Annotated in this window: 49 protein-coding genes, 1 tRNA gene and 3 pseudogenes (2 of these 53 running past the window's edge); 25 read left to right on the top strand and 28 right to left on the bottom strand. The window is 74.9% G+C overall.

The genetic code is table 11. The annotated features are described in order from the left end of the window. Positions 1 to 260, bottom strand: the beginning of a protein-coding gene (locus ACIPXC_RS21220; protein WP_401620358.1) for a SpoIIE family protein phosphatase. It extends 1,879 nt beyond the left edge of the window; only the first 260 of its 2,139 coding nucleotides appear in the window; it begins with the start codon at positions 258 to 260; its stop codon lies beyond the left edge, outside the window. A 262-nt stretch (positions 261 to 522) separates the two neighbouring features. Here ACIPXC_RS21220 and ACIPXC_RS21215 point away from each other — a divergent pair, with 262 nt between their 5' ends. After that, the gene (locus ACIPXC_RS21215) at positions 523 to 1,143 is read left to right on the top strand and encodes an L-threonylcarbamoyladenylate synthase (protein WP_401620355.1); all 621 of its coding nucleotides are present in this window, start codon (positions 523 to 525) and stop codon (positions 1,141 to 1,143) included. Between the two features lie 5 nt (positions 1,144 to 1,148). Here the strand turns inward: ACIPXC_RS21215 and ACIPXC_RS21210 are convergent, their stop codons facing one another. From ACIPXC_RS21210 to ACIPXC_RS21200, 3 genes are read right to left on the bottom strand one after another with little or no spacing between them, the layout of a single operon-like run. Then, on the bottom strand, positions 1,149 to 3,323 hold the full coding sequence (locus ACIPXC_RS21210) for a bifunctional serine/threonine-protein kinase/ABC transporter substrate-binding protein (RefSeq protein WP_401620352.1): 2,175 nt from the start codon (positions 3,321 to 3,323) through the stop codon (positions 1,149 to 1,151). Between the two features lie 6 nt (positions 3,324 to 3,329). Continuing rightward, complete coding sequence (locus ACIPXC_RS21205) at positions 3,330 to 5,489, bottom strand: ABC transporter substrate-binding protein (RefSeq protein ID WP_401620349.1); 2,160 nt, start codon at positions 5,487 to 5,489, stop codon at positions 3,330 to 3,332. Continuing rightward, on the bottom strand, positions 5,489 to 6,349 hold the full coding sequence (locus tag ACIPXC_RS21200; protein ID WP_401620346.1) for a hypothetical protein: 861 nt from the start codon (positions 6,347 to 6,349) through the stop codon (positions 5,489 to 5,491). Before ACIPXC_RS21200 ends, ACIPXC_RS21205 begins: the two co-directional genes overlap by 1 nt. A gap of 208 nt (positions 6,350 to 6,557) precedes the next feature. Between ACIPXC_RS21200 and ACIPXC_RS21195 the strand changes: the two genes are divergently transcribed. Further along, positions 6,558 to 7,313: a beta-glucanase gene (locus ACIPXC_RS21195; RefSeq protein ID WP_401620343.1), complete on the top strand. Its 756-nt coding sequence runs from the start codon at positions 6,558 to 6,560 to the stop codon at positions 7,311 to 7,313. Between the two features lie 11 nt (positions 7,314 to 7,324). On the opposite strand, the gene ACIPXC_RS21190 is transcribed toward ACIPXC_RS21195, so the two are convergent. Next, entirely contained in the window at positions 7,325 to 8,026 is a 702-nt protein-coding gene (locus ACIPXC_RS21190) for a ribonuclease H (RefSeq protein ID WP_401620340.1), read from the bottom strand. A 214-nt stretch (positions 8,027 to 8,240) separates the two neighbouring features. Between ACIPXC_RS21190 and ACIPXC_RS21185 the strand changes: the two genes are divergently transcribed. Further along, entirely contained in the window at positions 8,241 to 8,504 is a 264-nt protein-coding gene (locus ACIPXC_RS21185; protein ID WP_401620337.1) for a hypothetical protein, read from the top strand. A 76-nt stretch (positions 8,505 to 8,580) separates the two neighbouring features. Here the strand turns inward: ACIPXC_RS21185 and ACIPXC_RS21180 are convergent, their stop codons facing one another. Beyond that, positions 8,581 to 8,784 (bottom strand): cold-shock protein, encoded by a 204-nt coding sequence (locus ACIPXC_RS21180; protein ID WP_030036890.1) that lies wholly within the window; start codon positions 8,782 to 8,784, stop codon positions 8,581 to 8,583. A gap of 288 nt (positions 8,785 to 9,072) precedes the next feature. Between ACIPXC_RS21180 and ACIPXC_RS21175 the strand changes: the two genes are divergently transcribed. From ACIPXC_RS21175 to ACIPXC_RS21150, 6 genes are all read left to right on the top strand, one after another. Continuing rightward, positions 9,073 to 9,146 (top strand) — tRNA-Met (locus tag ACIPXC_RS21175). Positions 9,147 to 9,468: 322 nt separating this feature from the next. Continuing rightward, positions 9,469 to 9,966, top strand: coding sequence for a SigE family RNA polymerase sigma factor (locus tag ACIPXC_RS21170; RefSeq protein ID WP_401620333.1), 498 nt, complete (start codon positions 9,469 to 9,471; stop codon positions 9,964 to 9,966). Next, complete coding sequence (locus ACIPXC_RS21165) at positions 9,959 to 10,426, top strand: hypothetical protein (protein ID WP_401620331.1); 468 nt, start codon at positions 9,959 to 9,961, stop codon at positions 10,424 to 10,426. The genes ACIPXC_RS21170 and ACIPXC_RS21165 overlap by 8 nt, the downstream gene beginning before the upstream one ends. A gap of 177 nt (positions 10,427 to 10,603) precedes the next feature. Further along, a complete protein-coding gene (locus ACIPXC_RS21160) occupies positions 10,604 to 11,836 on the top strand; it encodes a mannosyltransferase family protein (RefSeq protein ID WP_401620328.1) in 1,233 nt (410 codons plus the stop codon). 71 nt (positions 11,837 to 11,907) lie between these two features. Further along, positions 11,908 to 12,132: an antitoxin MazE7 gene (locus ACIPXC_RS21155; RefSeq protein ID WP_392579186.1), complete on the top strand. Its 225-nt coding sequence runs from the start codon at positions 11,908 to 11,910 to the stop codon at positions 12,130 to 12,132. Positions 12,133 to 12,244: 112 nt separating this feature from the next. Next, positions 12,245 to 13,075, top strand: a complete 831-nt coding sequence (locus ACIPXC_RS21150; RefSeq protein ID WP_401620325.1) for a class I SAM-dependent methyltransferase — start codon at positions 12,245 to 12,247, stop codon at positions 13,073 to 13,075. A gap of 286 nt (positions 13,076 to 13,361) precedes the next feature. Here the strand turns inward: ACIPXC_RS21150 and ACIPXC_RS21145 are convergent, their stop codons facing one another. Together ACIPXC_RS21145 and ACIPXC_RS21140 are read right to left on the bottom strand one after the other, a co-directional pair. Further along, positions 13,362 to 13,649: a hypothetical protein gene (locus tag ACIPXC_RS21145; protein ID WP_401620322.1), complete on the bottom strand. Its 288-nt coding sequence runs from the start codon at positions 13,647 to 13,649 to the stop codon at positions 13,362 to 13,364. Positions 13,650 to 13,722: 73 nt separating this feature from the next. After that, positions 13,723 to 13,914: pseudogene (locus ACIPXC_RS21140) on the bottom strand (transcriptional regulator CynR); the annotation flags it as partial. Here ACIPXC_RS21140 and cynS point away from each other — a divergent pair. After that, positions 13,912 to 14,200, top strand: a pseudogene (cynS, locus tag ACIPXC_RS21135) (cyanase); the annotation flags it as partial. The pseudogenes ACIPXC_RS21140 and cynS sit on opposite strands and share 3 nt — an antisense overlap. Positions 14,201 to 14,402: 202 nt before the next feature. Here cynS and ACIPXC_RS21130 read toward each other — a convergent pair. Both ACIPXC_RS21130 and ACIPXC_RS21125 read right to left on the bottom strand, forming a co-directional pair. Further along, entirely contained in the window at positions 14,403 to 14,816 is a 414-nt protein-coding gene (locus tag ACIPXC_RS21130) for a rodlin (protein WP_401620319.1), read from the bottom strand. Between the two features lie 129 nt (positions 14,817 to 14,945). Beyond that, positions 14,946 to 15,683: a class I SAM-dependent methyltransferase gene (locus tag ACIPXC_RS21125; RefSeq protein WP_401620317.1), complete on the bottom strand. Its 738-nt coding sequence runs from the start codon at positions 15,681 to 15,683 to the stop codon at positions 14,946 to 14,948. 120 nt (positions 15,684 to 15,803) lie between these two features. Here ACIPXC_RS21125 and ACIPXC_RS21120 point away from each other — a divergent pair, with 120 nt between their 5' ends. Together ACIPXC_RS21120 and ACIPXC_RS21115 are read left to right on the top strand one after the other, a co-directional pair. Continuing rightward, entirely contained in the window at positions 15,804 to 17,312 is a 1,509-nt protein-coding gene (locus ACIPXC_RS21120; RefSeq protein WP_401620314.1) for an AMP-binding protein, read from the top strand. 17 nt (positions 17,313 to 17,329) lie between these two features. Continuing rightward, positions 17,330 to 18,370 (top strand): alpha/beta hydrolase, encoded by a 1,041-nt coding sequence (locus ACIPXC_RS21115; protein ID WP_401620396.1) that lies wholly within the window; start codon positions 17,330 to 17,332, stop codon positions 18,368 to 18,370. A gap of 388 nt (positions 18,371 to 18,758) precedes the next feature. Here ACIPXC_RS21115 and ACIPXC_RS21110 read toward each other — a convergent pair whose 3' ends face one another. Beyond that, on the bottom strand, positions 18,759 to 18,938 hold the full coding sequence (locus ACIPXC_RS21110; RefSeq protein WP_401620311.1) for a hypothetical protein: 180 nt from the start codon (positions 18,936 to 18,938) through the stop codon (positions 18,759 to 18,761). Positions 18,939 to 19,032: 94 nt separating this feature from the next. Between ACIPXC_RS21110 and ACIPXC_RS21105 the strand changes: the two genes are divergently transcribed. Then, positions 19,033 to 19,464: a GNAT family N-acetyltransferase gene (locus tag ACIPXC_RS21105; protein WP_401620308.1), complete on the top strand. Its 432-nt coding sequence runs from the start codon at positions 19,033 to 19,035 to the stop codon at positions 19,462 to 19,464. A 27-nt stretch (positions 19,465 to 19,491) separates the two neighbouring features. Here the strand turns inward: ACIPXC_RS21105 and ACIPXC_RS21100 are convergent, their stop codons facing one another. After that, entirely contained in the window at positions 19,492 to 20,157 is a 666-nt protein-coding gene (locus tag ACIPXC_RS21100) for a lysophospholipid acyltransferase family protein (protein WP_401620305.1), read from the bottom strand. 223 nt (positions 20,158 to 20,380) lie between these two features. Between ACIPXC_RS21100 and ACIPXC_RS21095 the strand changes: the two genes are divergently transcribed. Continuing rightward, positions 20,381 to 22,957: a serine hydrolase gene (locus ACIPXC_RS21095; protein ID WP_401620303.1), complete on the top strand. Its 2,577-nt coding sequence runs from the start codon at positions 20,381 to 20,383 to the stop codon at positions 22,955 to 22,957. Positions 22,958 to 23,255: 298 nt separating this feature from the next. Here the strand turns inward: ACIPXC_RS21095 and ACIPXC_RS21090 are convergent, their stop codons facing one another. Both ACIPXC_RS21090 and ACIPXC_RS21085 read right to left on the bottom strand, forming a co-directional pair. After that, positions 23,256 to 24,062 (bottom strand): hypothetical protein, encoded by an 807-nt coding sequence (locus ACIPXC_RS21090; protein ID WP_401620301.1) that lies wholly within the window; start codon positions 24,060 to 24,062, stop codon positions 23,256 to 23,258. Next, on the bottom strand, positions 24,062 to 25,345 hold the full coding sequence (locus ACIPXC_RS21085; RefSeq protein ID WP_401620298.1) for a VWA domain-containing protein: 1,284 nt from the start codon (positions 25,343 to 25,345) through the stop codon (positions 24,062 to 24,064). Before ACIPXC_RS21085 ends, ACIPXC_RS21090 begins: the two co-directional genes overlap by 1 nt. 102 nt (positions 25,346 to 25,447) lie before the next feature. Here ACIPXC_RS21085 and ACIPXC_RS21080 point away from each other — a divergent pair, with 102 nt between their 5' ends. Beyond that, positions 25,448 to 25,813, top strand: a complete 366-nt coding sequence (locus ACIPXC_RS21080; protein WP_401620296.1) for a DUF6204 family protein — start codon at positions 25,448 to 25,450, stop codon at positions 25,811 to 25,813. Between the two features lie 63 nt (positions 25,814 to 25,876). On the opposite strand, the gene ACIPXC_RS21075 is transcribed toward ACIPXC_RS21080, so the two are convergent. After that, positions 25,877 to 27,517 (bottom strand): FAD-dependent monooxygenase, encoded by a 1,641-nt coding sequence (locus tag ACIPXC_RS21075; protein ID WP_401620293.1) that lies wholly within the window; start codon positions 27,515 to 27,517, stop codon positions 25,877 to 25,879. Positions 27,518 to 27,613: 96 nt separating this feature from the next. After that, complete coding sequence (locus ACIPXC_RS21070) at positions 27,614 to 28,024, bottom strand: organic hydroperoxide resistance protein (protein ID WP_386528733.1); 411 nt, start codon at positions 28,022 to 28,024, stop codon at positions 27,614 to 27,616. A gap of 127 nt (positions 28,025 to 28,151) precedes the next feature. Here ACIPXC_RS21070 and ACIPXC_RS21065 point away from each other — a divergent pair, with 127 nt between their 5' ends. After that, positions 28,152 to 28,685 (top strand): MarR family winged helix-turn-helix transcriptional regulator, encoded by a 534-nt coding sequence (locus ACIPXC_RS21065; protein WP_401620289.1) that lies wholly within the window; start codon positions 28,152 to 28,154, stop codon positions 28,683 to 28,685. A gap of 16 nt (positions 28,686 to 28,701) precedes the next feature. Then, positions 28,702 to 29,736 (top strand): PHP domain-containing protein, encoded by a 1,035-nt coding sequence (locus ACIPXC_RS21060; protein ID WP_401620287.1) that lies wholly within the window; start codon positions 28,702 to 28,704, stop codon positions 29,734 to 29,736. 327 nt (positions 29,737 to 30,063) lie between these two features. Here ACIPXC_RS21060 and ACIPXC_RS21055 read toward each other — a convergent pair whose 3' ends face one another. After that, entirely contained in the window at positions 30,064 to 30,825 is a 762-nt protein-coding gene (locus ACIPXC_RS21055; RefSeq protein WP_401620284.1) for a UbiA family prenyltransferase, read from the bottom strand. A gap of 220 nt (positions 30,826 to 31,045) precedes the next feature. Here ACIPXC_RS21055 and ACIPXC_RS21050 point away from each other — a divergent pair, with 220 nt between their 5' ends. Genes ACIPXC_RS21050 through ACIPXC_RS21040 form a run of 3 tightly spaced genes read left to right on the top strand, consistent with a single transcriptional unit; the run spans position 31,046 to position 33,736 of the window. After that, positions 31,046 to 32,104, top strand: a complete 1,059-nt coding sequence (locus tag ACIPXC_RS21050; protein WP_401620281.1) for a type III polyketide synthase — start codon at positions 31,046 to 31,048, stop codon at positions 32,102 to 32,104. A gap of 46 nt (positions 32,105 to 32,150) precedes the next feature. Further along, positions 32,151 to 32,714, top strand: a complete 564-nt coding sequence (locus tag ACIPXC_RS21045; RefSeq protein WP_401620393.1) for an isoprenylcysteine carboxyl methyltransferase family protein — start codon at positions 32,151 to 32,153, stop codon at positions 32,712 to 32,714. Further along, on the top strand, positions 32,711 to 33,736 hold the full coding sequence (locus ACIPXC_RS21040) for an NAD(P)/FAD-dependent oxidoreductase (protein WP_401620278.1): 1,026 nt from the start codon (positions 32,711 to 32,713) through the stop codon (positions 33,734 to 33,736). The genes ACIPXC_RS21045 and ACIPXC_RS21040 overlap by 4 nt, the downstream gene beginning before the upstream one ends. Positions 33,737 to 33,820: 84 nt before the next feature. On the opposite strand, the gene ACIPXC_RS21035 is transcribed toward ACIPXC_RS21040, so the two are convergent. Then, on the bottom strand, positions 33,821 to 34,834 hold the full coding sequence (locus tag ACIPXC_RS21035; RefSeq protein ID WP_401620275.1) for a hypothetical protein: 1,014 nt from the start codon (positions 34,832 to 34,834) through the stop codon (positions 33,821 to 33,823). Positions 34,835 to 34,893: 59 nt separating this feature from the next. Here ACIPXC_RS21035 and ACIPXC_RS21030 point away from each other — a divergent pair, with 59 nt between their 5' ends. Next, complete coding sequence (locus ACIPXC_RS21030; RefSeq protein WP_401620272.1) at positions 34,894 to 35,424, top strand: carboxylesterase family protein; 531 nt, start codon at positions 34,894 to 34,896, stop codon at positions 35,422 to 35,424. 118 nt (positions 35,425 to 35,542) lie between these two features. Here the strand turns inward: ACIPXC_RS21030 and ACIPXC_RS21025 are convergent, their stop codons facing one another. The 5 genes from ACIPXC_RS21025 to ACIPXC_RS21005 all read right to left on the bottom strand — a co-directional run bounded on the left by ACIPXC_RS21025 (position 35,543) and on the right by ACIPXC_RS21005 (position 48,486). Beyond that, positions 35,543 to 37,468, bottom strand: coding sequence for a hypothetical protein (locus ACIPXC_RS21025; RefSeq protein ID WP_401620269.1), 1,926 nt, complete (start codon positions 37,466 to 37,468; stop codon positions 35,543 to 35,545). Further along, positions 37,465 to 41,439, bottom strand: coding sequence for a DUF5682 family protein (locus ACIPXC_RS21020; protein WP_401620266.1), 3,975 nt, complete (start codon positions 41,437 to 41,439; stop codon positions 37,465 to 37,467). The genes ACIPXC_RS21025 and ACIPXC_RS21020 overlap by 4 nt, the downstream gene beginning before the upstream one ends. Next, a complete protein-coding gene (locus tag ACIPXC_RS21015; protein ID WP_401620263.1) occupies positions 41,436 to 42,596 on the bottom strand; it encodes an AAA family ATPase in 1,161 nt (386 codons plus the stop codon). Before ACIPXC_RS21015 ends, ACIPXC_RS21020 begins: the two co-directional genes overlap by 4 nt. Before the next feature lie 104 nt (positions 42,597 to 42,700). Next, entirely contained in the window at positions 42,701 to 47,617 is a 4,917-nt protein-coding gene (locus ACIPXC_RS21010; RefSeq protein ID WP_401620260.1) for a DNA-binding protein, read from the bottom strand. Next, a complete protein-coding gene (locus tag ACIPXC_RS21005) occupies positions 47,614 to 48,486 on the bottom strand; it encodes a DUF4132 domain-containing protein (RefSeq protein WP_401620257.1) in 873 nt (290 codons plus the stop codon). Before ACIPXC_RS21005 ends, ACIPXC_RS21010 begins: the two co-directional genes overlap by 4 nt. Before the next feature lie 201 nt (positions 48,487 to 48,687). Here ACIPXC_RS21005 and ACIPXC_RS21000 point away from each other — a divergent pair, with 201 nt between their 5' ends. Further along, positions 48,688 to 49,422: a DUF1524 domain-containing protein gene (locus ACIPXC_RS21000; RefSeq protein ID WP_401620254.1), complete on the top strand. Its 735-nt coding sequence runs from the start codon at positions 48,688 to 48,690 to the stop codon at positions 49,420 to 49,422. After that, the gene (locus ACIPXC_RS20995; RefSeq protein ID WP_401620251.1) at positions 49,419 to 49,730 is read left to right on the top strand and encodes a hypothetical protein; all 312 of its coding nucleotides are present in this window, start codon (positions 49,419 to 49,421) and stop codon (positions 49,728 to 49,730) included. The genes ACIPXC_RS21000 and ACIPXC_RS20995 overlap by 4 nt, the downstream gene beginning before the upstream one ends. Before the next feature lie 199 nt (positions 49,731 to 49,929). Here the strand turns inward: ACIPXC_RS20995 and ACIPXC_RS20990 are convergent, their stop codons facing one another. The 3 genes and pseudogenes from ACIPXC_RS20990 to ACIPXC_RS20980 all read right to left on the bottom strand — a co-directional run bounded on the left by ACIPXC_RS20990 (position 49,930) and on the right by ACIPXC_RS20980 (position 51,784). Beyond that, positions 49,930 to 50,463 (bottom strand): GNAT family N-acetyltransferase, encoded by a 534-nt coding sequence (locus ACIPXC_RS20990; protein WP_401620248.1) that lies wholly within the window; start codon positions 50,461 to 50,463, stop codon positions 49,930 to 49,932. A gap of 70 nt (positions 50,464 to 50,533) precedes the next feature. Continuing rightward, positions 50,534 to 50,695 (bottom strand): annotated as a pseudogene (locus tag ACIPXC_RS20985) (alpha/beta hydrolase); the annotation flags it as partial. A gap of 102 nt (positions 50,696 to 50,797) precedes the next feature. Continuing rightward, entirely contained in the window at positions 50,798 to 51,784 is a 987-nt protein-coding gene (locus ACIPXC_RS20980) for an isopenicillin N synthase family dioxygenase (RefSeq protein ID WP_401620245.1), read from the bottom strand. A gap of 240 nt (positions 51,785 to 52,024) precedes the next feature. Between ACIPXC_RS20980 and ACIPXC_RS20975 the strand changes: the two genes are divergently transcribed. Both ACIPXC_RS20975 and ACIPXC_RS20970 read left to right on the top strand, forming a co-directional pair. Further along, complete coding sequence (locus ACIPXC_RS20975; protein ID WP_401620242.1) at positions 52,025 to 52,798, top strand: VOC family protein; 774 nt, start codon at positions 52,025 to 52,027, stop codon at positions 52,796 to 52,798. Between the two features lie 219 nt (positions 52,799 to 53,017). Beyond that, entirely contained in the window at positions 53,018 to 53,206 is a 189-nt protein-coding gene (locus ACIPXC_RS20970) for a DUF6381 family protein (protein ID WP_030657858.1), read from the top strand. Between the two features lie 96 nt (positions 53,207 to 53,302). On the opposite strand, the gene ACIPXC_RS20965 is transcribed toward ACIPXC_RS20970, so the two are convergent. Further along, complete coding sequence (locus tag ACIPXC_RS20965; RefSeq protein ID WP_401620239.1) at positions 53,303 to 53,737, bottom strand: SMI1/KNR4 family protein; 435 nt, start codon at positions 53,735 to 53,737, stop codon at positions 53,303 to 53,305. Positions 53,738 to 54,077: 340 nt separating this feature from the next. Further along, positions 54,078 to 54,829, bottom strand: the 3' portion of a protein-coding gene (locus ACIPXC_RS20960) for a M64 family metallopeptidase (protein ID WP_401620390.1). Its footprint extends 550 nt past the window's final position; only the last 752 of its 1,302 coding nucleotides appear in the window; its start codon lies off the right edge, out of view; it ends in the stop codon at positions 54,078 to 54,080.

Below are 54,829 nucleotides of genomic sequence, written 5' to 3'. Positions count from 1 at the left end.
CCCATGACCCGCGCGAACAGTTCGGACACCAGACCGACGTGCTGCGGTGCGGCGAGCAGCCGGGCGGCGGGCTGGCCCAGGGCCTCGGCGGCCGTCCAGCCGAACAGCTGCTCGGCCTGCGGGCTCCACAGGGCCACCCGGCCGTCGGCGTCGAGGACGACGGCCGCCACGTTCAGGACGTCGAGCAGCCCGCTCGGCGGGGCGAGCCCGGCCGCGGCGGGCGGCCGCCCAGTGGCCCCCGACCCGTCGATCGCACCCATCGGCGATGCTCCCTTCCGGCACCGTCGGCCCGCGGCCACCCTTCCCGGCCCGGCCCGTCCGGCCCCTGGTGCGGCGCGGTCCGGGGAGGTCCGGGGCGTACGGTCACCTCTCATCGTCCCCCCGAAACCGCCGGGAAGCGTCCGGAGCGGCCATGGGGCGGCCATGGGGCGGCCACCGGGCAGCCCCCGGCCGCCCGGTGGTCGGCCGGGGGCTGCCCCGGGAGCTGTCGGCGGCCATCCGCCGACGGCGTAGGCTCGGCGGATGGCGAAATACTTCGACGTGCACCCCGAGAATCCCCAGCGGCGCACCATCGACAACGTGGTGGACATGATCCGCTCGGGCAGGCTCGTCGCTTACCCCACGGACTCCTGCTTCGCGCTGGGATGCCAGCTGGGCAATCGGGAGGGCATCAACCGGATCCGGTCGATCCGCAACCTGGACGACCGTCACCACTTCACCCTGGTGTGCCAGAACTTCGCCCAGCTGGGGCAGTTCGTGCAGATCGACAACAACGTTTTCCGCGCCATCAAGGCGGCCACACCGGGCAGCTACACCTTCATCCTCCCGGCGACCTCGGAGGTGCCGCGCCAGCTGCTGCACCCGAAGAAGAAGACCGTCGGCGTCCGCATCCCCGACCACGTCGTCACCCAGGCCCTGCTCGCCGAGCTCGGCGAGCCGCTACTGTCCAGCACCCTGCTGCTGCCGGACGAGACCGAGCCGATGACGCAGGGCTGGGAGATCAAGGAGCGGCTCGACCACGAGGTGGACGCCGTACTGGATTCGGGTGACTGCGGCACCGAGCCGACCACGGTCATCGACTTCTCCTCCGGTGACGCCGAGATCGTCCGCCGGGGAGCCGGCGACACCTCACGGTTCGAGTAGTCCGCTCACGGGTCGGTGCGTACGTCCGCGTACCGGCCCAGGTAGCGGAACCGGCCCGATTCGGCCCGGTAGAGGTGGGCGAGGTTGTCCCCGGTCAGGGCGCGCGTCCTGGTGTCGAAGGCGACCGCCTTGGCGAGGCCCTGGTGGGTCGTACGGAAGATGCGACGGGACAGCCCGGCCCTGTCGCGGCCCTCGCCCTCCAGCCCGGTCAGGGCGGTGGCCAGCAGGCCCACCGCGTCGTACGCCTCGGTGGCCCAGCGCGCGGGCGGTTCGCCGTAGGCGCTGCGGTGGGCCGCGACGAAATCGGCGGTGCCGGACGCGGCCGACGGGTCGGTGAACAGGGCGCTGAACACCCAGCCCTCGGCGGCCGGGCCGGCCGCGGTGTGGAAGGCCGGTTCCATGGCGTGCTGGAGTCCCACGCGCGGACCCGGGAACCCGGCGTCGGCCAGTTCGCGGGCCAGCTCGCCCGCCCGCTGCGGCGAGGTGCCCGCGTACACGACGCCCTCGGCTCCGGCTTCGGTCAGTGCGCGTACGGTGCCCGCGAAGCCGGAGCCGCCTTCGGGGACGCGGTGGACGCTCACCGTGCCCTGCGCCGGGGGGCTCTGCTGGAGCGCCCGCGTGACCAGCCACGCCGGTGATCCGTTCGCCGCGTCCTCGACGACCGCCGTACGGCGCGAGATCCGCACCCGGGAGAGGTAGTGCAGGACCGGGAGGCCGAGGCCCTCGTCGTTCGGGCGGGTGGCGCAGGCCGTGCGCCACAGCGTCGTGGCGTTGGTCGGGGTGTCCACCGACACCAGGAGCAGGGTGAGGTCCGCGGCGAGGCAGGCGTCGGCCAGCACCGGCACGGCCGCGTCCCAGGTGGGGCCGGTGACCGCGAGCACCGCCGGGTCGGCGATCAGCTCCTTGACGGCCTGCGCGGCGCGCTGCGGGTCCCCGCCGTCGTCGGCGACGCGCAGGGCCAGCCGGAAGGCCGCGTCGGACCGGGCGTTGTGCCGGTCCAGGGCGAGCCGCATGCCGCGTTCGTGGGCCCGGCCGGTCGCCCGGCCGGGCCCGCTGAGGTCGGCCTGCAGGCCGAGGGTCAGGACCGGGAGGTTCCGGTCGGGGCCGGCCGTCCCGCGACCTCCCCCGGGTCCGCGGGTGGTGTACCAGGCGATCGGCGCGGCGGCGGCGACCAGGGCCCCGCCGGCCGCGAGCAGCCGTCGGCGGGTGAACTGCCGGGCGGGCTCGGGTGCGTCGATCCGGGCGGGCTCGGGTGCGTCGATCCGGGTGGGTTCCGGGGCGGGCAGGTCCAGGGCCCGGGTGGAGCGTTCGGCGATGATCCGGGGCAGCGGGGCGGGCAGCCAGTCCCCGGCCGCCGCCGGGTCCGCGCCGCCCGGGTCGGGCCCGAGGAGGGCGGTGAGCTCGGCGAGGGTCGGCCGGTCAGCCGGTTCCTTCCGCAGGCATCCGCCGACCGCTGCGCGCAACTCGGCCGGCAGTGCGCCGAGTTCCGGCTCCTCGTGGACGGTGCGGAAGACCACCGCGGCCGCGTGCCCGCCGCCGAACGGACCGGTCCCGGTCGCCGCGTACGCCAGGACGCAGCCGAGGGAGAACACGTCGGCGGCCGTACCGGCGGAGGGGCCGCCCGCACGGGCCAGCTCCGGTGCGAGGTAGCCGGGGGTGCCGACGACCGCGTCCACGGCCGTGAGCGTGGTCGCCCCGGCCACCCGCGCGATCCCGAAGTCGATCAGCCGGGGCCCGTCCGGGGCCAGCAGGACGTTGCCCGGCTTGACGTCGCGGTGGATCAGCCCGGCCGCGTGCACCTCGGCGAGTGCCTCGGCGAGCCGGACGCCGAGGATCCGTACGGTCCTGGCGGGCAGGGGTCCGTGGCCGCCCACCGCCTCGGCCAGCGAGGGGCCGGGAACGAACGGGGTGGCCAGCCAGGGTGCGCGGGCTTCCGGGTCGGCGGCGACCACCGGGACGATCCAGCGTCCGGTCAGCTGGGCGGCGGCCTGCGCCTCGCGGCGGAACCGGGCCCGGAAGGCGGGGTCCGCGCCGTGGTCGGCGCGGATCACCTTGACCGCGACCAGGACACCCTCGGGGGAACGGCCCAGGTAGACGGTGCCCATGCCGCCCGAACCCAGGCGGCCCAGCAGACGGTTCCCGCCGATCACGGCCGGATCGGCGGGGAGGAGGGGGCGCATCCGCCGCTATCCGGCCGCGGCTTCGGCGACCGGGCCCACGTACCGGATCCGGCCGCCTTCCACCTGGTGGAGGAAGTAGGTGTTGCCCTTCACCGTCCGGTCCTTGCCGAAGGCGTACTCCTTGGTCAGGCCGCGGAAGGAACCTTCCGCGAGGGCGGCGAGCAGTTCGGCGCGGGCCGGGCGGCCCCCGCCGCGGGCCGCCGCGACGAGCCGGTCGATGACCAGGCCCGCCGCGTCGTAGGCCTCCGCGGTCCAGATGCCGGGCGCGGTGCCGAAGGCCGCCTGGTGCGCGCGGGCCAGTTCGGCGGTCTCGGGGGCCTCGGGGCCGGTGTAGGGGGCGACGCACTGCCAGCCCTCCGCGGCAGGGCCCGCGGCGGCGAGGAACTCCGGGCCCATGACGGTGTAGTCGGCTGCCCGGTGGCCCCGGTAGCCGGCCGCGTTCAGCAGGAGGGCGGTCCTGGCCGCCCCCTGGGGGGTGCCGGTGTAGAAGAAGGCGTCGATGCCGTGCGCGAGCATGTCGGTGACGACCGGGGACAGGTCCTGTGTGCCGCGCGGGACGACCCGTGGATGGACGGTGGCTCCCAGGACGTGGACGGCGATGGTGCGGGTCGCGTGCAGGATCGCCTGCCAGCCCTCCACGTCGCCGTCCCGGTCGCACAGGACCCCCAGCCTGCTCACCCCTCGCTGCCGGGCGAGCTGTCGGCCCAGCGCCGAGCCCTGGATGAAGGAGATGGGGCTGACCTGGAAGAAGCTGCGGCGGTCGGCGACGCTGAAGGCGCTCGCCAGGGCCGAGACGGTGAGCAGGGGCAGCGCCGCCTCGCCGTACAGCTCCAGGCACGGGGTGACCGTGGCGTTCCCGGTGGGGCCGATCACGGCGAGTACGTCCGGGTCGGCGATGAGGCGGGTGGCGGCGGCCGCGGAGCGGTCCGCCCCGCCCGCGTCGTCGGCGGTGGCGACGGTGAGCGTGAAGGGCCTGTCCTTGCGGGAGTTGAAGGCGTCGACGGCGAGCCGTACGCCGCGTTCCTGCGCGATGCCGGCGGTCTTCTGCGGGCCGGAGAGGTCGGCCTGTACGCCGATCACCCATGCCCGGGCGGCGGTTGCCGGCGCGCCCTTCGGTTTCTCGTCCTCGCGCAGCGCCAGCCAGCCCGCCGTGCCGCCGCCGATCGCGAGGACGGCCCCGGCGGCGATCGTGAGGAACCGCCTGCGGGACGACACCGGTCCGGTCCCGCCGGGTGCGGGGGCGGCCTCCGGGTCGGCGACGGTCTCCTCGATGCCGGGCAGGGCGAGCAGGGCGGCGGCCCGTTCGGCGATGGTCGCGACGACCGGGTCGGGCAGCCAGTCGGTCCCCTCGTCCGGGGTGTCCTCTACGAGGGCCTCGTCGAGCCCGGCGGCGGTGGGCCGGATGTCGGGGTGTTTGGCGAGACAGGTCCGCAGCAGGGCGGTGAGTTCGGGGTCGGCGAGGAGCTCCGGGCCGAGGTCGGGCTCGTCGTGGACGGTGCGGTAGAGCACGGCCTCCACGGTGCCCGCGCCGAAGGGCAGGCGGCCGGTGGCGGCGTACGCGAGGAGGCAGCCGAGGGAGAAGACGTCGCCGGACGGTTCCGCGGGGCTGCCCTCGGCCTGCTCGGGCGGGAGGAAGCCGGGGGTGCCGAGCACGGCGTCGGCCGAGGTCAGGGCGGTGTGCTCGCCGCCGCGGGCGATGCCGAAGTCGATCAGCCGGGGGCGGTCCATGCCGAGCAGCACGTTGCCGGGTTTGACGTCGCGGTGGACGAGGCCTTGCGCGTGCATCACCTGGAGGGCCTTGGCCAGGGCCTTGCCGAGGATCCGTACGGCGCGCAGCGGGAGCGGGCCGTGGGCGGAGACGGCCTCGGCCAGGGAGGGTCCGGCGACGAAGGAGGTGGCCAGCCATGGCTCCCGGGCGTCGGGGTCGGCGCCGGTGATCCTGACGGCCCATGGGCTCTCGACCTCGGCGGCGATCTCGGCCTCGCGGCGGAACCGGGCCCGGAAGTCGGACTCCTCGGCGTGTTCGGCGCGGATGACCTTGACGGCGGCGAGCGCGCCGTCGTCGGTGCGGCCGAGGTAGACGACACCCATGCCACCGGCGCCGAGCCGGCCGAGGAGGCGGTGGCCGCCGATCCGGGACGGGTCGGCGGGATGCAGCTGCTCCATCAGCCGGCCGCCTTTCCGAGGACCTGCTTGGCCTGCGCGATCATGCGGCTGTTGCCCTGGACGACAAGCTGGCTGAGGGTCTCCTCCTCGAAGCCCTCGGCGCCCTTGCCCGCGATGGCCACCGTGACCGGGCCGAACTGCGCCTGATACCAGAAGTACCGGTGGGGTCCGCCGTCCCGCTCACTGACGTAGGTGCCGATCTCGTTGAAGGCGTCCTCGCTCCAGTTGTTCAGCTGCTCCCCCTGGTACATGGCGTTGCCCAGCAGGCCCCCCAGCTGCTCGCCCTCGCGGAGCTTCTGGTCGGGACAGCGCAGGACCTCCTCCATGGCGCGCGCCGTCTCCCAGCCCGATTCCCGGCGGTCGCGGTGGACGGTCACCGTGGCGTTGAGCCGGACCCGGCCGTGGCCGTCCGCGGCCGGGATCTGGAAGTAGCGGGTGTTCGTGGCGAGTACGTCCGGCGGCAGGTCGGCGGTCTGCCACACGCACGCCTCGTCGAGCACGGGCCAGCGGCCGGAACTGCTCTCGAACGGTGTGCTGCGCACGACGCCCGGGCCGAAGGCGTCCTCGGTGATGAGGATCCGGGCGAGGAGTTCCCGGGCCTCGGCCGCAGTCCTCGGCTGCCTGGACTCGTCCAGCTCCGGCACGAGGGAGACGGCCGAGGGCGCGGTGGCGGACGTCGACGGCGCGGGGGACGCCGTCGGGGCGCGGCTCGTCGCCCCGCTCCCGGCCGTCCCCTCGGCCGTGCACCCGGTCAACGCGGCCACTGCGGTCATCGCGGCTGTCGCTGCCATCGCGGCCACGAAGAACACACCTGCCGGCGCGCCGTCGTAGGCGCGCAGCGCGAGATGGCGTCGTGTCACAGTCCCCCCAACGGCACGGATGCTACCCCGCAGCGGGGGCACTCAACTGTCGCATGCACAAGCGGTGTTGGGGGCCGGATCCCGTCCGGGCGGGGCGGTCCGCCGTCCGGGCGGGGGCATGGCGGGTGAAATGCAAACCGGTTGACCGGTATGCATTCCCTCGGGGATGGGCATGCTGCAAGGGCTCGCGTTCTCGGGAAGGAGCGATGTGCTCACTCAGATTCTCGACCGCCTCCGACGGCTCCTCGGACGCTCCACTTCCGCCGACTCCGCCTCCTCCGCACCCGGACGTGACGACGAAAGCGCGGCGGTCGCCCGGGCCCCGGTCTTCACGGCGGACTTCACCTCGACCCGCCAGTGGGTCGCCGGACGCTCCTGGGCCTATCCGAACGGCGGCCCCACCAACCCGGGCGACAACAAGCTCGACCACCTCGTACCGGACCCCTCCTTCAGCCGGACCGGCACCTTCCGGGCCGCCCGCCGCCCGGACGGCAACTGGAACGCGGGCCTGCTGACCACCGAGGGCAGCGAGGAGGGGTTCATGGTGCGGACCGGCGACGTACTGGAGTCCCGCGTACGGCTGCCCGTCGAGCTCGGGGCCTGGCCGGCGATCTGGACCTGGCTGGACGGCGACAACGAGATCGACGTCTTCGAGTACCACCCGGACAACCCCGACCTGCTCGAGCTGTCCAACCACGTGAGGGGCGGCTCCCGCTACCACCGGGACCCGGCGATCCGCCCGGGCGGCTGGGTGGACCTCAAGGTCGAGTTCGGGTCCCGCTCCGTCGTGTGGTGGGTCAACGGCAAGCAGGTCTTCGCCGACCGCCGCGGGGTGGGCCGCCGCTGGCGCGCCTACCTGATCGTCAACCTCTCGGTCTGCGCGGGCCGCTACCACCCGAAGCCCGAGCCGGGCGTGTCCTCGATGTCGTACGAGGTGGCCTACCTCCGGGTGATCCGCCGCTGACCCACCGCCCCCTACGCGCTGTCGGCGGCCGCGGTCGCGCAGGTCTCATGACCCCAGCGGCTGCCGTTCTTGGCGATCATGTCGCCGACGGCGTACGGCTTCCCGCAGGGGCAGCTGCCGGGGAACTTCGCCTTGATGGCCCGGCTCCCCCGGCCCGTAGCGGAACCGGCGGACGACCGCTTCTTCGCCGTACCGGACTTCTGGCGCGCGGGCGCGGCGGGAGCCGGTACCGGCATGTCCGCGTTCCCCAGGGCCGTGCCCGCGGCCTCCTGCCTGAGCGCGGCGTCGCTGGCGGCCTGGTCGGCGATCGCGTTCAGGTGGTCGCCGTCCTCGCGGTGCGCCGGGACGTAGCGGAACGTCACATCGCGCTCGGCCAGCAGCCGGTCGATCTCCTCGACGAGTTCACGGTTCGCGACGGGCCCGCCGGAGGCGGTCTTCCAGCCGTTGCGCTTCCAGCCGGGCAGCCACTGCGTGACGGCCTTCATCGCGTACTGCGAGTCCATCCGCACCTCGACGGACGTCCCCGGCGTCAGCGCCTCCAGCAGCCGCTGGAGCGCGGTGAGCTCCCCGACGTTGTTGGTGGCCCGCCCCAGCGGACCGGCCTCCCAGCGCTCGGGGCGCCCCTCGGCGTCGGCGATGACCCATCCCCAGCCGGCAGGCCCGGGGTTACCCTTCGCCGCTCCGTCACAGGCGGCAATGATGCGATCAGACATCCCCCGATCATGCCTCATCCCCGGGGGCGGTACGGCCCGCGGCCGGTCAGGAGCCCGGTCCGCCCTCGGCGAGCAGCCCGCACTTGTCGAAGTTCATGCATCCGCAGGCGAGGCAGTCGGCGACGGCGTCGCGCAGCATCTGCGTCTGCCGGATGAAGCGGTCCAGCTCGGGGAGCTTGCTCTCGGCCAGGGCGCGCCACTGCCGGGTGGCACCGTGGTCCGCGCCGGTGTCCAGCAGGGCGCGGCCCGCAGCGCGGCCCTGCTGACCGCCGGGCCGGTGGGTACGGCGCTCGGCGGGCCCCTGATCGCGCTGATGGGGCCCCGCGGGGTGCTGGCGGCATCGGGGGTGGCAACGATGGCACTCGCCGTCGTCGGGGCGGCGGCGCGGATCCGGAGCACCCGGCGGACGGCCGGGCGGAGGGACCCGCTCCGGGCCGCGGACGGATCAGGGCCGTGCGGCGGCGCCGCACGGCCCTGATCATGCGCTCTCCCGGCCCAACCGGGGGAGGAAACGGTTCTCCGGAGCCCTGGCGGCAGCCCGGGCCGACCGGGGATCAGGCGGGGGTGATGTTCTCCGCCTGCGGGCCCTTCTGGCCCTGCGTGATGTCGAAGGTCACGGCCTGACCCTCCTGGAGCTCACGGTAGCCCGTGGCGTTGATCGCCGAGTAGTGGGCGAAGACGTCCGGGCCGCCGCCGTCCTGGGCGATGAAGCCGAAGCCCTTTTCCGAGTTGAACCACTTCACGGTTCCCGTAGCCATGTCCATGCCTTCCCGTTGACGTACGTCCTCCACACCGCGTGGAGAACGGAGGTGATCGCCCTGGTCCTACGGCACAACACAGCAAAACTGCCCACACCGGAAGGCGCGGGCAAGGCACTTGGAACCACGACAGCTACCGGAGAAGGTACACGCACGCACGCACTGTCACCAGGGGGAATGATCACGCCTGCGCGGCGGGATTTCGCCCTTGTACGGACTTGCCGGGCAGGACGGCCCGAAAATGCATCGAGGACCGTCCCCCGGATGCCGTAGGGTGAGGTCCACCGACGCGGGGTGGAGCAGCTCGGTAGCTCGCTGGGCTCATAACCCAGAGGTCGCAGGTTCGAATCCTGTCCCCGCTACTGCCCGGAAGGGCCCGGATCCTTGTGTGGATCCGGGCCCTTCCGCCGTTCCGGGCGCCGCCCGCGCCCCGGCGGATGCCTGCCGGGCCCTCCCCCGCCCCCGCGCCGCCTCACCCACCGGGCCCCCGCCTGGCCCTGCCGGGCTCGTGGCGCCGCCGTCCCCGGCGCGGCCCGGCGCGGCCCGGCGCGGCTCGGCGCGACGATGAGCGGGCCGCCCGCCATGTGACCGCAGTCACAGAAGTTCCTGTCGTTCGATGTCGACCGGATGCGGTGCGCCGGGCGTATGCCCGGTGAGAGGGATACATGGATTCGGGAGCGATTTTTGACCGTCGAGGAGTTCGAAGCGTTCTACGCACAAGCGGCGGGAAGGCTCACTGGACAGCTGTACGTGATGCTCGGTGATCACCACGAGGCGCAGGACGTGGTGCAGGAGGCCTTCGTCCGGGGATGGGGGCGCCGGAGCCAGCTGGACCGGGACGGCCGGCCGGAGGCGTGGATCCGCACCGTCGCGTGGCGGCTCGCGGTCAGCCGCTGGCGCGTGCGCCGGAGGTCCGCCGACGCCTGGCGGCGCAGTGCTCCCGCACCGCACGTCGAGGGTCCCGAACCCGAGGCGGTAGCCCTCGTCGAAGCGCTGCGGCAGCTTCCGCTGAAGCAGCGCCGCACGATGGCGCTGCACTACCTGTGCGACCTGACGGTCGAACAGATCGCCACCGAGACCTCACTGTCCGCCAGCACGGTCAAGACACACCTCTCCCGCGGCCGGGCCGCCCTCTCACATCATCTGCAGGAACCGCGCACCGAGGAGACTCCCGATGCCTGAGTCCCCCGACCCGCTGCGGTCGGCCTTCCGCGCCGCGGCTTCCGCCGGGCAGTCCGCGGCCACGCTCCCGCCCGTCTCCGTCATCGAGCACCACGGCGAACGGGTCCGGCGGCGCCGGATCGCTGGCATCGCCGCCGCCTGCTGTCTGCTGCTCGGCGGATCCGGCGCGGCGCTGGCCGCGTTCCTGCCGCAGGACACCGGCCGGCCGACGCTCCCGGCCACCACGCCCTCTCCCGTACCGCCCTCCGATCTGCCGACCTCCCTGCCGACCTCCCTGCCGACCACCGTGGCGACGTCTGCGCTCCCCTCCGCGCCGACCACCAGGACCTCCCCGTCCCCGCCCAGCGCAACCGCGGGCACCGGCGAGGCCACCGCGACGACGAGCGCCACCCCGCCCCGGAGTTCGGCGTACCCCGGCTCGCCGCCCCCCTCCAGCACCAGCACGCAACCGCCGCGGTAGCAACCGCCGGTCCGGTCGGGCCGAGACCCACCGCACCCGCCGCGCATCCGTACCCACCCCGCCCCCGTCCCGCTCTCACCACACTCCCGTCACCGCCCCCGTCACCGCCCGCGGACACCGGCCCGGAAACCCCGGCCGGCGGTTCCGCACACCCTCAGCCGGCCTGGAGATCCCCTCATGTCCGTTTCAGCCTCGCACCGACCGGCCGAGGCCCCCCGCTCGCGGCCCGCCCCCACGGGCCCTGCACCGGCCCCCCGCCGCCGCCCGCTCCCGGTCCTGCGCCGACTCGGGCCGGCCGACCGCGAGGTGCTGTGGCTCTACCTGCTGACCCGCGTCGGCATCTGGGCCACCGCGGGCGCCGTCGGCCGGCTGTTCCCCGCCGACGGCGACAGCCACCGGCCCGCGTCGCTGCTCACGCCCTGGCAGCGCTGGGACTGGGTGTTCTACTTCCGCATAGCCGAGGAGGGCTACTTCCCCAACGCCACCGGCCCCTGGACGGTCGGCTGGGACAACCGGGAGGCCTTCCTGCCGGGCTTCCCGCTGGTCCTGCGCGCCGCGCACACGGTCGTCCCCTCCTGGGCCGCCTCCGGAGCACTGATCTCCTTCGTCGCGGGAGGCGTCGCCGTCCTGGCCCTCGCCCGCATCGCCCGCGACCGGCTGGGCGACCCCGAAGGCGGCCCCCGCGCCGTGACCTTCCTGCTGGTCTCGCCCTGCGCGGTGTTCCTCGCCGCCGGCTACACCGAGTCCCTCTTCCTTGCGCTCGCCCTGCCCGCCTGGCTGGCTGCGCAGCGCCACAGCTGGGCCACCGCTTCCGTCCTGACCTGCCTGGCCTGCTCGGTACGAGTCACCGGACTCTTCCTCGCGGCCGCGCTCGCCCTCCACTTCCTGCTGGCCGCCCGGACCCGCGCTGCCTGGCTCAGGGCCCCCTGGCTGTTCCTGCCGGCCCTCCCCCCACTGCTCCACAGCTGGTACCTGCATACGTGGACCGGGGACTGGATGGCCTGGAAGCACTCCCAGGAGCGCGGCTGGTACCGGGAGTTCCACCTGCCGTGGGAGGCCTGGTCCCACACCTGGACGGCCGCCTTCGGACACACCCAGCCCACGGGCTACGCCCTGATGTGGCAGGCGGAACTCCTGGCGATGGTGACCGGCGTGGTCCTCCTGGCCGTACTGGTACGGGGCCGGCACTGGCCCGAGGCGCTCTACATCGCGCTCACCCTGTGGGCGCTGGGTACCTCCTACTGGTACACCTCCGTACCCCGTTCCACCCTGCTGTGGTGGCCGCTGTGGATCGCCCTCGCCGGCTGGAGCCTGCGCCGCCCCCGGGTGCGAAGCGCCTACCTGTACGTCGCCGGGCCGCTGTGCACCACGGTGGCCATCACCTTCCTGACCGGACGCTGGGCCGGATAGCCCGCCGGGCGGCGGGGTACCGGCCGGGCGAACGGGCCCCCGGCCGGGCCCCGGACGCGCATACTCGGAGGATGGCCGACACCACCACCGTCGAGGTCGACACCGATGTGCGCGACCGGCTCGCCGTACTCGCCGCCGACCGCGGACTGAGCCTGCGCGCGTACCTCGCCGAACTCACCGCCGCCCAGGAGAACGCGACCGCGCTCGCCCGCGCGGCACGGGCCTTCGAGGCCGCGCTGGAACGGCCCGGCTTCCGTGAGGGCTTCGCGCGCGACTTCGGCGGGCTCAGGCCGTGACCGACCCGGCCGGCGGGGCGCCGGTACCCGGGTGGCCCCGTCGGCGGGCCGGTCCGGCGCATTGTCCCTAGTCTCGGGGAAGGACCGCTTCGAGCGCTGGAGGACGGCTGTCATGACCGATGCGAACGAGGCGCAGCAGGCCGACCACAGGCTGAAGGCCAAGCACCGTGCGATGTGGGCCATGGGCGACTACCCGTCCGTGGCCTCCCACGTCGTGGCCCCGCTGGGGCCGCTGCTGGTGAAGGAGTGCGGGATCCAGATCGGTGACCGGGTTCTCGACATCGCGGCGGGCTCCGGCAACGCCGCCATCCCGGCCGCTCTGGCCGGGGCCGACGTCGTGGCGTCCGACCTGACCCCTGAACTGCTGGAGGTCGGGCGGCACCTGGCCGCCGTGCAGGGCGCGCAGCTTCAGTGGCGGGAGGCGGACGCCGAGGCGCTGCCCTTCGCGGACGGCGAGTTCGACGTCGTCATGTCCTGCCTCGGCATCATGTTCGCCCCGCACCACCGCACCGCAGCCGACGAGATGCTGCGCGTGTGCCGGGCCGGCGGCACGGTCGGGCTGATCAACTGGACCCCCGAGGGCTTCGTCGGACGGCTGTTCGCGACGATGAAGCCGTACGCCCCACCGCCCCCACCCGGTGTGCAGCCGCCGCCGCTCTGGGGGAACGAGGAGTACGTCCACGAGCTGCTCGGCGACGCGGTCACCGATGTCGTCGCCCACCGCCGGACGGTCACCGTGACCCTCTTCAAGAACCCGCCGGACTTCAGGGAGTTCTTCAAGGCCTGCTACGGGCCGACCATGGCCGTGTACCGCGCGGTGGGCGACGATCCGGAGAAGGTCGCCGCCCTGGACGCGGCGCTCGACGCCCTCGCCGCCGAACACACCGCGGATGGCGTCATGGAGTGGGAGTACCTGCTCCTGACCGCCCACCGGCGGGGCTGACGCCACAGCACCCGCCGCCGCCAGCCCCGGTGCACCACTCACGGTGCACACGGTTGTTGTCGACGTTGGCCAGGTGGGCCCGGGCCCCGCCACCCGGTAGAGCTGCTGCGCCTGGCCTGCCGAGAGCGCCGAGCCCTTCCGGCCGAGGCGGATGCGTCACCGCCCGCACCGCACGGATGCGTCACCGCCCGCACCGCACGGGTCCGGCCCGGCCCCCGCACGGGTCCGGCCGGACCCTGCCGTCCGGGCGGTGACTCCACGCCCGGGTCCACCCCGAGGTGGCCCCCTACGTACGGCGGGCGTCCCGGCCCCGGTCCTCGGGGGCGATCATGGCGATCAGCCCGTAGTCCAGCTCCGCGCCGTCGATGAGCAGGGCCTCGATGGTGCGCGTGGCGGGGTCGATGTCGGCCTCGACGCCCTGCCCCCGGTAGCGGGGATATCCGGAGGACCCCTGCTCGCCGGTCGCCTCGACCACGGCCGACCTCAGTGCGCGGTCCGCCGGGGAGGCCCCACGGAGGTTCTCGATGTGCTCGGGCACCACCAGGATCTCGAAGCTCTGCGGCTCAGTGGTCATGGAACCGAAGCTACCGGATGGGACCCCCCGCGGCCGGTTCACACGTCGCGGCGCCGCAGCACGATCACCGCGGTCACTCCGCGGCGGGATGACCGCGGGTGCGGACCCGGTGGGTGGTCAGCACGGTGACGGTGCGGGAGGGCAGCGCCGGGCCGAGGGCGACCGGGCGGAGGTGCGGATGGTCGTGGGCGACGGCGTCGGGCAGGACGGTGGCCAGTGAGGTGCGTCGGACGATTTCGGTGAGGGACTGGACGGAGTTCGCCTCGCCCGGCTGCTGGACCTGGACGAGGACGTGGTACGCCTGCTGCGGACCGTCCCGACCCGCGGGTCGGTCCCGGGCGGCGTCCCGACGGATCCGACGATCCACCGCTTCCACGAGATGCTCCGGGTCTACGGCACGACCCTGAAGGCCCTGGTCCACGCACAGTTCGGGGACGGCATCATCAGCGCGATCGGCTTCGGCTCTACGGTGGAAGGCCGCCGATCCCGAGGGCGGTGGGCGCTCCGTCATCACGCCGGCCGGGAAGTACCTGCCGGCCAGGCCCTTCTGACGGCTGCGGCGGCGGATCGCGACAGAGCCTCCGGCCCGGTCGGGCGGAGGCTCTGTGGTGTGGAGATCGGTGCCCACGTCGGCGGCCGTGCGGCCGCCGCGCGCCGTTCGAAGGCCGGATCGGCGGATCCGGGTGGAACAAGCCGGGGCCCCGTGGGCACTCGCGCAGGCGTCGGAGGCCCCGGCTCGTACGAGGGAACTCGTCAGCTGCCGGACGAGACGTTGCCCGACAGGACCGGGATGTTGTCCAGGATGTGCGAGAGCGGCTCGTCGCCCTTGGCCTGGGTGGAGTTCTCGGTGCACTGCTGGTTCTGCGGGTTGGAGAGGACGTTGATGTCCTGGACGCCGACGTTGGCGATGAGCGCGACCAGGGACTGGGCGTTGACCTTCACCGGCAGACCGATGCAGGGCTTGTTCAGCGTGCCCTGGACCAGGCCGAGCTGCGGGCTCTGGTCGCCGTGGGTCTTCTGGTTGCCGTAGATCTGCTGGGCGCCGTTGCCGTTGACGGTGTTGATCCCGTTGTCGTTGCCGATGGCCAGGGCCGGGGCGGCCACGGCGGCGCCCGCGCCGACGATGGATGCGGTGGCGGCGGCGGTGGCCATAATCTTCTTGAGCATCAAGGGTCCTTGTGTCGCACGAGTGCATGGGGGTGAGCGTCTTGATCAACGGGCGGGGCGACGGCGGGTTCCGGTGCTTCACCCGATCGGCGGCATGCCGCCACGCTCGTCAGCTCGTCACCCTCACCCTCACCCTCCCCTGACCGCCACGTTCAGTTCGACCACGTAGTGCTCCTCCACCCAGCCGTCGGGGAAGTGCCGGATCAGCAGGGTCCGTTCGTCGGCCAGGAAACCGTCCGTCCCGGGCTCGCCGACGAGGAAGAGGGAATGGGTGGACAGTTTGGCCAGGTGCGTGTCGACCGGGACCCTGCGCGACCACGACAGGTGACGGTCGGTGAACCGCAGCCCGGCCTGCGAGCGGGCGCGTTCGTTGATGTACCAGCCGGGCCCGAACCGGGCCTCGATGCGCGCCTGCTGCTCCGCGATCCATCCGACGGTGACGTCGGGGTCGTTGTGCCAGATGGCGAGCGCGCCGCCGGGCCTCAGTACCCGCAGCGCCTCCGGAACGGCGCGGTCCGGATCGGTCCAGTGCCAGGACTGCGCGTACGTCAGCAGGTCCAGGCATCCGGAGGACAGCGGCAGCCTGTTGCCGTCCGCGCGCACCAGCGGGGTACGGGGGTTACGGCGCCGGAACTCGGCGGCCATGCCCTCACCCGGTTCCACCCCGACCACGCGGGCACCGCGCGCCTGAAGCAGGGACGTGGCGATTCCCGTACCCGCGCCCACGTCGGCGACTCGGGCGCCGGCCAGGGGAAAGCCGGCCAGTTCCGCCAGCGTGTCGAAGAGCTCGGGCGGATACGAGGGGCGGCTCGCGGCGTAGCGTGCCGCTGCGGAGCTGAATGAACGAGCACGGGATTCGGTCGTCATGCCGCCCATGATGCCGCTGGGCCGTCCTTCCGTGCAGTGGGCCGCCGGTGTGGTGGGGGGCCGCACGGCAGGGGTGACCGTACGGTCACCCTCGGTACGGGGAGAGGCGGATCGCACGTGGTGGCCGCGCGGTATGTCACGGAGCTGGTCGAGGCGTTCGAGAGGAACTCCGGGCGGCCCGCGCTCGGATCCGGCCCTGTGGTGCTGTCGTTCCGGGACGTGCTCGACGCGGCTCGGCGGCTCGCCGCGGTGCTGGCCGAGTCGGGGATCGGGCGCGGCTCGGGACTGGCCTGTGTGGCGGGCACGAACCGGCCGGAGGTGCTGCTGGTACGGATCGCCGCGCATCTGCTGGGTGCGCGGCTGACGCAGGTCGTCGCCGGACCGGCGCTGTACGGGCTGGACTTCGTCCTGCGGGACTGCCGGCCGGACCTGGTGGTGCACGACGTGCCGGTGCCCGGTACGGGCGCGCTCCGGCTGGACCTGGACGAGGCGCTCCGGCGGGCCGGTCGGCGCGCGGCCGTGCCGGTGCCGGTGGGGGCGCGGGACGACGACGTGGCGCGGGTGACGTACACCGGTGGGACGACTGGACGGCCCAAGGGGGTGGCGTCGACCTTCGGTGCGATGGCCGCGCGGAACTCCGTACGGCCTGCGGGCTGGGCGAGGACCCGCTACCTGTCGGTGACCTCGCTCGCACAGCGGTCCGGCGGCCGCTGCCTGGAGCAGTTCCGGGCCGGCGGCCGGGTGGAGATCCTCGAACCCTTCGGGACTCGGGAGTTCGCGGCGGCCTGCCGGCGGCTGGGGCCGGTGTCCACGTACCTGACGACGTCGATGGTGTACCGGCTGCTGGACGATCCGGTGACCGCCCACGGGGTGCCGGGGCTGGAGGTGGTCTCGTACGGGGACTCCCCGGTCCACCCTGAACGGCTGCGGGAGGCGGTGACGCGCTGGGGCGGCCGGTGGCGGCAGGGGTACGGCACGAACGAGGCGGGGGTGATCTGCCGGCTGACCCCGGCCGACCACGATGCCGCGGTGGGCGGGCGGCCGGAGCTGCTGGGGTCGGTCGGACGGCCCGTGGAGGGGGTGGAGGCCGAGGTCCGCGACGGGCGGGGCGGGGCGGTGCCTGCCGGACGCACTGGCGAGGTGTGGACCCGGTCGGCGGCGATGATGTCCGGCTACTGGGGCCGGCCCGGGACGACGGCCGAGGTGCTGCGGGACGGCTGGCTGCGGACCGGGGACCTCGGGCACTTCGACGCGGACGGCTACCTGTACCTCGACGACCGGGCCGTGGACGTGGTGATGGTCGACGGGGACAACGTGTACTGCGTGCCGGTCGAGGCGGCGCTGGCCCGGCATCCCGCCGTGGCGCAGGCCGCGGTGGTGGGCCGGCACAGCGACACCACCGGCGAGGAGGTGTGCGCCTTCCTGGTCCCGGCGGCGGGCTGCGCACCGGGTCCGGCGGCGGCCGACGAGGCCTGCGACCTGGCGGAACGGTCCCTGGCCCGGGCCCACCGGCCCACGACCGTGTTCTGGGTACGGGAGATCCCGCTCACCGCGCGGGGAAAACCGGACAAACGCCGGCTGCGGGCCCGCGCGGCGGCGGGCGCCCGCAGCCGGGCGAGGGGTGGTTGACTGGGCGGATGGATCTCATGGGAAACCTGCCCGGTTCCGGCTCCCGTTCCGGCTCCGCGGCGCGGTGTGCGCCGCCGTTGATCGATGCCGAACTCGCCGTGGCACTGGCGGCCTTGGGGGGCGGGCCGGTCGCGGAGCCGTTGACTCCGGAGAACCTGGCGGCACTGCAGGAGCGGGACGCCGCCGTACGGCCGCGGCCGACCGTCGGGGAGCTCCGGGACGGCGGCCGGTTCGAGGTCGACGAGTTGTGCGTGCCGGGGCCGCCCGGCGAGCCCGACGTGACCCTGCTGAGCGCGCGCCCCGCCGGGCTGGGCGGGCCGCTGCCCCTGCTGTACTACATGCACGGCGGCGGCATGATCATGGGCAACGCCCCTTCCGTGCTCCCGCGGTTGCTCCGCGAATGGGCCCTCCCGCTGGGGATGGCCGTGATCTCCGTCGAGTACCGGCTGGCACCCCGGGTACGGCATCCCGGGCCGGTGGAGGACTGCTACGCCGGTTTCACCTGGGTGGCCGCGCACGCGGCCGACCTGGGCATCGACCCGGAACGCCTCGTCATCGGCGGGAAGAGCGCCGGTGGCGGCCTCGCCGCCGCGCTCGCCCTGCTCGCCCGCGACCGGGGCGGGCCCGCACCCATCGGGCAACTGCTCCTGTGTCCCATGCTCGACGACCGCGCCGCAACCGTCTCCAGCCGGCAGATGGCCGGTGTGGACGTCTGGGACCGGACCTCCAACGCGACGGCGTGGCGGGCGCTGCTCGGCGACCTGTACGGCACCGCGGACGTGCCGCCGTACGCGGCACCCGCGCGGGCCACGGATCTGTCCGGGCTGCCCCCCGCCTATATCGACGTCGGATCGGCGGAGACGCTCAGGGACGAGGACGTGGCCTACGCCAACGCGATCTGGCAGGCGGGCGGCCGGGCCGAACTGCACGTGTGGCCCGGGGCGTTCCACGGCTTCGACACCTTCGCACCGGAGGCGGCCCTCAGCCGGGACGCCCGCGAGGCCCGCACCCGCTGGCTCCGGCGGCTCCTCACCCGGCCGGCGCGCGGCGCCGTCTGAGCAGCCCGTGCCCGCGCCTCCGACGGACCGTCGGACGGCCCGCCTGTTCCTCGCCCACTCCCTCCGGGCGGGCTCGCCGTCGGGAACGGGGCTGGCGCCCGCGTCGGCGACCAGCCACCCCCGGCCACGCTGCGGTCCCGTGGTCACCAGAAGCCAGAACGACCGGGTGTCCTGTGCGCAGAGCACGATCGACCCGTCGGAGAACACCGCGCCGGGGCGCGCCCAGTGCTGTGAGCGTTCTTAAAGGTGTGCCGGGTCGCGGTGTCCGGTGCGGTGGATCGCACGGCGGAGGGCCGCGGCTTGTACGGGACGTACGCGCGTGGTCCGACGACACGGCGAGGTGCCGTGTCCGGGCGCCGCGACCCCGTGAATCTCTGCGGTCACAGCACTAGGCTGCCGGGACCACCGAGGCCCGCACGGCCGTGGCCCATTCCTGGAGCAGTGCGGCGTGGCGGATGCGCTCGGCGTCGGAGAGGCGGCCTTCGGCGCGCGCGAAGAGACAGCGGATGTCGGCGTTGATCTCGGCGAGGGAGCGTTCGGGGGCGAAGTCGTCTGGGGTCGGGCTCACGTGATCAAGAGTAGGGCCGGGGTCCGACAACCGCGGTCCGCGTCCGCCCTGCCGCCGCGCCGCCCGCCGCGGTGCGTCCGGTTACGCTGCCCGCATGAAGATCATCGACCTGGAGTCCGGCGACGCCCGGCTCACCGCCGACCTGCTTCCCGTGCTGCTCGAACTGCGTCCCCACCTTACCGAGGAGCTCTTCCTCTCGGTCCTCGCGGAGGGGCAGGGCCAGGGGCTGCGCTTCACGGCGGCCTACGACACGGACGGGGTGTGCGTGGGCGCGGCGGGCTGGCGCGTCGTCGCCACCACGTCCATGGTCCGCAAGCTCTACGTCGACGATCTGGTCACCTCGGCCGCGTCCCGTTCCACCGGTGTGGGCCGCGCACTGCTCGCACACCTGGAACAGCACGCCAGGGCCGCCGGGTGCACCGCCCTGACCCTGGACTCCGGCACCCAGCGGACCGACGCGCACCGCTTCTACTTCCGTGAGCGGATGGCCGTGACCGCCTTCAGCTTCGAGAAGCCGCTCCTCTGAGGGCAGTCCACCGTCACCGCCGAGCCGTCATAGGGCCGCCGCGCGGGCGTCCTCCCCGACGGCGGACGCGGCGGTGCGCCAGGCCGCGGTGACGGCCTCACGGGCGCGGTCGGTCGCCTCCGGAACCCGGTCGGGGAGGTGCAGCGGCGAACCGATGTGCACGTGGAGGCAGGGCCGGCGCAGCGGCGCCGTGAAGACCCCGGCGAGTTGCTTGGCGCCACTGCCCGAGCACAGGCGGCGGGAGCCGGCCTGGCCCACCGGGACGACGGGGGCTCCGGTCGCGGCGGCGAGACGGGCCAGACCGCTGCGGAAGGGGCCGGGAGCGGACTCCCCCGCGTCGCGCCGCGCCGGCAGCCTTCCCTCGCCGTACAGCAGCACGCTGCGGCCCGAGGCGAGAGCGACCGCGGCGGCGTCCAGGGAGTCCGCGGCGCGGGCGGTCCCGCGGTGCACGGCGATGTGCCCCTCGCGCCGCAGGGCCGGACCGAGCAGCGGCACGCGCCACAGTCCGGCGGTGGCCAGGATGACCGGCTCGATCCCGTGCCGGCGCAACGCCGCGACCACGACGGCGGGGTCGGCGAGGGAGGTGTGGTTGGCCACGAGGATGGAGCCGGTGGCGGGCCGGGCACCGGGATCGGCGGTGACGGTCAGCCGCCCGAAGGCGGGGACCAGGGCGGTGGCGATTCGGCTGAGCATGGACGGCCCCGTTCGATGGTGCGGGCGGTGGTGTTGCGGTCCATCGTCCGCGGGGCGGACGGCGCGGTCATGAGTAGCCGTACTCACCGAATATGACCGAACGGTCACAAGATCGGTCCGGGGGAACGTGCGGTGCGCGGCCCGCATCTAGCAGTGTGGCGGGGCCCTCTCAGTGCCTCGCCGCACGGTATCTGCACAGTGTGAGCGGCAAGGCGGGGCTTGGATGAAGGCGGTAACGGTGACGGGCGGTTCCTCGGACGACCCGAAGAGCGAGGGAACCACCGTCACGGGGGAGGGCCCCGAGAAGACGGCGTCGCCCGCAGAGCCGGAGTCCGCGGCGGCGGACGCGGGGGCCGGCACGAAGACGGACACGGGCACGGCGACGGAGACGGAGACGGACGACTCGACGCGCTCCTCGGACTCCGCGGGCTCTTCGGAGCCCGGACCGACCGGGGCGCAGGAGCCGCAGGACACGGACGCGCGGCCCGCTGCCGAGGTTGAGGCCGAGGCGGCGCAGGACTCTCCGGCGGCCGGCACCGGGGCGGAGACGGAAAGCCGGCCGGAGGGTGCCGCCGAGGGGGCGGACGCCGGGGAATCACAGCCGCACGACACCAAGCCCGCATCCGAAGCACGGGCAGCGGAGACCCGGGCGCAGGCTCCCGCCGCACCCGCACCCGCCGCCGACGAACCGGACAGCGAGGCCGAGACCGAGGACGAGACCGACGCGGAGGAGCCGCGCAACCGGGTCCTGCGCGTACCGGACACCGCAGCACCCGACCCCAGGGCGCCCGAGACCAAGGCGTCCGCCGAGGCGGAGCCCGAGGGCGAGAACTCGCGGACCCGGGCCCCGCGCGTGCCCGGTACCGCAACGCCCGACTCCAGGAAGGCCGCCAAGCCGGAGCCCGACGACGAGGACGCGGGCGCGGGCGCGGGCGCGGGCGCCGACAAGGATTCGCGGACGCAGATCCTGCGCGTGCCCGGCACCGCGACTCCCGAAGCCAGGAAGGCCGCCAAGCCGAAACCCGAGGCCAAGGACACTGACCCGGACGCGGACGCGGACGCGGACGCGGCGAAGGATTCGCGGACGCAGGTCCTGCGCGTGCCCGAGCCCAAGGCGACCGAGCCGAAGGCCGAGGACGAGCCCGAGCCCGAGGCCGGGAACTCGCGGACCCAGGTCCTGCGCGTGCCCGGTGCCACGGCGGCCAAGCCGAAGCCCGAGGCCGCGGACGGCGCGGGGCGCGTGTCCGGTGCCGCGTCGCCCGAGCCCAGGACGACCGCCGAGGCGGAGCCCGGGCCCCGGCCCGAGGACGGCGCTCGGAAGGTGCCCTCGTGGGCCGCGGCCCGGGAGGAGGACTCCGGCCGGGCTCCGGATCCGGACCCCGAGCGGACCAGTCGGTTCGTCCCGCTCAAGGAACCCGACGCCGCGCCGCCCGTCACCGCGCACACCCGGCCCCAGGCTCACCCCCAGGCCAGGCCGCAGGCCCCCGCACCACAGCCGCTGCCCCCGCTGGACCTGCTGGCCGAGCTCACCAACACCCCTCCCCCGGCGGAGACCCCGCGCCGGACCGTGCTGCGGCGCGTCAAGGTGTGGACGCCGATCCTGCTGCTGCTCGTCGGTGCCTGCATCGGCGGCCAGATGCTGCGGCCCCTGCCCGACCCCCGGCTCGTCGCCGCCGAGACCGACCACACCGTCGACGGGCAGGTCTCCCTGGCGTGGCCCGCCAAGGGCCAGGGCGCCGTTCGCGTCGTCGGCTCCGGCGACGTCGCGACCTTCGGGGAGCAGAAGCCCGTCCCGACGGCCAGCGTCGCCAAGATCATGACGGCCTACGTGATCCTCAAGAACCACCCGCTGCGCAAGGCCGATCCGGGTCCGGACATCACGGTGGACGCGAAGGCCGTGGCGGACGGCAACTCCGAGCACGAGTCCCGGATCACCGGCCTCACGGCCGGCTCGAAGTTCAGCCAGCAGGACATGCTGAAGATGCTCATGATCCCCTCGGGCAACAACATCGCCCGCCTGCTGGCGCGCTGGGACACGGGCACCGACTCCGAGGCCGCGTTCGTCGAGAAGATGAACGCCGCCGCCCGGGAACTCGGGATGAAGGACACCACGTACACCGACCCGAGCGGGCTGGACGCGGGCACCGTCAGCACCGCCACCGACCAGTTGAAGCTCGCCGAGGCGGTGATGAAGGACGAGGCGTTCCGCGCGATCGTCGCCCTGCCCGAGGCCCCCATCAAGGGACTTGGCGAGAAGCTCGTCAACAACAACCACCTGCTCACGGAGTCGGGCCTGAGCATCCGCGGCATCAAGACCGGTTCCAGCACGCCCGCCGGCGGGACCTTCGTGTGGGCGGCGTACAAGACGGTCGGCGACAAGGACCAGTTGATCATCGGCTCGTTGATGGAGCAACGCGCGCCCGCTCCCGACAAGGACGCCCTCAACAGCCTGGCCCTGGTGAAGGCCAACAGCAAGAAGATCATCGAGTCGGTGCGGACGGCCCTCGCCTCCACCCCGCTCGTCCGCAAGGGTGATGTCGTCGGCCACGTGGACGACGGGCTCGGCGGGCGCACTGCGCTCGTGGCCGTCAAGGACCTGGACGTGATCAGCATGCCGGGCCAGCAGTTCAAGCTGTCGCTGAAGCCCGGTGCCTCGCCGCTGCCGCACACCGCGAAGGACGGCACGGAGGTCGGTGTGCTGACGGCGGGTGAGGGCGACGGCGCCCGGAGCGTCCCGGTGGCCGTCAAGGGAGCCCTGGCCGAGCCCTCGTTCGGTACCAGGCTCACCCGCCTCGGCTGAGGCGGGCCGTGCGGTGCCCGCCGGCCGGTGTCCTGGGCCGTCCGGCGGGCGGGCACGGACGCCGGCGGAAGGTGAGCGGTCGTCAGGAGGCGGCCGCTTCCGTGCCGGTGCCCGGTCGCGGCCTCCCTCTCCTTCGGACGGGGCCGGGAGGCCTTGAGGGGCCCGTCCCCGCATGGCCCAGTGCCCGCTGCCGGACGCGGCCCGCGCAGGGTGGTCACGGCCGGTGCCGTGACCACCCTGCCGCTCCCGTCGGCCGCCGGCCGTCCGCCGGGGGCGGAAGACCGGCCGGGGAGCCGGGTCAGGCGCCGGGCGGCACCCGGGAGGGGCGGCCCGTGCCGCGCGTCAGGGAGTACCCGAAGATGCCCGCGAGAGCGCCGAGCACCCCACCGGCCGCGGTCCAGAGCCAGCGGTCCGACCACCGGCCGCCGGACCAGCCGTCCTCCGGTTCGCGCAGGGAGCCGGTCACCGTCCCGGCGACCAGCGGCTCGGCCAGGGCCCCGTCCACCGCGAAGGCGCCGCCCTCCTCCTGTACGCCGGCCTCGACGGCCGCGCGCACCGGCAGACCGAGGTCCTCCTCCGGCAGGTCCACGACCGTCAGCCGGACGTAGTAGCTGCCCGGCAGCGGGTCATTGGCCCACGGCTCCGCACCGGCGCGGACCGTGCGCAGGGTGCAGGACAGTTCGACGGAGGCGGCCTCCTTGGCCGCCGCCCGGCTCTGGGCGCCGTAGGTGCAGGCCTGTCGGCGGCGGAGGCCGTCGTACACGTCGAGCTGCCACGTCGAGGTGCCGTGCCGGGCGGCGGACTCGGGCAGGGTGACCGTGGCCTTGACCGTGACCCGCTGCTGGGCGTCGACCGGAAGCGCCCAGTAGAGGTAGTCGCCGCTGGAGGCGCCCGCCGTGGCCTTCTGGCCGGGCCGGAACGGGGCGGCGGTCCGGAAGCTCGTGCCCGCCTCGGTGGGGGCGGCCTCCGTGCCGGTCCCGCCCTTGCCGGCGGTGGCGCTCGGCGACGGGGTGTCCGCGGAGGCCGGGCCGGCGGCCGTACCGGCCACCGCGAGGGCGGCGGCCGCCGCGAGCAGGCCCGCGGTCAGTGTGCGTACGGTACGCATCAGTTGGTCCTCCAGACGGAGATGCGCCAGCGCGAGATCCATCCCCACACCAGGCCTGCCAGCAGTCCGGCCAGCACCAGCACGGCCAGCGTCCACCAGCCGCGGCCGAGGCCGAAGGCCGCCGCGTCGGAGGTGCCGTCCGGGCCGTCGACCAGGTCGATGGTCAGCTCGACGGGCATGCCGGGGGTGGTCTTGACGGACGCGGGCGCGGAGAAGGAGTTGCTGACCTGGAGGCAGACGGTCTCCGCCGCGGGCTTCGCGTCGGAGTCGGAGTCGGAGTCGTCGACCTCCGCCTTGGGGTAGCGCAGGCCGGTGGAGAGGACGTCGGTACGCCCGTCGCCGGCCTCCGAGCCGCGTACGATCTCCCGCCCGTGGACGGTCGTGGCGCGCAGCAGCACGCCGTAGTCGTTGTTGACGGCCCGGTCGGCGCCGATGCTCACCGAGACGCGCAGCTCCTGGCCCGGGAGGACGTCCACCCGGTACCAGCGGTGCTCGCCGAAGGTCTCGCGGTCGCTGTAGAGGCCGGCCTTCAGCTGCGGGGCGCCCGCGCACTGCTTCGCGCCTTCGGTCGCCACCGGGTTGACGACCGGGTCTGCGGCCCGGTCGACGAGTTGGCGGACCCTGCCGGAGAGCTCGGCCTTGTGCTGGACCGAGGTGTACGTACCGCCGGTGGCCTCGGCGATGCAGGTCAGCTGGGCCCGGGTCTTGGCGTCCGGGACCAGGCCGAGGGTGTCGATGACCAGGTGGATGCCCTTGGCGGCGATGTCGCGGGCCACTTCGCACGGGTCGAGCGGGGCGCAGGTGTCCTCGCCGTCCGTGATGAGCACGATCCGCTTGGTGGCGTTGCCTCCCTCGAGGTCCTGGGCGGCGCCGAGCAGGGCCGGCCCGATCGGGGTCCAGCCGGTCGGGACGAGCGTCGCGACGGCGGTCTTGGCCTCGGTCCGGTCGAGGGGGCCGACCTTGTACAGCTGCTTGGTGTCCTTGCAGCCGAGGGTCCGGTCGTCACCCGCGTAGTCGGCGCCCAGGGTCCGTATACCGAGGCGCACTTCGGCGGGCACGGCGTCGATGACCTCGTTGAAAGCCTGCTTCGCGGCGGCCATCCGGGACCCGCCGTCGATGTCGTTGGCCCGCATGGAGCCGCTGACGTCCAGGACCAGGTCGACCTTGGGTGGTTCCTTCGCCGTCGGTTCGTCGGCGGCCGTGGCGCTCGCCGGGAAGAGGCCGACGGCCAGTGCGGCGAACAGGCCGCAGGCCCGGGCCGCAAGCCGTTTTCTTGTGATCATCGCCGGATCGTATTGAGGATCGTCGGCAATCCAAAAATCGGGCCGGGCGGACGGGGCGATATCCGGATGCGCGGGACGGAGCGTCCGGCCTAGGCTGCCCGGATGAGCACCCGTACCTTCCGCATCACCGTCCGCGGCGCGTTCGACGGCCTGACCGACGGCCAGCGGGCCGAGCTTCTCGCGGCGGCGCCCGAGCACGACATGCTGCGCGCGGAGTTCACCGCCGTGGGGCACCTCACGTACGACCTGGCGGCCCGTCCCTTCTTCACCTTCCGTTTCCTGGAATCGGGCGAGGCGGAGGAGGACATCCTCGACGCCACGGCGCGCGCGGAGCTGGCCGCGGAGAGCTGGCTGACGGAACGCGGCTACGGCTTCAAGCAGTTGCGCTCGCAGGCCCAGGACCTGTCGCTGGCTCCGCTGGGCAAGCGGCAGCGCCGGGAGGCCGCACGGGCCGGGTCGCAGGCCTGACCGGGGACCGGTACCGGCCGGGGCGTGGTACCGGCAGGGGCGCCGGGGCGTGGTGCCGGCCGGTCAGGTCCCGGCGGGCGGGGCGAAGACGGCCGCGAGGTGTGCGGCCAGCTGCCGCGGGGCCGGCGGGGAGAGGCGGGCGCCGAGGTATCCGTCGGGGCGGACGAGGAACGCGGTCGGCGCTTCGGCTGCGTACATCCGGGCGAACTCGCCGGCGGTGTCGTGGTAGGTCGGCAGTGCGGCCGGGCCCGCCGGGGTGTCGGGCGGGGTACCGGCGGGCAGAACGACGCACGTCCCGACCCGGCCGCCGGAGGACTCCCGTGCCGTCCGGGCGAGTTCGTCGAGGCCGGTCCCGTACAGCAGCAGGACGTGTTCGCGCTCGCGCAGGAGGTCACCGAGGCGCAGCGGGATGGCGGCGATCGGCGAGGTGAGGCCCGTGCAGTCCGGGGCCCGGTCGCCGGGGCGGGGTCCGGGGCCCTGGCCGGGCGGGTCGACGACGGGGCTGCCACGGTAGCCGACGAGCAGCTGGGCCTCGCGCAGGATCAGGGTGTCGGCGTCCTCGGGGTCGGACTGCACGCCCTGGGCGGAGGCGTGGCGAACCGTGCGGCCGACGACCTCCTCGCCGACCGGCCGGCGTTCGGCGTCGTAGCTGGGGAGCAGACCGGGGTGGGCGGCGCCCTCGACGGCCAGGGCGAGCTTCCACGCCAGGTTCCAGGCGTCCTGGATGCCGGTGTTCATGCCCTGCGCGCCGGTCGGCGGGTGGATGTGCGCGGCGTCGCCCGCGATGAAGACGCGGCCGTGGCCGTAGCTGTCCACGATCCGGTGGCTGATGCGGAACACTGATGACCAGCGGATGCCGGAGGCGGTCGTGGGTGTCGGCGACAGCCGGTCCAGAACGGTCTGGATGTCGGCCAGTTGCGGGGCCCGGCCGCCCTGGAGGCCGTGGGTCACACCGTCCGCGGCGGCCTCGGCCTGCACCGCGGTGGACAGTTCGGGCGGCACCTTCATGGACATGCGGTAGCGGCCGCGGCCCGGGAGCGGGATGCACACGAGTACGTCGTCGACGGCGCCCGCGCCGTCCAGGTGCATGGCGCGCAGGGAGTAGCCGTACGGCAGGTCCCAGTCGACCTCGACGTCGGCGAGCATGTACTCCTCGGGGAAGGCTCCGCCCTCGAAGGAGAGCCCGAGGCCCTTGCGGACGATGCTGTGGGCGCCGTCGCAGCCCACCAGGTACCGGGTGCGCAGTTCCTCCTCGGTACCGGAGGGGGTGTGCAGGCGGCTGGTGACGCCGTGGGCGTCCTGGCTGAACGACACCAGTTCGGTGCCGCGTTCGACGGTGGTGCCCCAGCGGCCCAGGTGCTCGTCGAGGATGCGTTCGGTCTCGTACTGGGGCAGCGCCGCGAAGCGGTAGGGCACTTCGGGCGGCAGGACGAAGTCGATGCGGGGCTGCTCGGCGCCGTTGACGTAGGTGAGCTGACCGCGCAGGGGGACGGCCGCGTCCAGGGCGGCGCGGACCATTCCCATACGGTCCCAGATCTCCAGGGTCCGCGGCTGGATGCCGACGGCCTTCGCGAAGGGCGGGCGGGCGGGGAGCCGGTCAACGATGCGGCAGGACACGCCGCGCCGGCGCAGTTCCGCGGCGGCGGTCAGCCCGATGGGGCCGGCGCCGACAACCAGTACGTCCGTCGTGTTGTTGTGCGCCACTGGCAGCTCCCGGCGTGCGGCCCCCGTCGGAGTCGGTCTCGGTCCGACTCCATGGTGGCCGCCCGCCGGGCGTCCGGCATCTCCGCCCGGTGCTCGTTACTCGACGACGAGGTCGACCTCGATGTTGCCGCGGGTGGCGCGGGAGTACGGGCAGACCTCGTGGGCCTGCTTCACCAGGAGGGCGCCCGTCTCGCCGGCCAGGGATTCCGGGAGCTCGACGCGAAGGGTGACGCCGAGGCCGAAGCCTGCGCCGTCCTTGCCGATGGAGACCTCCGCAGTCACCGAGGCGTCGCCGGTGTCGACCTTGGCCTGGCGGCCGACGAGGCCGAGCGCGCTGGCGAAGCAGGCGGCGTAGCCGGCGGCGAAGAGCTGCTCGGGGTTGGTGCCCTGCCCGTTGCCGCCCAGCGCCGGAGGCATGGCCAGGGCGAGGTCGAGCTGACCGTCGGAGCTGACGGTGCGGCCCTCGCGGCCGTTGGCGGTGGCGACAGCGGTGTAGAGCGCGTCCATGAGAGTTCCTCTCGCAGAAGTGAACCGTGGTGGCGGCCGTGGTCGACCGCACTCCACCAGTAGAGCACGCAATTGAGTTGTGCACAATTCAATGCCCTCCAAGTTCCGGCCGGGTACACTGGCCGACATGACCGAGCAGCCCACCGCGACCCACTCCGACCAGGACTTCCTGCGCCTCGACGGCCAGATCTGCTTCGCGCTGAACGCGGCGAGCCGTGCCTTCGGCGGCCTCTACCGGGTGGTCCTCAAGGACCTGGGGCTCACCTACCCGCAGTACCTGGTGATGCTGGTGCTGTGGGAGCACGGCGAGCTGCCGGTCAAGGAGATCGGACAGCACCTGCGCCTGGACTCGGGCACCCTGTCCCCCCTGCTCAAGCGGCTGGAGGCGGCCGGTCTGGTCCGCCGCGAGCGCAGCGCCGAGGACGAGCGCTCCGTGCGCGCCGGCCTGACCGAGGAGGGCGCGGCACTGCGCGCCCGCGCGGTCGAGGTGCCCCGGCGGATCGCCGCGGCCACCGGTTTCGAGCTGGCCGAGGTCGTCGACCTGCAGGCCCGCCTGAGCCGGCTCACCGCCGCGCTGGACGCGGCCGTGCCCCTGGAGGAGGCGCGGGAGGCACCGGAGGCGCGGCCGCTGTCCACGACGGACACTGGGGCCACCCCGTAGCGGCAGGAGGCGGCCGATGGACCCGGTTGCGGCGCTGGACCGGATCGCGTTCCTGCTGGAGCGCGCGCAGGCGCCCACCTACCGGGTACGGGCCTTCCGGACCGCGTCCGCCGTCGTCGTACGGATGGGCGGGGCGGAGGTGGCCGAACGGGCCGCCGCCGGATCCCTGGAGGCGGTGAGGGGCCTCGGCCCCACAACGGCGGGGGTCGTGCGGGAGGCTCTCGCCGGCGGGGTGCCGGCCTACCTGCAGGCCCTGGAGGACGAGGCGGCCGCGCTCCCGGAGGGCCCCCCGGCCTCGCCCGCCGCCGCCGCGCTGCGGGCGGCACTGCGCGGGGACTGCCACCTGCACTCGGACTGGTCGGACGGCGGCAGCCCCATCGAGGCGATGGGCCGGGCCGCCGCGGCTCTGGGCCACGAGTGGGCCGTGCTGACCGACCACTCGCCGCGGCTGACGGTCGCCCGGGGCCTCTCCGCGGACCGGCTGCGCGAACAGCTGGACGTGGTGGCCGCCCTCAACGCCGACTGGGCGCCGTTCCGGCTCCTCACCGGGATCGAGTGCGACATCCTGGACGACGGGGCGCTCGACCAGGAGCCGGACCTGCTGGAACGGCTCGATCTCGTCGTCGGCTCGGTGCACTCCAAACTGCGGATGGACGCGGCCGCGATGACGCGGCGGATGCTGGCGGCCGTACGCAATCCGCTGATGGACGTCCTGGGCCACTGCACGGGGCGGCTGGTCACCGGCCGCGGCCGGCCGGAGTCGCGGTTCGACGCCGAGGCGGTGTTCGCGGCCTGCGCGGAGGCCGGCACCGCCGTGGAGATCAACAGCCGGCCCGAACGACTGGACCCGCCGAGGCGGCTGCTGCGGCCGGCCGTGGCGGCCGGGACCTTCTTCGCGATCGACACGGACGCGCACGCCCCGGGTCAGCTGGACTGGCAGATCCTCGGCTGCGAACGGGCCGCGCAGTGCGGTGTCCCGACGGAACGCGTCATCAACACCTGGCCGGCCGAAGCACTCCTGGCCTGGACCCGCACCCGTCACGCGCCCTGAGGCCGACGGGCGGCGAAGGGTCGGGGCGTCCGCCCCGCGCGGCCCGGTGGCCGCGCGCCCTCGGCATCCCGGCCGACGTCGGCGGGACGCTCGCGCGCACGGCCGGCCCGCGCCCCGCCCGACGGGGCGGCGGCCCGGGCGGGCGAGGCCGTGAGCCGAGCGGCCCGGAGGGCTGCGCAACGGCGGCCGTCACCTTCGGGCGGGATGCGCGCCCGGCCCGGCACGCATCCCGCCCGGCCGGGCGGCCGCACGACGCGGGCGCCCGGCCGGGGTTCCGGGCCTGCCAATGCGTCCGGGACCCGCGCACCGCTCCCCGGTGGCACGGACTCAGGGACGGAGTTCGGCGACCAGCAGGATCACGTCGGCTCCGGCCACCACCATCACCGTCCGGAACGGGAGCCTTCCCGCCGGCCTGCGGGAGGCGAGGAGCAGCGCCGTGGCCGTCGCGCCCAGCAGCGCCCAGCCGTACGCGGTCACCCGCCCCGGCGGCCCCGCCACGAGGGCCGCTGCCGAGCCCAGGACGAGCAGCCCGGCCACCGCCGCCGACCGCCGGGCGCCGAGGCGCTGCGGCAGCCCGGCCACCCCGGTGGCCAGGTCGTCGTCGATGTCGGGCAGGACGTTGGCGAAGTGGGCGCCCGCACCGAGCAGGGCCGCGGCCGCCATCAGCCAGGGCGGCGGCCAGGGCGCGCCGGGCAGCCCGAGGGTGACGAAGGCCGGCAGCAGGCCGAAGGCCAGGGCGTACGGGGCCCAGGAGACGACCGTGCCCTTCAGCCGGAGGTTGTACCCCCAGGCGGCCACCACGCCCACCAGGTGCACCGCGCCGGCGGACGCGCCCACCGCCAGCGACAGCGGCACGCACAGCAGGAGCGCGAGGGCGGACGCCCACGCCACTGCGGCCGGCGAGGCCGTACCGGCGACCAGCGGCTTGTCCCGTCGGCCCGTGGCCAGGTCGCGCCGCAGGTCGGTGCGGTCGTTGCACCAGCCCACCGACAGCTGTCCGGCGGCCACCGCCCCCGCGACGAGGGCCACCCCGGGCGGACCGTGCCCCGCCGCCACCGCGAGAACAGCGGTGAAGAGGGTCACGGCCACGGCGGGCAGTGGATGACACGCCGCCAACAGTCCTGCGAGGGCACGTCCGGCGCGGGCGAGGGCGCCGCTTGCCGCACTCGCGGCACCATCGGCGCTCCCGCCGTCGTCGGCACTCTCGGCGATCGGTGTGGTTCGCACGGGCACGGCCACACGCTATGCGGCGCCGCGCCCGAATCAGGTGATTCATTACGAAGTGTCAGTTGTTTCCTATGGTGACTCAATGACACGTGTTCTGGCAGTGCGCAGCGTGTTCCCGCCCCATCACCATCCACAGGCAGAGATCACGGAGGCGCTCGCCCGCTTCCTCCCGCCCGGCGCCGACACCGCCCTGCTGCGCCGGGTCCACGCCTCGGTGCGCGTGGAGAGCCGCCACCTCGCGCTCCCGCTGGAGCGCTACGGGCCCGCGAACGACTTCGGCACGACCAACTCCCTCTTCGTGGAAACGGCCCTCGACCTCGGAGCCCGGGCCCTCGAACTCGCGCTCGCCGACGCCGGCCTGACGGCCCCCGGGGTCGATCTGATCATGTCGACCACCGTGACCGGGCTCGCGACGCCCTCGCTGGAGGCCCGCCTCGCCGATCGCGCCGGACTGCGTCCCGACGTACGGCGGGTACCGCTGTTCGGCCTCGGGTGCGCCGCCGGGGCCGCCGGCGTGGGCCATCTCCACCAGATGCTCATGGGCCGGCCCGGCCACGCGGGCGTCCTGCTGTCCACCGAACTCTGCTCGCTCACCCTCCAGTCCACCGACTCCTCGATGGCGAACCTGGTGGCCGGCGCCCTCTTCGGGGACGGTGCGGGCGCCCTGGTGGCGGTGGGCCGCGACCATCCCCTGTACGCGGCGGCCCCCGGCCCCGAGGTCGTCGCCGCACGCAGCCGCCTCTACCCGGGCACCGGGCACCTCCTGGGCTGGGACATCGGCCACTGGGGCATGCGCATGGTGCTCGGCCGTGAACTCCCCGACCTGGCACGGCTGCACGTGGCCGAGGAGGTGGAGAGCTTCCTCGCCGCACACGACCTCAAGCCCGCGGACGTCGACGCCTGGATCTGCCATCCCGGCGGCCCGAAGATCCTCGACGCACTCTCGGACGCACTGGGGCTGCCGGAGTCGGCGTTCGCCGCCAGCCGGCGTTCGCTGGCCGCCGTGGGCAACCTCTCCTCCGCCTCGGTCCTGCACATCCTGGAAGGCGTCCGCGGCGCCGGACCGCCTCCCGGGTCCGTCGGGCTGATGCTCGCCTTCGGCCCCGGCTTCGCCTCCGAACTCGTCCTCCTGCGCTGGTGAACCCATGACCCTGAGCTCCCTGACGTCCATGCCCTCCCTGACATCCATGCCCTCCCTGACCCCGTACCTGCTGCTCATCGGCCTCGTCGTCGCCGAACGCCTCGCCGAACTGGTCACCGCGCGGCGCCACACCGCCTGGAGCCTGGCGCGCGGCGGCCGCGAGTACGGCCGCGGCCACTACCCGGCCATGGTCGCCCTGCACACCGCGCTGCTCGTGGGCTGCGTGGTCGAACCCTGGGCGGCCGGACGGCAGTTCGTCCCCCTGCTCGGCTGGCCGGCCCTCGCCGTCGTCGTCGCCGCCCAAGGCCTGCGCTGGTGGTGCATCGCCACCCTGGGGCCGCGCTGGAACACCCGGGTGCTGGTCGTTCCCGGACTCCCGCTGGTGGAGCGGGGCCCGTACCGGGTGCTGCGTCACCCCAACTACGTGGCGGTGGTCGCGGAAGGCGCCGCCCTGCCGCTGGTGCACTCCGCCTGGGTGACCGCCCTCGGCTTCACCGTGCTCAACCTGGTGCTGCTGCGCGTGCGGATCGGCTGCGAGGACGCCGCGCTGACGGACGTCGGACGACTGCGGGCACCCGCCTCCGTCCCGTCGGCGGGCACGCCCTCATGATCGACCTGCTGATCGCGGGCGGCGGTCCGGCCGGCCTGGCGACCGCCATCCACGGAGCCCTCGCCGGTCTGGAGACCGTGGTGCTGGAACCCCGGCCCACCCCCATCGACAAGGCCTGCGGCGAGGGCCTGATGCCGGGGGCGGTACGCCGCCTCGACGAGCTGGGCGTGTCCGTCACCGGGCAGCCGTTCCGCGGGATCCGCTACGTCGACGGCGGGAGCGGCCTGCGGGCCGAGGGGCTCTTCCGCTCCGGGCCGGGCCTCGGCGTCCGCCGCACGGCCCTCCAGGCCGCACTCGCCGAACGCGCCGCGCAGCTCGGCGTGCGGGTCCTGCCGCAGCGCGTCGACCAGGTGCGCCAGGGCGTCGACCACGTCTCCGCGGCCGGCCTCACCGCCCGCTACCTCGTCGCCGCGGACGGCCTGCACTCCCCCGTCCGGCGCGGACTCGGCCTGTCGGCGCCCGCCACCCCGCGCCGGCCGGCCCGCTACGGACTGCGCCGCCACTACGCCGTCGCACCCTGGAGCGACCTGGTCGAGGTCCACTGGTCGGCACGGTGCGAGGCCTACGTCACCCCGCTGGCACCCGACCGGATCGGCGTGGCGGTCCTCACCACCGACCAGGCGCCCTTCGACGAACAGCTCGCCCACTTCCCGCATCTCGCGGACCGGCTGGCCGGGCGCGCCGACACCCCGGTGCGCGGCGCCGGACCGCTCCGCCAGGGAGCACGCGTACGCGTCGCGGGGCGGGTGCTGTTCGTCGGGGACGCCGCGGGATACGTGGACGCCCTGACCGGTGAGGGGCTCACCCTGGCCGTGACCGCCGCGGGCGAACTGGTGCGCTGCGTACGGGCGGGCCGGCCGCAGGCCTACGAGCAGGCCTGGCGGGACCTGTCGCGCAGCTACCGCGCCCTCACCGAGTCGCTGCTGTGGGCACGGCGACGGCCGCGCCTCGCGCCCCGGATCGTCCCGCTGGCCGCCCGGCTGCCCCGCGTGTTCACCGGGGCGGTCAACCTGCTCGCCTGAGGGACACGCGGGAACGGAGCGGCACCCCGCGCGCGGTGCGCGGGGTGCCGCTCCGGCGGTCGCGGCCGCGGGTCGGACCGCGGGTCAGGCCGCACCCTCCTGACGGTTCCTCAGTGCCAGTCCGGCGAGGACCGCACCGGCCGCCGCGCACAGCATCACGGCGGCACCCGCCCAGGCCGGGGAGTCACCCACGGTGCCGGCCAGCGGGTCGAGGGCCAGTGAGCCGCCGACGACGTGCAGGGCGACCACGCCCAGGGCCGCGGCCGCGCCGGCCCGCCACACGGCCGTGGTGTCGCGCAGCGCCACCAACGCCCCGACGCCCAGGCACACCAAGGTGACCAGGAGGGGCAGGAGACCGAGGGCGTTCCCGGACGGCAGGGCCGTCAGGTCCTGCGGCAGGTGCAGGACGCCGCTGACCAGCAGGGCGATCGCCGCGGGCCAGCGCAGCACGTGCCGCAGCGCCGCGGTGCGGTCCGGCTTCTCCACGGGAGCGGACCTGCGGGGCTCCGGCCGGTGGGGCGTGTCGTACAGCTCCCGGTACGCGGGCTCGTGCCGCTCCCGGGGCGGCTGCGGGTGCGACTGCGCGGCCGGCGTGGCCGGCGCGTCCGGTGCGGCGGGCCGGGGGCGGCTCTGCTGCTCCGGCTCGCCGGGCGCGTCCTTGCCGAGGATGTTCACCAGCAGGGCGACGTCCTCGATGGACCGTCCGACGGCGGCGGCGCGCAGCGTGATGTCCGCCTCGCCCACCTCGTGGGGGGCCTCACCCAGCAGGGTGACCATCCGTTGTACGTCCTGCACGGGCCGGGTCACGGCGGCCGCGCGCAGCGCCTCCTGGCCGGCGTCGGGCAGTCGGCCGTCCTCCTTCAGGAGGCTCACCAGCGCGGTGACCTCCTCCACCGGACGGCAGGTGGCGGCCGTCTCCAGGAGGGTCCGCATGCGCAGGGTGTTCGGCGCGTCACCGTCGTCCGGAAGGGCGGAATCGGCCGGGGTGGCCGACTCGTCCGGGGCGTCGGCGGCTGCGGGGGCGTCGGGGGCGATGTCGTCGGGAGTCCCGTGGCGATGTGCGTGGTGCGTCGCCGCGAGAGTGATGGGGTCATTCATGGAAAGCTCCGTTCGCCGACGCGCGGGTCTACGCAATCGCACGCCGGTCATCGTGCGTCATGGGAAGCGCACGCTTTGTTACATTGAGTGCCACTTTCACCCACTGCGCCATTCGGGGCGGGCAAACGGGGGTCCCCGCCCGGGCCCCTTGGGGAGAGGCGAGGGCCGTGCCCGACATGCGAGGGGTCCGACGCCGGTGCGCCCTGCTGCTGCCACTCGTGCTGCTGCTCGTGGGGACGGCGGCCGGTCCGCGGGGGCCGGTCGTGGACACCGACCGCGGGCCGGTGCGCGGCCGGACGCACGGTGCGTACAGCACCTTCGGGGGCATTCCCTTCGCGGCTCCCCCGACCGGTCCGCGGCGCTGGCGGCCGCCGGAGCCGGCGCCCGCGTGGGAGGGCGTACGGGACGCCGGGGCGCCCGGTTCCCGTTTGTGTGCGGCTGCCCGTGCTCGGGTCCGGCGGGCCGGTCGGGTCCGAGGACTGCCTGTACCTCAACGTGACCGCTCCGGCGGGCCCGCCTCGTCCGCCACCACCGTGGGGTCAGTACGTCCTCCCCGCCTCCCGACGGGCAGGGTTACCGTGAGCGCATGACCCGCTCCACGGCCCTTCCCCATCACCGGCGCCGACCGGGCCCGGGTGGCCGAACACCACCAGGGCCCGGCCCTGTTGCACCGCGTCGACCCGGGCCGGGGCCTGAGCGTCGGGGACTTCACGGCACTGCGGGAGTGGCTCCGCTCGGTGTAGCCGTCGCCCACGAGGCGGCGACCAGGAAACGCTCCGCCGCCGCCAGGTGGGTGGCCGCGGCCAGCCAGGCCCAGGCGTAGCCGTCGGGCGAGGGGTCGGCGAGCCGGCCGAAGGCGTCCCGCGGGCGCCGGTCGGCCTCGGCCGCCAGGGCGGCGGCCAGGTCGGCCGCCGCGGTGAGCCCGGCCCGGCGCAGCGGGCCGTACGCGGTCTGCGGCGCACTACCGCGGGCCGCTTCGGCGACCGCGCGGCGGCCGCCGGCGACACCGGTTTCCAGCAGACGGCGCACCCGCCACAGCGGGGAGTCGGCGAGCGGGTCCGGGGTGTCGGACACCGGTACCGAGCCGGGCGCGGAGGGCGGCGCAGCGGCGTCCGGCGGCGGGAAGTGCTCGCCCTGGAGCCGCTCGTAGCCGAGGTCGGCCCGGCCCAGCCACTCCTCGGGCAGCCGCAGCGTGTACGGCTCGCCCGCCACCGGGCCGACGGCCACCGGGCGCAGCGTGGCGGCGCGGTCGAGGTCGGGGCGGCCCAGGACGCGCAGGTGCAGTCCGGGGTACGAGGCGATGCGCCGCAGGTTCTCGGTGTGGGGCAGCTCCGGGTGCGGATGCGCGGGCCGCAGCCGGAGCAGGGGTGCGTCCGGGCGTGCCTCGCGGACGAGGAGGTGATCGCCGGCCGCGCCGACGACCACGACGTCGCAGCCGATCAGGGCGGTTTCGGTGTCGGCCGCATCGGCCGGGCCCGTCAGCAGCGCGGCGACGGCCTCCGCCGCGGGCCGCGCGAAGAGCGGGGCCGCGGGCCCGTCGGTCCATGCGGCTCCGGGCAGCGGGGTCGCCCTGACCCCGCGTCCGGCACCGAGCCGGCCCTCCGCGGAGACCGTCGCGCCCACGATGCGCAGGCCGCCCCGCGCGAGCCCGGCGTGGTCGAGGGTGGCGCCGCCGAGGGCGACGGAGGCCCGTCCGGCGCCGCGGGCGCGGGCCAGGCCTCCCGGCCGGACGTCCGAGATCGAGTAGCGCGCGCCGTCGGGGGCCAGCAGGTGGGTGACGACCCCGCCGTAGCCGGTGGCGGAGAGCACGGGTTCACGGCACAGGCCGTGCACCCGGAGGCTGCCGCCGGCCGTGTAGGCGCGCCGGGAGGTGCCGGTCAGGGCGGGGTCGGCCGCGCCGGAGGCCAGTGCCCCGGCGACGTGCAGGAGTTCGCGGAAGGATCCGGTGAGGTCGCCGAGGCGGTGTGCGGTGCGGCGTTCACGGGCGGCGCGCAGCCCGCGTACGACCCGTAGGGCGGCCGCTTCCGCGCGGGGCAGTCCGGCCAGGCGGGCGGTGTGCGCGGCGCGCAGCAGTTCGGCCTGGACGACGGCTCCCCCGGCGGTGACACCCGCCGCGAGGGCCTCGGCCGCGGCGTGCCAGAGCGCGGCCGCGGCGCCGCCCTGGGCAGCGGTGAGCGCCGAAGCGGGCTCTGCGGGGGCGGGGGATGCCGCCGGCGCGACTCCGGCCTCGGCTCCGGCTCCGGCTCCGGCTCCGACCGGTGCCGTCCGTTGCGTCTCCCCCGGCACGGCCGCGGTCGGCTCCGGCTCCGGCTCCGGCTCCGGCTCCGGCTCCGGCGGGGCCATGTCCGCGAGCGGGGCCGCGCCCAGGGCCGCGGCCCGGTGCAGGCATCGGGGTGCCAGCAGGCAGGTGCACGTGGCCTGTGCGGCTTCGGTGACCGTCCCCGCCGGACCGGGCCGCAGGGTGACGAGGGCGTCCTCGCCGAACCGGAAGGTGACCTTTCCGTCGGCTTCGTGGACCGCGGTGGCCGCGCAGCCGGCGGTGGCGTCGTCCAGCTTCTTGCGCAGCCGTGCGGTGAGGCTCTCGACCGCCTCGGCGAGCACCTCGGGTGCGACGGGCGGCAGTTCGGTGCTCAACGGGACTCCCCACGGAGGCGGTCGCCCACCCAGCGGGCGAGGGCGAGTGGACTGAGGGCGGCCACGGGCATCCCGGCCGCGACGAGTTGCCGCGCGACCGGGACCGAGTACCGGGGGTTGCCCGTGTCGTCGAGCGCGGCGCAGCCCAGCAGATGGGCGCCGGAGGCGGCCAGAGCGCGGACCTCGCCGAGCAGTCCGGCGATCGGGCCGCCCTCTTCGAAGTCGCTGACCACGACGACGAGGGTGCGGCTCGGGACGGTGATCAGGGAGCGGGCGTGGGCGAGACCGGCGGCGATGTGCGTGCCGCCGCCCACGCGCACCTCCAGCAGCAGCGAGAGCGGGTCGTCGACGCGGTCGGTGAGGTCCACGACCTGGGTGGAGAACGCGAGGAAGTGGGTGGACAGGGTGGGGACGCCGCCCAGCACGGCCGCGGTCAGGGCCGACCAGATGACGGAGGCCTCCATGGAGCCGGACACGTCGACGACCAGGACGAGCCGCCAGTCCGCCTCGCGGCTCGCCCGGGTGCTGAAGACGGGCCGCTGCGGTACGACGACGACCGTGCCGTCGGACCGTCGGCGGGCGTGCGCGAGGTTCGCCCGCAGGGTCCGGGCGAGGTCGAGCGGACCGCCCGGGCGCCGGGTGGGACGCGGGGTGCTGAGGCCGGACAGCGCAGGGCGCAGCCGGGTGGCGAGCTCCTTGGCGAGTTCGTCGACCAGCCTCCGCACCAGGGGGCGCAGCCGGGCGAGTTGTGCCTCCGGCAGCCCGCCGGCGAGGGACAGTACGGAGCTCAGCAGTTCCACGGAGGGCCGCACGGCCTCCGGGTCGAGCTGGGCGAGCACGTCGGAGCGTCCGGCTTCGGCCGCACCGGCCAGCACCTCCTCCCGTACGTCGGCGCCGAACAGCGCTTCGAGCTCCTGCGACCATGCGCGGGCGGTGGGGAAGGAGGCCTCCCGGCCGCCGCCGCGGCCCGGTCCCTGACCGGTGCCGATGTCGCCGGCCCCTTCGCCCTGCCCCGCGCCGTACAGCTCGTCGAGGGCGTGGGCGTAGCGGCGGGCGCCGGCCGGGAGCCGGTCGCGTTCGCGGCCGAGCAGCAGCCGCCAGCGGTCGGCCGGGGCGAGCCGGCGCTCCCCGGACCTGTCCGTCCGCGCGGGCGGTGCGCCGGGGGCGGCCGGAGCCGGGTCCGCGGCCCGGTCCGCGGCCCGGTCCGCGGCGGGTTCCCGCTGCTGGGGCAGCGGGAGGGCCTTGAGTGCGCAGAGCCCGGCGGCGTCGGCGGCGGCCCAGAGGGCGAGCAGGGCGGGCGGGGCGTCGAGGGCGAGGTCGATGCGGTCGCCGAGGCGTTCGGTGACGGTGTCCAGCAGCCGGTCGCGGGCGGCCGGCGCGAGGGCGTCGAAACCGCCGCGCAGGGCGGGGAGACGGTCGAGGAAGTCCTGGTCGGCGAGGTGCTCCACGCGGTCGAGGAGTGGGGTGAGGGCGGCCGGGGAGGACTGCAGCAACGGGCCCGCGGCGGTGAGGAGTCCGGCGAGCCGTCGGGTCAGGCCGCGTCGGCTGTCGGGGGTGGCCGCGCTGTCGATCCATCCGGCGGCGCGATCCCCGAGCGCCTCGGCCGGATCGAGGTCGAGCAGCACCCGTACGGCCAGGGCCGCGCCCTGCATCAGCGGGGACGCCGAGGCGGCCAGGGCCGCGAGGGCGTCGTCCGTGCGCAGGCCCAGGTGGTGGGCGGCGGCGCGGTCGGCGAGGGCCACGAGGGCGGCGGCGTCGGCCGGGTCGTCGCTGCCGGCGAGGCCGGGCAGGGCGCGTACGGCGGCCTCAAGGAGATCTCCCGTGAGCGCGGCGCAGGCGGCGCGGGACTCGGCGGAGGTACCGGGGAGGTGACCGCGGTGCAGGGCCTCCAGGAGGTCGAGGGCGTCGAGGAGTTCGGGCAGGGTCGCGGTCCGGGGCAGAGCGGTGGCCGCCTCGTGGAGGCGTACGTCGACCAGTTCGGGCAGGTCGCAGCGTGCGGCGGCGGCCAGCCCGGCGAGGATCTGCGCCGGGGTCGGGCCGCCGTCGGCGGCGGCACGTCGGGCGGTCTCGCTGAGCGTCCCGGCCGCCGCCTGGGCGGCGGTGACGCCGCGTACGCCCATGAGGTCGAGCCGGGCCGGGACGGAAGGCGTCCAGGACAGCCGCCACTTGGTGCCGAGGGCGGTGCCGTCGCCGGTGGCGGCGACGGTGAGGGGCTCGCCGTAGGAGGCGCCGCAGACCAGAAGGCGCTGCAGGAGGGCCTCACGGCGGCCGTCGAGGGGGGAGCGGAGCGGATCGAGGCGGACCTCGCGCGGCGCGGGGTCCTGCGGGCACGGCAGGCGGAGCTCGGCGAGTTCGGCCTCGACGGAGGGACCGAGGCCGGAGCGGGGGGCGTGCGGGGTGATCCGCCCGCGGGCGGTCCCGACCAGCACCGCTTCGAGGGCCTGGGCCAGGGCCCGGCCCCGGCCGAGGGGTTCGCCCTGGCCGAGGACGGTGGCGACGGCCTCCAGGAGTTCGCCGCGGCCGGGCGCGGGGAGACCGCGCAGGACGGCGAGGTCGCAGGCGAGCCGCAGGGTCTCGGCGGCCTCGCCGGTCCCGGCGGTGTGTCCGGCCCGGCGCAGTTCCCGGCAGAGCCCGGTGACGGCCACGGAGGCGGCCTCGCGGAGCCGCTCGGGGTCGCCGCCGGCTTCGAGGACGGCCTGCTGCCAGAGCGGGTCCCGGATGCCGGCGGGGTAGCCGGAGCGGGAGTCGAGCAGATCGAAGGAGTACGGCACGAAGGAGGTGACGGCCCTGTCCCCGGGCGGGACCGTCCCGGGGCCGGCGCCCTTGCCGGTGCGCCGGGCCGACGGCGTCGCCGGGGCCGGCCCGGCAGCGGCGGCCTCGGCCGGGCCCGGCACGGCGGCCACCGCGTCGGCCTTCGGCCCGGCCGGAACCGCGGGACCGGATGCGGCACCGCCTGTGGCGCCCGCCGTTCTGGCCGGGTCCGTCCCGTCGGGACCGGGCAGGGTGCCCGCGCCCTCGGCGGAGCCGGACACCGCGTCGGCCGTCCCGTCGTGAACGGCCGTGCCGGGCAGGCCCGGACTTCCGTGCGGAGCACGGCCGTCGGCGGCGCCCTGCGGGAGAACGGGATCGGCGTCGCCGGTCCCGGCCGGGATGGCCGTGACGGCGGCGTCGCCCGACGGCGTGACGAGGACCGGGGCGTGGAAGGAGCCGATGACGGCGGCCACGCGGTGGCCGCCTGCGGCGGCGTCGGTGATCACGGCGCGCATGTGGGCCTCGCGGGCGAGATCCCGGTCCGGGACGGGCCCGTCCTCGCGCAGCGCCCAGCCGACGCCGAGCGCGGCGCGGCGTACGGCCTCCGGGGTACAGCCCGGTGCGAGGACCTCGACGGCGCGGTCCCACAGGTCGTCGCCGTCACGGCCCGTACCGGCGGCGGTGAGGCCGTCGGCGAAGCTGCCGGCGCGCCGCGGGGCGGTGGTCGCTTCCGGAGCGGCCGGGGTGCTTGCCGCAGCCGAGCCCGTACCGGAGGCGGAGTTCGCCGTGGCGTCCCCGGCCGGCGGCGGGCCGTCGGTGCCGTCCGTGGGCGGGGACGGGTGGGGGACGAGGGGGCCGGGGGTCCAGCCGGGGTCGGACAGCGGGAGGTCACAGCACAGGACGGCCGCACCCGACCGGCGGGCCCAGCGGATGGCCGCCAGTTCCGGGGAGAAGTCCGCGAACGGGTAGAACGCCAGGCGGCCGTCCTCGCCGGTGCCCGCGAGGGCGACCGGGGCGACGGTCTCCGGGTCGGCCAGGTGCTCCAGCCACGGCTGGAAGTCCGCCGGGAGCTCGACGCAGACCACGTCGGCGCCGGAGGCATCCAGCAGGGCGGGCACCACCGCGGCCAGCGCGGGGCTGTGGTGCCGTACCCCGATCAGGTAGGGCTCGCGGGCCGCGGCGAGCGCGTCGACCGCGGCCCGCGGGTCGGTGTGCGTCAACGCAGGCTCCCGCGCAGGTCCCAGAGGCGGCGCCACATCGCCGAGCCGTCCTCGGCGCGGCGTCGGACCGGGCCGTCCCAGTACCCCAGCAGCCGCCCGTGATCGGCCGGGTCGTCCTTGCGTACGACGCCCAGCAGGTGCCCCGGCAGCAGGTCCAGCACGTCGCCGTCCGGGAGGTATGCGGCGGCGACCCCCAGCGAGGCCGCGACCTGCACCGCTTCGGCGGTGGACATGACCGTGCCGGGGCGTTCGACGTCCCAGCCCTCGGCGGAACGGCCCGAGCGCAGGTCGCGGAAGACGGTGACGAGCGCGTCGAGCACGGCGTCGTCCACGCCGAAGGCGGCGCCGGCCCGCTGGACGGCGGCGACGGCCTGGCGGCGGATCAGCGTGGCCTCCGCGTCCGCGTCGGCGATCGGGGCGACGGTCTCGAAGTTGAAGCGCCGCTTGAGGGCGGCGGACATCTCGGAGACGCCGCGGTCGCGCAGGTTCGCGGTGGCGATGACGGTGAAGCCGGGGGCCGCGGAGACCACCGCGTCCTCGGTGGCGGTCAGTTCGGGCACGCTGACCCGCCGGTCCGAGAGGATCGACACCAGCGCGTCCTGCACCTCGGGCAGGCAGCGGGTGATCTCCTCCACGCGGACGACCCGGCCGGTGCGCATGGCGGAGAGTACCGGGGAGTCGACCAGGGCCTGCGGGGTGGGGCCCTGCGCGAGGAGGAGGGCGTAGTTCCAGCCGTAGCGGAAGGCGTCCTCGGTCGTGCCGGCGGTGCCCTGCACGGTGAGGGAGCTGGTGCCGCAGACGGCGGCGGCCAGCAGTTCGGACAGCATCGACTTGGCGGTGCCGGGCTCGCCCGTCAGGAGCAGGCCGCGCTCCCCGGCGAGAGTGACGACGCAGCGTTCCACCAGGGCGCGTTCGCCGACGAACTTGGGGGCGATGGCCAGCTTCGCCGGAAGGCCGGCGCGGCGCTTGGGCAGGGCCAGTTCGGTTCCGTCGCTGCCGCAGACGAAGGTGACGACGGCCCGCGGGGTCAGCGCCCAGCCGGGCGGCCGGGGGCCGGTGTCGTGGGCGGCGAGGAAGGCGAGTTCGGCGGCGTACCGTTCCTCGGCGGGCAGCACCTGCCGGGCGGCGGCGGGTGCGGATGGTGCGGTGGCGGTCATCTGGTTCCTCTGTGCGTGTACGAAGTGGTGGTGGGCGGGGGCGGCGCGGGCCACCGTGTCAGGTGGGCCGCGCCGCCCCCGCGTCGGGGTACCGGTCGGCAGGGTCAGCGGCGGCGGGCGCGGGTGCGCTTCACCTTGAGCTCCTGGAAGCGCGGGACGTCGCCCTCGCGGACCCGCTGCCAGGCCCGGCGGTAGAGGTCGGCGGCCGGTTCGGCCGGTGCCAGGACGCCCAGCAGCGGCCGGCTGCCGGGGGTGAGGCCGTACATCGGCAGTTTCCACTGCTCCACCGGCAGCGCCGGGGCGGGCATGTCGGCCCACCCGCCGGGCAGGAAGAGCGAGCGCCCCGCCCGGCTGCGGTCGGCCGACACCACCAGTTCGGTGGCGGCCAGTTCGGCGCGGGCGGCCTTGAGCCGGGCCGGCTTCCAGCCCGTCCACCGGGCGGTGTTGCGGTCGGTGGGGTCGGGCATGGCCAGCAGGGCCAGGTAGAGGGCGGCCGCGTCGGCGCCCAGCCCGTGCTCGGCGCGGACCTCCTCCACCAGGTCGGGGACCGAACGGCTCGGGTCCTGCGGCCACCACGTGCCGGCCGCGTCGGCCTCGCCGGCCGTGGGGGCGCCCGGGTCGGCGAGCAGCGCGGCGAACCGCGGGTCGTGGGCGGTCCGCAGGGCCGTCTCGGCCACGAGGGGCTGCTGGTCGTCGCCGCGCAGCGCCGGCAGGTAGGGGTCGGAGCCGGTGGAGTCGAGGAGCGCCGTGCGCACCGCGGGCCGGGGCTGGTCGTCGTGCGTGGCCATGACGACCGCGCCGTAGCGCTCGTAGCCCTCGCCGGTCTCGGTGGGGGTGCCGGCCACCTTCCGGAAGTTCGGGAGGCTGGTGTAGTGGGCGATCTCCAGGAGCAGTTCGGGCGCGGCGAGCCGCTGCCGTACGGCGGTGAGCGCGGGCGGCAGGGCCGCTCGTACGGGGTCACCGGCCGGCAACCGGTGGGCCAGCCATGCGCTCATGGCCAGGGCCGAGATCATGACCTGTGCGGTGAAGGGGCCAGTGGCGGGCTCGCCGGGCTCCACGTGGTCGCCCTTGACCGTCCACGGCACGTCGACCGAGAGTTCGTTCGAGGCGGCGGGGTCGAGCAGTGCGGCCAGTACCCGGTGCGCGGGCCATCCGCCGCGGACGGCGCGCGCGGCCTCCGAGGCCAGCCAGTCGGGTACGGGCGTACGCCGGCCGACGCGCCGGTTCCACACCTCCGCGGCGGCCACCACGTCCGGTCCCTCGCTCCACAGGCGGGCCGGGTCGGCGGGCAGCAGGGCCGCCACCACGGCGCGCCGGACCTCCGAGGCGAGGCTCCTGAGCTCGTCACGGGCGTGGGCGGCGTCGGTGGCCTTGACCCCGAGGGCGGTCCGCACCTGCGCGGGCAGGAAGTTGCGCCCGTAGTCGTCGATGTGCGGGAGTCCCGCGATCAGCAGGCGGGCGAGGGCGCCGGAGACCCCGGTGAGCCGGGAGAACTCCTCCGCGGCCTCCGGGCGGAAGGGAACCGGCCCGTGCTCCGCGGCCGCGCCCAGGAAGGCGGTCAGCCAGCCCGGGTCGCGGTCGGGGTCGCCGAGGGGGGTCGCGCGGCGCACCGTGTAGGGGCCGGGGACGGTGAAGCGGCCGGTCGGGTCGTGCAGGAGGGCGCCGAACTCGTGGCCGTCGGGCATGGAGTCGCCCTGCTCGGTCACGGCGAGGACGGCTCCGCCGCCCAGCGGCAGGAGGCTGCGGTGGTAGCGGTTGCGGTCGAGTCCCTCGGGGCCGGTCAGATGGGCGTGTGCGAGGTGGACCACGACCTGGCGCCAGCTGTCGGCCGAGCCCCGTGCCGAGGCCATGCCCAGGGTGTTCACCTCGCCGAGCACGGTGAGGAGGGCCGCCCGCTGGTCGTCGCCGGTGGTCGCGGCGACGGCCCGGTAGGCGGCGGCCGCGGGCTGGTCGAGCAGCGGTGTCCAGGTGAGGGTGAAGTACGGCAGGGCGGGGGTGTCGAAGTGGAGCTGCCCGGGGACGCCGGTGGCACCGGTCGCGGTGCGGGCGGCGCCGAGGAGGCTCAGGGTGCGGTGCGTCCCGTCGCTGTCGTCGTGGTAGCCGTAGTGGTTGTGGTCGAGGAGGCCGCTCAGGGCGGCGCCCAGCAGCCGGTCGGCGGGGCCGAGTTCGCGCTCCTCGGCGGGTGCGGTGTCGGCGTCGAGGCGGGCCGAGATCCTGTCCAGCGCCTTCTGCTGGACGAGGGCGAACCGCAGGACCTCGACGATGCCGCCGATCAGCCGCGCGTCGGTGACCTGGGGCAGGGCCGCGCTCACGACGTCCGGCAGATCGGCGGCCTTCGCCACGGCCGCGGCGGCCTTGAGGAGCGCCCCGACGGTCTCGCGGTCGGCCGTGCGCAGCGCGGCCGAGCCCCGGGGGTCACGGGGGCGCAGCGCGTACCAGTGGGACAGCGGCGGAAGGTCGACGCTGCCGGTGCTGAAGGGGGTGTCGTGGCGGTCGTTGCGGGTCTGCGTCGTGACGACGCCGTCCGGGTCGGTGAGGGTCAGTTCGCGCCAGCTGTGCGAGAGGGCGCGCGGGCGGTCGTCGCCGGGGAAGGCGAGGGCCGCGACCGGCTTGTCCCCGCCTTCGGGGACGGTGACGGTGCGTCCGCCGGTGTCGGTGCCGACCCAGCCGTTGTCGGGGCGGCGTACGGCGTGCCAGCCGAGGAGGCCGTCGACGGGTGCGCCGAGCACGGAGCCTTCCACGGTGGGCGTGGGCATGAGACGGCTGGCCCACCCGGAGTGGGGGGTCCCGCCGTACTCCTTGAGGGCGTCGGTGAAGAACGCGGGCACGGAGGGGCGTCCGTGGGCCCCGCTCGCCGGGTCGTACTCCAGCCAGCCGCTGTCGTTGTCCTGGTCGCGCTGGCGCCACACCCAGTAGGAGGTGCCGTCGGACAGCACCGGGCGCTCGTCGGGCAGCCGGGTGTCGCCGCTGTGCAGGACACCGCCGCCGGTGGTGCGCCCGCCGCCGGGGAGCTGCAGGGAGAGGTTGTCGCTGCGCAGGGACCAGTGGTTGCGGTCGGTGTCCAGGGTGAAGACGGTGCCGGGCGAGGAGTGCCAGTAGCCCTCGACGCGGCCCGCGCTCCAGTCGGACCAGAAGACGAGCAGCTCTTCGTCGACGTAGTGGAACCCCAGGCGGCGGTGCGAGCCGGCCGGCACGCGCAGGTCGTGCGTGAGGAGGGTGGAGTCGGCGTCGAGGACGCGGACCTCGGTGCTGTTGGCGACGATCAGGTAGGGCCAGGCTTCGACGACGGTGAGGCCGCCCCGGTCCTTGCCGGGGGTCAGTTCGGCGACCGCCTTCTCCCAGGCGGGCCAGGTCAGTTCCTCGAAGAGGCCGCCGCGCAGCGTGCGGGCGAGGGTCTCTCCGAGGTCGGCGGCGGCCGCGGCGGCGACGTCCTCGGGGGCGAGCGCGAGGGCTTCGACGGGCAGCCAGGTCAGCCGCTCGATGGCGTCGGGGACGCCGGGCAGGCCGGCGGTGACGGAGGCGCGGGCGACCTCGCCCATCCACTCGGTGAGCAGCGGGCGGGCGCCGGGCGAGGCCGCGACGTGGCGGACGATGTCGGCCCCGCCGCTGCCGATGGCGTTCAGCGCCCGGCGGAAGGCGGGCTTGAACCGGGGGTCCGCGGCGACCGCGGCCAGGTCACGGCGCTCTTCGCGGCCGGACCAGTCGGACAGGTTCAACGTGTCGTGGCGGTAGCGCGTCTTGTCTTCCTCGGGCGTGACGACCGGGATGTCGAGGGAGAGCAGCAGATCGAGGAGGTCGGCGTCCTGGACGCCGACCCTCAGTGCGGTCTCCCGCTCGGGCCGGGCGAGTTCGGTGCGCAGTTGCGGGGCGCAGCGCTCGACGACGTCGAGGAGGACGGGGAGGGTGGGGCGCCGGCCCCAGCCGGAGTGGCGGGCGGTGTGGAAGCGTTCGAGCCAGCCGGCGGTGCCGTCGGCGCAGCGCTCTTCGCCGGGCAGGCTCCCGTCGACCAGTCCGGCGGTCGCGCCGGACTCCTCCAGGACCTCCAGCCACAGGTCGGTGAGGTCGCCGTCGCCGCCGGGCGGGGTCAGCCCGAGGAGGGTGCCGCGTACGGCGGGGACGCGGCGGGCGAGCGCGACGAGGGCGCCGCGGTGGGCCTTCCACCAGCCGAGCGCGGCGCGCAGGGTGGCGGGCAGGGGCAGCAGTTCGGCGAGGTAGTCCTGCTCGGGTTCGGTGCCGGTCAGCCCCGCGGTGCGGGCGAGGCGGCGCAGTTCGACGGCGGCCTGCGCGGAGGGCGGCAGGCCGCCGGCGGTGCGGCGTACGCACAGGCGGCGGAAGCGCTCGTAGGCCTCGGCGGGGCTGACGCGCAGGGCCAGTGCCTTGCCGTAGCCGGCGAGAACCTTGACCGGCAGCGCGCCGGCCAGTGCGAATTCGAGGAAGACGGCGTCGAGGCGGTCCTCGTCGACGGGCAGGCCGTGCTGGGCCTCGGCGGTACGGGCGCGGCCGAACAGCTGGGCGGCGTAGGTGGTGTTCTCCACGGCGAGGAAGATGCGTGCGGCCTGCTCGTGGAAGAGGGGCAGGAAGTGCGGCACGGAGGCGGCGAGGCGGTCGGCCAGTTCGAGGCAGGCGTCCAGCGCGGCCTTGGGCTTGGTCTTGGCCTGGCGGGCGATCCGGTCGAGTTCGGGGACGACGGCGAGGGCGTGGTGGCCGTCCTCGGGGTGGTGCACGAGGACCCATTCCGGGAAGCCGAGTGCCTGGCGGCGGCTCAGGCCGACGACGGGCGGCTCGCCCTCGTCGCGCACGAGGCCCAGGAAGCCGGCGGCGAGGTCCTCGGCAGCGCCGAGTTCGGCGGCGGCGAGCCGGACGACGACGCGGTCCTCGTCGAGGCCCGGGTGCCGGTAGGTGCGGGCGGTCAGGTCGACGGCGTCGGCTCCCGCGCCGGTGGTGCCGACCGGCAGGACGGCGCCGGCCTGCAGCAGCAGTGCGGTCTCGGTCGTCCCGGTGTTTCTCAGGTTCTCGCTCATGCGTCCCCGCCCTCCTCGATCTTGCGCCCGGCGTAGAGCGCCGCGGCCATTCGCATTCCTTCGGACCAGGCCACGGGGCCGACGTTCGCCAGCCGCACCGTCCGGCCGTCCTCGTCGTGCCAGCTCAGGGCGCCGGTGGTGGTCTCGCCGTCGTAGTAGGGCTCGCCGATCCACACCGCTGCCTCGGTGCCGGAGCCGGTTCCCGCGTCGCGGACCTTGCAGGTGGCGTAGCCGCCGGAGACCCGGTAGCCGAGCGCGGTCGCGCGGGCGGCGAGGCCGAAGCGGGTGGGGAAGACCCCGCCCGCGTAGTCGCGGACCTCGGTGGCGGACGCGGCGACCTCGCCGGGCCCCGGCCAGGTGGCGCGGTGGATCTGCTCGACCTGCTGCACGATGCCCAGCTCGGCAGCGAACTCCCGTACGTCGTCCAGGTCGGGCAGCAGTACGGGGTGGGGCAGGGTCACCGTGCGCGGGGAGAGCCGTACGGTCTCGCCGTCGAGGTTGACCACCTTCAGCTCGCCGTCGGCGGTGGCGTCCCGCAGGAAGCCGACCTCGTCGGGGTCGTCGCCGACGACGGCCAGGTCGCGCAGGGCGTTCTGCCAGGCCTCGTCGGGCCAGACCCGGGCGAGCAGTTCGGTCGGCACGGGAAGCGAGGACACCATCCAGCTGTCGACCTGGGCGACGCAGGCCGCCGCGTGCCGGTCGAGCCATTCGGCGAGCCGGCGCAGCCGGTCCACCTCGGGATGGTCCTTCAGTGCCTTGGGCAGCGTCTTCAGCTGCCGTCCCGCTGCCCGGCCGGTGACGGACCTCGCCGCCACCCGCCCCTCCACCAGGGCGATCTCGTACCCCTCGCCCGCCGCCAGCCATGCCATCAGACTGTGCCCCTCCGCCTGTCCGTGCGTGTTTCCGCGCAGCCCTGACAGGGGGAGCGAACCCCCTTGAGCTGCGGTATGCCGGGAGACTAGCGAGAGCCACTGACAACGCCCGCCGGAGGGGCCTTCGTAGGTCGATTGTCCGGTTCTGGATAGTCTTTGGCGGACAGTGACGGAGCGGTACCGGCTCGGGGTGGGGTTATGGGACGTCAGATACGCGTACGAGGTGTGCTGCTGGCAGCGCTGCTGCTGGCGGCCGGGGCCGGGTGTTCCGATCCGGAGGGTCCGGGCGGGCCGCGCCCGACGGGCGGCGGGGACGCGAAGCCGCAGCCGTCGGTCTCGCAGGCCGCGCCCCCGGCCGGGGCGCCCGCCGCCGGGGACGTGCTGCCCGGCATGGTCACCACCGCCGTGGCCCGCACGCAGTTGGCCGCGCTGAAGGTGGCTCCGGTGGGCACGATGGCCGGCTACAGCCGGGCGAAGTTCACGCACTGGGCCGAGCAGGGCAACAAGTGCGACACCCGCGAGACGGTCCTGAAGCGGGACGGCACCGACGTCACGCAGGACGGCGAGTGCCGGGCCGTGTCCGGTACCTGGAAGAGCCTGTACGACGGGGTGGCCGTCACCGACGCGGCGAAGATGGACATCGACCACATGGTGCCGCTCGCCGAGGGCTGGCGCTCCGGCGCGGCCGGCTGGGACGCCGCCCGGCGCAAGGCCTTCGCCAACGACCTGACCCACCCCCAACTGCTGGCGGTCACCGCGTCCACCAACCGGTCCAAGGGCGACCAGAGCCCCGACCTGTGGCAGCCGCCGGACCGTTCGAGCTGGTGCCAGTACGGGCGGGCCTGGACCACCGTCAAATCCGCGTACGAGCTGACCGTCACCGAACCGGAGAAGAAGATGCTCACGACGATGCTGGACACCTGCGCCTCATGACCGGGGCGGACCAGTGGCAGGACGAGGTGCTCGCCGGTCCGGGCGGCGCCATGACCGACGAGGTCGGCGTCATCACCGGCCCGCTGACCCTGCGCACCACCGCGACCGCCGACGGGCTGGTCCGCTTCGACGTCCAGTACGAGGACGCCGACGAGTGGTACACGCTCACCGGCAGCCCCCGGCCCCACCACGGGGCCCCGGCCGCCCTGCACGCGGCGGCCCTCGCCGCGGTCCGGGCCGGCGGCGCGGCCGAGGCCCCCGCCCCCGGAACCGCCCCCGGGCCCGGACCCGGACCCCGACCCGCCTGAGGCCGGACCTGCCGGCGCCGCGCGACCGGCCCGAGGAACTGCGGCACGCGCCGGCACGATGCTCGCCGGGCCGCGGCCCGTGGCCGGTCCGCCCGGTGGACGGACCGGGCGGTGGACGGACCAGGCGGTGGACGGACCGGGCGGGCGGTCCGGACGACCTCCGGGTCGTCCGATCGGCCGATGCGGGACGGCCGTCCGGTCAGGCCTCGTACTGCGTGAGGTCGATGCCGTGGACGTGTACGGCGTGGCCGTACCGGGGGTCGGTGGTCTCGCGTTCCCGCGCCATGTCCAGCTTGCGGATCACGTTCTCGGAGGCGGTGTCGCCGAGCCGGCTGACGGCGACGACGCGGTCCAGGCCGCGGTCCTGGAGGGCGAACTCCAAGGTGGCGTGGGCGGCTTCGGAGGCGTAGCCCTGGCCCCAGTACTGGCGGCCGAGGCGCCAGCTGATCTGGACGTCGGCCCGGGCGTCCGGCAGGTCCTCAAGGACCGAGAGGCCGACGGCCCCGATGAGTTCTCCGGAGCCGAGGAGTTCGACGGCGAAGAGCCCGAAGCCCTCCTCGTCCCACTCCTCCTCCCAGCGCTCGATCTCCTCGGCCGTCTCGTCGAGGCCGAGGGTGGAGCCGTCGCCGATCCAGCGCATCACCTCCGGGTCGGCGTTGATCTCCGAGAGGGGAACGAGGTCGTCGTCGGTCCAGAGGCGGAGGAGGAGTCGGGGGGTACGGATCTCGGTCATGCCGCACATCCTGCCGAAATTCGCCGGACCAGCGGTAATCGGCCGTTGCGGTGGTGTTGCGGGTTCGTGGCCGTCCGCAGGGGAAGGCGGTGCCCACGCTCTCGTACGCGGGGTCGACCGCGGCGACGACGTACCCGCGGGAGGCCAGGTCCTCGGCGAGCGCGGTGAGCGTGACGCGGTGGACGGTGAAGCCCGGTGAGAGGACGACCAGCGGGTGGCATCCGGCCGCGGGACCGTCGGTTCATGGAGGCGACGCCAGGCACTGGGGCCCGGCGGGACTTCACCTTGCCGGTGGATCCGGCCGTACGCCCGGGGCAGGACTGCGGGCCCGGTCTCACTCCGAAGGACGAGTACCCGCGGGGACGCTGATGGCCCGGAGCTTCTCCCGCAGGTACGTGTGGGAGTCGACGGGATCGTGCGCCACCGTGCCGATGGGGGCGGGGAGGGATGCCACCCGGGTGTGCGCGTCGCACTCGTAGAAGTAGACGAGCGAGATCAGTTCCTCGGCGGGGGCGTCGGCGGGCGGGGGCAGCACGCGGTGGCGGCCGGCCCGCCAGCGGTCGCCGGTCCAGCGGGCCATCAGGTCGCCGATGTTGACGGTGAGCGCGGCCGGGTCGTAGGGGGCGTCCTGCCAGCCGTCGGCGTCGGTGTGGATCTGGAGGCCGCCCGAGCCGAGCTGGCGGTCGAGGACGGTGACCGTGCCGAAGTCGGTGTGGGCGCCGATGCGGAACTGGCCCGGCAGGGGTGTGCCGACGGTCTCGGTGCCGGGGTACCAGTTGAGGTTGAACCCCCAGGTGGGATGTCCGGTGTGGCGTGTGAAGTGGTCGTGGTCGAGTCCGAGGGCGCTGGCGAGGAGTTCCAGCAGTTCGTCGGAGAGGGCCCGCATCCGCGCCAGGTACTCCGTCACCGGCGGTCGCAGCGCGGGCACCTCGGCCGGCCAGCTGTTGGGGCGGAACCACTCGGCGTCCACGGACGGGTCCCCGGTCGGCTCGTCGGCCGCGAAGGACCAGGACTCCTTGAGGTCGGGCGGCGAGGCCGCGCCCTCCGCGTAGCTGTTGGCCTCCGCCCCGGGGCCCAGCCAGCCCCGGCCGCCGACGGTGACCGCGTACGGCTCCTTCAGGGCGGCCGGCAGCCGGAAGAAGTCACGGGCCGTCTCCCGGATCCGGGCCGGCAGCGCGGGATCCACGCCGTGGCCGGTCACGAGCAGGAATCCGGCCGCGCGCAGCGCCTCGTCGACGCGGGCCGCCGTACGGGCCCGTTCCCGGGGTCCACCGGAGCGCCACGGCTCGAGATCGATCACGGGAACCTGGGATCCGGCCATGGGAGACCTGCCTTCCGACGCTGCGCGGTGGTGTCCGGGACCGAGGCTAGCGCCGTACCCGACCGGACGGGATCGACACGGAACGTGATTCCCGGCCACTTTGTGTCCCCATCGGTGGGTGCGGCTCGCGTGGATCGTCACGATAAGGACCAGAATGGAACGACGGGTGCCTCAGGGACGGAGCGTGCGGTGGAGATTTCGACACGGGAGGTTTTCGGCGCGCCGTGCTGGGTGAGCCTGATGACGCGCGACCTGGAGACGGCCCAGCGGTTCTACCGCGCCGTGGCCGGCTGGCGGTTCCGGCCGGCCCGCCTCGGGGATGCCTTCTCGGTGGCCTTCCTCGACCGGGTCCCGGTGGCGGGCATCGGTGCGCTGGCCGCGGATCTGGGCGTCGCCGCGGCGTGGACCCCGTACTTCGCCGTGGACGACGCCGACGTGGCGGTGGACCGCATCCGGGAGCGGACGGGCACCATCGCGGTCGGGCCGGTCTCCTTCGGGTCCTGGGGCCGCGCGGCGCTCGTCGCCGACCCCGACGGAGCGGTCTTCGGGATCTGGGAGGGCGACGTGGCCGCGGACTGGCGGGCCGGCAAGGGTCCGCTGCCGGCCTGGCTGGAACTGCGTACCCGCAACGCCCTCGACGCGGCGATGTTCTACGGAGCGGTCCTGGAATGGGCCACCGACCGGCCGGGCTGCTGCACGGTCTCCTACGAGGAGGACCAGGTCGTGCTGCGGCAGAACGGCGAGCCGGTGGCCCGCCTGAACAGCGGTCCCGTCGAACTCGCCGCCTACTCCCCGCACACCCGGCCGCGCTGGCACGTCCACTTCCGGGTGCCCAGGCTCCGGCCCGCGATCGAGGCGGCCGTCATGCTGGGCGGACGCATGGTCTCGGACATCACCTCGAACGCCGCGGAGCGCTGGGTGACGCTCCGCGACCCCGACGGGGCGCTCTTCACCCTCACCACCGCACTCGGGGCGGACTCGGAGGAGGACCTGGCCCGGCCTGGCCTGCACTGACCGGGGGCGGGGCGGTGACGGGGCTGCCGGTGGCGGGCGCGGCGTCCTCGGCGGGGTCGGTGCGGCTCACCACCACAGGTTCTCCGAGGACCCGTGGACCGGCATCCGCGGGAGGCCATTCGCGGCGGATCACCTTCGGTGACGGTTCGAGATGCGGGTGTACGGCAGTGCTGGTTCGCTGAATCCGCCCGCTCTCCCCCACAGATCCAAGGAGCGATCATGAGCGTTTCAGGCGAGTCCCGGGGCCGGTCCCAGCAGATGCGCACGAAGGCCAAGGAGCTGAACGAGGCCGCCGAACGGTCCACCGACCCGGAGGAGCGCCGCCGGCTGAAGGAGAAGGCCCGCCGCCTGCAGGAGCAGAGCGAGCAGGAGAGCCGCATGGACGACCGGGGCATGGACCCCATGTAGCCCACACCCTCCCGCGTTTCGGCGCGCGCACCGGCCGGTGTCCGCCGCGATCCCCGTCGCGGCGGCCACCGGCCGCCGTGCGGTGCCGCGGGGGAGCTACCGGTACCAGTCGTCCCCGCCGCCGGCCAGGGCCCGTTCGAGGTAGTCCCGCAGGTCCCGGGCGACCCACCGCCGGCTGTCGTCCTCGTGCTCCCACACGAAGACGTCCTCGCGTTCGGGAGTGCGGACGAAGGCGAACTGGTCGCCGCCCCCGTTGTCGCCGAAGAAGAGCAGGGCGTCGAACGGCATGTACAGCCGGGCGAAGTCGGGATCCGACCGGAAGAAGAGGTTCTGCTCGACGATCTGCTCCAGCGGCCAGACCGTGTCGGTCCCGTCGTGTCCGACGATGCCGTCGCATTCCCCGAGCAGGCTCACCAGTACGGCGGGCAGCGGCTCCCCCAGCCGTCGCTCCGCGCGGGCCACCGCGTCCGCGCCGACGGGCCCACCGAAGCCTGCCTCTTCGTCCGCCTCATGGGCGGCCTCTTTCCACATACGGGCAGCCTACGGCCGCGTAGACCTTGTGGCAGGCCCGGCCGGCCCCGGCCCCGGCCCCGGTCCCTGTCCTGGTCCCGTTCCTGGGTCGCGGTCCCGGTGGACGAGTTCGGCCATCATCCGCAGCTGGTCGACGCGCGCTGCCGGCCTGCTCCCCGCCCGTTCGCCCCGGGTACGTGCTGCGGCCTCGCGCAGCCGGTCAGCGGGGGCGGGGTGCAGCAGCGGCGGCCGCCGCGACGAAGGCCCCGGAGGCTTCGTCGGCCGCACGCCGCAGCGTGTCCGGCGCGCTGTCCGGCACGTGCGGTGTGCGCCGCGCTGCGCCGGAGGAGTCCGGCTCGGCTCAGAGCCGGACCTTCCATTCCACCGTGGAGCGGAGGGTGCGCACGGTCTTCGGGTCGCGGACCGAGGGGGTGCGGTCCTCGGCCGTCACCGACAGGCGGTGGGTCCGCAGGTCGAACAGCCACAGCTCCGCCACCGACACCTCGGTGCGCCCCTCCAGCCGCCTGAGCTCACGGCCGTCCAGGTACCAGCGGACCACGAGCTGCCGGCCGTCCGCCCCGGACAGCCTGGGGACGGCCACCTTCGCCGTGTCGCGCAGCCGCAGGGTCCGGTCCGTCGGAGTGAGCGCGGTGGCGATCCGCGCGTGCTGGTAGAAGCCCGCGATCATCGATTCCACGCCGGGCAGGTTGAAGGGCTTGCCCAGGACGCGCATGAGGGAGTTGTCGGTGGGCCGGTACAGCCCCCTCACGTAGTAGTTGCCGCCCTCGTAGGCCCCGACCGTACCGCCGTCGGGCGACTCCTCGCCGAGCCACCGGTACCACTTGGCCCGCTGCGCGGCCATCCGCTCGGCGGTCAGTGCGGAGCTGTTGGACTCGGCGGGTTCGGGGCCGGTGTACTGCTCGTAGTCCGGCACGCCCGGGTAGAAGTACTCGTCGGCGAGCTTGCCCAGCGAGTGGCCGGTCTCGTGGATGGCGACCTGGCCGGACTTCGGGTGACCGGCCGAGGCGGTCGATATCCCCTCGTAGCCGAGGGTGACGCTGGGCTCGTTGTAGCCCGCTCCCCCGTACTTGGCGCTGTTGGCGAGGACGATGA

This window comes from Streptomyces sp. NPDC090021, assembly GCF_044748225.1.
In the GTDB taxonomy this organism is placed as follows: domain Bacteria; phylum Actinomycetota; class Actinomycetes; order Streptomycetales; family Streptomycetaceae; genus Streptomyces.
Note: the sequence above shows the minus strand (reverse complement) of the source record. Positions and strands in the feature narration are given on the sequence as shown.

Excerpts from the sequence above, each read along its gene's own strand:
- ACIPXC_RS21150 (WP_401620325.1), top strand. The coding sequence starts at position 12,245 with ATGACCGATGCGAACGAGGCGCAGCAGGCCGACCACAGGCTGAAGGCC.
- ACIPXC_RS21180 (WP_030036890.1), bottom strand. The coding sequence starts at position 8,784 with ATGGCTACGGGAACCGTGAAGTGGTTCAACTCGGAAAAGGGCTTCGGC.
- ACIPXC_RS21060 (WP_401620287.1), top strand. The coding sequence starts at position 28,702 with ATGGACCCGGTTGCGGCGCTGGACCGGATCGCGTTCCTGCTGGAGCGC.
- ACIPXC_RS21145 (WP_401620322.1), bottom strand. The coding sequence starts at position 13,649 with ATGACCACTGAGCCGCAGAGCTTCGAGATCCTGGTGGTGCCCGAGCAC.
- ACIPXC_RS21165 (WP_401620331.1), top strand. The coding sequence starts at position 9,959 with ATGCCTGAGTCCCCCGACCCGCTGCGGTCGGCCTTCCGCGCCGCGGCT.
- ACIPXC_RS21085 (WP_401620298.1), bottom strand. The coding sequence starts at position 25,345 with ATGATCACAAGAAAACGGCTTGCGGCCCGGGCCTGCGGCCTGTTCGCC.
- ACIPXC_RS21005 (WP_401620257.1), bottom strand. The coding sequence starts at position 48,486 with ATGGCATGGCTGGCGGCGGGCGAGGGGTACGAGATCGCCCTGGTGGAG.
- ACIPXC_RS21130 (WP_401620319.1), bottom strand. The coding sequence starts at position 14,816 with ATGCTCAAGAAGATTATGGCCACCGCCGCCGCCACCGCATCCATCGTC.
- ACIPXC_RS21010 (WP_401620260.1), bottom strand. The coding sequence starts at position 47,617 with ATGAGCGAGAACCTGAGAAACACCGGGACGACCGAGACCGCACTGCTG.
- ACIPXC_RS21105 (WP_401620308.1), top strand. The coding sequence starts at position 19,033 with ATGAAGATCATCGACCTGGAGTCCGGCGACGCCCGGCTCACCGCCGAC.
- ACIPXC_RS20995 (WP_401620251.1), top strand. The coding sequence starts at position 49,419 with ATGACCGGGGCGGACCAGTGGCAGGACGAGGTGCTCGCCGGTCCGGGC.
- ACIPXC_RS21210 (WP_401620352.1), bottom strand. The coding sequence starts at position 3,323 with ATGCGCCCCCTCCTCCCCGCCGATCCGGCCGTGATCGGCGGGAACCGT.
- ACIPXC_RS21100 (WP_401620305.1), bottom strand. The coding sequence starts at position 20,157 with ATGCTCAGCCGAATCGCCACCGCCCTGGTCCCCGCCTTCGGGCGGCTG.
- ACIPXC_RS21215 (WP_401620355.1), top strand. The coding sequence starts at position 523 with ATGGCGAAATACTTCGACGTGCACCCCGAGAATCCCCAGCGGCGCACC.
- ACIPXC_RS21040 (WP_401620278.1), top strand. The coding sequence starts at position 32,711 with ATGATCGACCTGCTGATCGCGGGCGGCGGTCCGGCCGGCCTGGCGACC.
- ACIPXC_RS20970 (WP_030657858.1), top strand. The coding sequence starts at position 53,018 with ATGAGCGTTTCAGGCGAGTCCCGGGGCCGGTCCCAGCAGATGCGCACG.
- ACIPXC_RS21000 (WP_401620254.1), top strand. The coding sequence starts at position 48,688 with ATGGGACGTCAGATACGCGTACGAGGTGTGCTGCTGGCAGCGCTGCTG.
- ACIPXC_RS21035 (WP_401620275.1), bottom strand. The coding sequence starts at position 34,834 with ATGAATGACCCCATCACTCTCGCGGCGACGCACCACGCACATCGCCAC.
- ACIPXC_RS21070 (WP_386528733.1), bottom strand. The coding sequence starts at position 28,024 with ATGGACGCGCTCTACACCGCTGTCGCCACCGCCAACGGCCGCGAGGGC.
- ACIPXC_RS20980 (WP_401620245.1), bottom strand. The coding sequence starts at position 51,784 with ATGGCCGGATCCCAGGTTCCCGTGATCGATCTCGAGCCGTGGCGCTCC.
- ACIPXC_RS21080 (WP_401620296.1), top strand. The coding sequence starts at position 25,448 with ATGAGCACCCGTACCTTCCGCATCACCGTCCGCGGCGCGTTCGACGGC.
- ACIPXC_RS21050 (WP_401620281.1), top strand. The coding sequence starts at position 31,046 with ATGACACGTGTTCTGGCAGTGCGCAGCGTGTTCCCGCCCCATCACCAT.
- ACIPXC_RS21090 (WP_401620301.1), bottom strand. The coding sequence starts at position 24,062 with ATGCGTACCGTACGCACACTGACCGCGGGCCTGCTCGCGGCGGCCGCC.
- ACIPXC_RS20965 (WP_401620239.1), bottom strand. The coding sequence starts at position 53,737 with ATGTGGAAAGAGGCCGCCCATGAGGCGGACGAAGAGGCAGGCTTCGGT.
- ACIPXC_RS21115 (WP_401620396.1), top strand. The coding sequence starts at position 17,330 with ATGGGAAACCTGCCCGGTTCCGGCTCCCGTTCCGGCTCCGCGGCGCGG.
- ACIPXC_RS21045 (WP_401620393.1), top strand. The coding sequence starts at position 32,151 with ATGCCCTCCCTGACCCCGTACCTGCTGCTCATCGGCCTCGTCGTCGCC.
- ACIPXC_RS21160 (WP_401620328.1), top strand. The coding sequence starts at position 10,604 with ATGTCCGTTTCAGCCTCGCACCGACCGGCCGAGGCCCCCCGCTCGCGG.
- ACIPXC_RS21015 (WP_401620263.1), bottom strand. The coding sequence starts at position 42,596 with ATGACCGCCACCGCACCATCCGCACCCGCCGCCGCCCGGCAGGTGCTG.
- ACIPXC_RS20975 (WP_401620242.1), top strand. The coding sequence starts at position 52,025 with ATGACGCGCGACCTGGAGACGGCCCAGCGGTTCTACCGCGCCGTGGCC.
- ACIPXC_RS21095 (WP_401620303.1), top strand. The coding sequence starts at position 20,381 with ATGAAGGCGGTAACGGTGACGGGCGGTTCCTCGGACGACCCGAAGAGC.
- ACIPXC_RS21205 (WP_401620349.1), bottom strand. The coding sequence starts at position 5,489 with ATGGAGCAGCTGCATCCCGCCGACCCGTCCCGGATCGGCGGCCACCGC.
- ACIPXC_RS20990 (WP_401620248.1), bottom strand. The coding sequence starts at position 50,463 with ATGACCGAGATCCGTACCCCCCGACTCCTCCTCCGCCTCTGGACCGAC.
- ACIPXC_RS21065 (WP_401620289.1), top strand. The coding sequence starts at position 28,152 with ATGACCGAGCAGCCCACCGCGACCCACTCCGACCAGGACTTCCTGCGC.
- ACIPXC_RS21190 (WP_401620340.1), bottom strand. The coding sequence starts at position 8,026 with ATGTCTGATCGCATCATTGCCGCCTGTGACGGAGCGGCGAAGGGTAAC.
- ACIPXC_RS21155 (WP_392579186.1), top strand. The coding sequence starts at position 11,908 with ATGGCCGACACCACCACCGTCGAGGTCGACACCGATGTGCGCGACCGG.
- ACIPXC_RS21125 (WP_401620317.1), bottom strand. The coding sequence starts at position 15,683 with ATGACGACCGAATCCCGTGCTCGTTCATTCAGCTCCGCAGCGGCACGC.
- ACIPXC_RS21030 (WP_401620272.1), top strand. The coding sequence starts at position 34,894 with ATGGGAAGCGCACGCTTTGTTACATTGAGTGCCACTTTCACCCACTGC.